Origin of the sequence: Gilliamella sp. Lep-s35 (assembly GCF_009795845.1) — a bacterium.
Classification (GTDB): domain Bacteria; phylum Pseudomonadota; class Gammaproteobacteria; order Enterobacterales; family Orbaceae; genus Gilliamella.
The window spans coordinates 1-57,671 of record NZ_WTEX01000003.1 but is presented as its reverse complement, the minus strand read 5'-3'; the positions used below and the strand labels follow the sequence as shown (position 1 = coordinate 57,671).

The 57,671-nt window shown below is 35.7% G+C and carries 61 protein-coding genes, 1 tRNA gene, 1 other RNA gene and 1 pseudogene (1 of these 64 running past the window's edge); 46 read left to right on the top strand and 18 right to left on the bottom strand.

What is annotated here, in order from left to right:
• The 12 genes from GQ590_RS01895 to GQ590_RS01840 form a co-directional block, all read left to right on the top strand.
• Nucleotides 1–474, top strand: partial view of an Ig-like domain-containing protein gene (locus tag GQ590_RS01895; protein ID WP_160406182.1) — the 3' portion only. The gene continues 63 nt to the left of window position 1, outside the view; 474 of the gene's 537 nt are visible here — the last part of the coding sequence; its start codon lies beyond the left edge, outside the window; the stop codon is at nucleotides 472–474.
• Between the two features lie 11 nt (nucleotides 475–485).
• On the top strand, nucleotides 486–797 hold the full coding sequence (locus GQ590_RS01890) for a head-tail connector protein (protein ID WP_160406183.1): 312 nt from the start codon (nucleotides 486–488) through the stop codon (nucleotides 795–797).
• A gap of 4 nt (nucleotides 798–801) precedes the next feature.
• The gene (locus GQ590_RS01885; RefSeq protein ID WP_160406184.1) at nucleotides 802–1,131 is read left to right on the top strand and encodes a phage head closure protein; all 330 of its coding nucleotides are present in this window, start codon (nucleotides 802–804) and stop codon (nucleotides 1,129–1,131) included.
• Complete coding sequence (locus tag GQ590_RS01880) at nucleotides 1,124–1,552, top strand: HK97-gp10 family putative phage morphogenesis protein (RefSeq protein ID WP_160406185.1); 429 nt, start codon at nucleotides 1,124–1,126, stop codon at nucleotides 1,550–1,552. Before GQ590_RS01885 ends, GQ590_RS01880 begins: the two co-directional genes overlap by 8 nt.
• Nucleotides 1,549–1,875 carry a DUF3168 domain-containing protein gene (locus GQ590_RS01875; protein WP_160406186.1) on the top strand — a complete coding sequence of 109 codons (327 nt, stop codon included), beginning with the start codon at nucleotides 1,549–1,551 and terminating at the stop codon, nucleotides 1,873–1,875. The genes GQ590_RS01880 and GQ590_RS01875 overlap by 4 nt, the downstream gene beginning before the upstream one ends.
• Nucleotides 1,876–1,941: 66 nt before the next feature.
• Entirely contained in the window at nucleotides 1,942–2,421 is a 480-nt protein-coding gene (locus GQ590_RS01870; RefSeq protein WP_160406187.1) for a phage tail tube protein, read from the top strand.
• The gene (locus tag GQ590_RS01865; RefSeq protein ID WP_160406188.1) at nucleotides 2,421–2,792 is read left to right on the top strand and encodes a phage tail assembly chaperone; all 372 of its coding nucleotides are present in this window, start codon (nucleotides 2,421–2,423) and stop codon (nucleotides 2,790–2,792) included. Before GQ590_RS01870 ends, GQ590_RS01865 begins: the two co-directional genes overlap by 1 nt.
• A gap of 14 nt (nucleotides 2,793–2,806) precedes the next feature.
• A complete protein-coding gene (locus GQ590_RS12815; RefSeq protein WP_160406242.1) occupies nucleotides 2,807–3,085 on the top strand; it encodes a DUF4035 domain-containing protein in 279 nt (92 codons plus the stop codon).
• Nucleotides 3,086–3,090: 5 nt separating this feature from the next.
• On the top strand, nucleotides 3,091–6,351 hold the full coding sequence (locus tag GQ590_RS01855; protein ID WP_160406189.1) for a tape measure protein: 3,261 nt from the start codon (nucleotides 3,091–3,093) through the stop codon (nucleotides 6,349–6,351).
• A 48-nt stretch (nucleotides 6,352–6,399) separates the two neighbouring features.
• Nucleotides 6,400–6,816 (top strand): hypothetical protein, encoded by a 417-nt coding sequence (locus tag GQ590_RS01850; protein WP_160406190.1) that lies wholly within the window; start codon nucleotides 6,400–6,402, stop codon nucleotides 6,814–6,816.
• Nucleotides 6,817–6,844: 28 nt separating this feature from the next.
• Nucleotides 6,845–7,270, top strand: coding sequence for a hypothetical protein (locus GQ590_RS01845; RefSeq protein ID WP_160406191.1), 426 nt, complete (start codon nucleotides 6,845–6,847; stop codon nucleotides 7,268–7,270).
• A 21-nt stretch (nucleotides 7,271–7,291) separates the two neighbouring features.
• Nucleotides 7,292–7,837, top strand: a complete 546-nt coding sequence (locus GQ590_RS01840) for a hypothetical protein (protein WP_160406192.1) — start codon at nucleotides 7,292–7,294, stop codon at nucleotides 7,835–7,837.
• A 29-nt stretch (nucleotides 7,838–7,866) separates the two neighbouring features.
• Here the strand turns inward: GQ590_RS01840 and GQ590_RS01835 are convergent, their stop codons facing one another.
• A complete protein-coding gene (locus tag GQ590_RS01835; RefSeq protein ID WP_160406193.1) occupies nucleotides 7,867–8,061 on the bottom strand; it encodes a hypothetical protein in 195 nt (64 codons plus the stop codon).
• Nucleotides 8,045–8,464, bottom strand: coding sequence for a hypothetical protein (locus GQ590_RS01830; RefSeq protein WP_160406194.1), 420 nt, complete (start codon nucleotides 8,462–8,464; stop codon nucleotides 8,045–8,047). The genes GQ590_RS01835 and GQ590_RS01830 overlap by 17 nt, the downstream gene beginning before the upstream one ends.
• Nucleotides 8,465–8,585: 121 nt before the next feature.
• On the opposite strand from GQ590_RS01830, the gene GQ590_RS01825 reads away from it, so the two are divergent.
• The 12 genes from GQ590_RS01825 to GQ590_RS01770 all read left to right on the top strand — a co-directional run bounded on the left by GQ590_RS01825 (nucleotide 8,586) and on the right by GQ590_RS01770 (nucleotide 18,725).
• Entirely contained in the window at nucleotides 8,586–8,768 is a 183-nt protein-coding gene (locus tag GQ590_RS01825; protein WP_160406195.1) for a hypothetical protein, read from the top strand.
• Nucleotides 8,755–9,612: a KilA-N domain-containing protein gene (locus tag GQ590_RS01820; RefSeq protein WP_202112835.1), complete on the top strand. Its 858-nt coding sequence runs from the start codon at nucleotides 8,755–8,757 to the stop codon at nucleotides 9,610–9,612. The genes GQ590_RS01825 and GQ590_RS01820 overlap by 14 nt, the downstream gene beginning before the upstream one ends.
• Nucleotides 9,613–9,665: 53 nt before the next feature.
• On the top strand, nucleotides 9,666–10,229 hold the full coding sequence (locus GQ590_RS01815) for a BRO family protein (protein ID WP_160406196.1): 564 nt from the start codon (nucleotides 9,666–9,668) through the stop codon (nucleotides 10,227–10,229).
• 326 nt (nucleotides 10,230–10,555) lie between these two features.
• Nucleotides 10,556–10,735, top strand: coding sequence for a hypothetical protein (locus tag GQ590_RS01810; RefSeq protein ID WP_160406197.1), 180 nt, complete (start codon nucleotides 10,556–10,558; stop codon nucleotides 10,733–10,735).
• An 18-nt stretch (nucleotides 10,736–10,753) separates the two neighbouring features.
• Nucleotides 10,754–11,227, top strand: coding sequence for a type II toxin-antitoxin system death-on-curing family toxin (locus GQ590_RS01805; protein ID WP_368669147.1), 474 nt, complete (start codon nucleotides 10,754–10,756; stop codon nucleotides 11,225–11,227).
• A 62-nt stretch (nucleotides 11,228–11,289) separates the two neighbouring features.
• Nucleotides 11,290–11,619: a phage tail protein gene (locus GQ590_RS01800; RefSeq protein WP_160406199.1), complete on the top strand. Its 330-nt coding sequence runs from the start codon at nucleotides 11,290–11,292 to the stop codon at nucleotides 11,617–11,619.
• Nucleotides 11,616–11,981, top strand: a complete 366-nt coding sequence (locus GQ590_RS01795; RefSeq protein WP_160406200.1) for a hypothetical protein — start codon at nucleotides 11,616–11,618, stop codon at nucleotides 11,979–11,981. The genes GQ590_RS01800 and GQ590_RS01795 overlap by 4 nt, the downstream gene beginning before the upstream one ends.
• A gap of 4 nt (nucleotides 11,982–11,985) precedes the next feature.
• On the top strand, nucleotides 11,986–12,690 hold the full coding sequence (locus GQ590_RS01790; RefSeq protein WP_160406201.1) for a phage minor tail protein L: 705 nt from the start codon (nucleotides 11,986–11,988) through the stop codon (nucleotides 12,688–12,690).
• 3 nt (nucleotides 12,691–12,693) lie between these two features.
• Entirely contained in the window at nucleotides 12,694–13,410 is a 717-nt protein-coding gene (locus GQ590_RS01785) for a C40 family peptidase (protein WP_160406244.1), read from the top strand.
• Nucleotides 13,353–13,994 (top strand): tail assembly protein, encoded by a 642-nt coding sequence (locus GQ590_RS01780; RefSeq protein WP_160406202.1) that lies wholly within the window; start codon nucleotides 13,353–13,355, stop codon nucleotides 13,992–13,994. Before GQ590_RS01785 ends, GQ590_RS01780 begins: the two co-directional genes overlap by 58 nt.
• A complete protein-coding gene (locus GQ590_RS01775) occupies nucleotides 13,987–17,244 on the top strand; it encodes a phage tail protein (RefSeq protein ID WP_160406203.1) in 3,258 nt (1,085 codons plus the stop codon). The genes GQ590_RS01780 and GQ590_RS01775 overlap by 8 nt, the downstream gene beginning before the upstream one ends.
• A gap of 26 nt (nucleotides 17,245–17,270) precedes the next feature.
• Nucleotides 17,271–18,725, top strand: a complete 1,455-nt coding sequence (locus tag GQ590_RS01770; protein ID WP_160406204.1) for a prophage tail fiber N-terminal domain-containing protein — start codon at nucleotides 17,271–17,273, stop codon at nucleotides 18,723–18,725.
• Here the strand turns inward: GQ590_RS01770 and GQ590_RS01765 are convergent.
• Nucleotides 18,722–18,970 carry a hypothetical protein gene (locus GQ590_RS01765; protein ID WP_160406205.1) on the bottom strand — a complete coding sequence of 83 codons (249 nt, stop codon included), beginning with the start codon at nucleotides 18,968–18,970 and terminating at the stop codon, nucleotides 18,722–18,724. The genes GQ590_RS01770 and GQ590_RS01765 overlap by 4 nt on opposite strands.
• A 56-nt stretch (nucleotides 18,971–19,026) precedes the next feature.
• Here GQ590_RS01765 and GQ590_RS01760 point away from each other — a divergent pair, with 56 nt between their 5' ends.
• On the top strand, nucleotides 19,027–19,557 hold the full coding sequence (locus GQ590_RS01760) for a tail fiber assembly protein (RefSeq protein ID WP_160406206.1): 531 nt from the start codon (nucleotides 19,027–19,029) through the stop codon (nucleotides 19,555–19,557).
• A 288-nt stretch (nucleotides 19,558–19,845) separates the two neighbouring features.
• Here GQ590_RS01760 and ssrA read toward each other — a convergent pair.
• The 3 genes from ssrA to oxyR all read right to left on the bottom strand — a co-directional run bounded on the left by ssrA (nucleotide 19,846) and on the right by oxyR (nucleotide 22,303).
• Nucleotides 19,846–20,210: a transfer-messenger RNA gene (gene ssrA / locus GQ590_RS01755) on the bottom strand.
• Nucleotides 20,211–20,692: 482 nt separating this feature from the next.
• Nucleotides 20,693–21,337 (bottom strand): HTH-type transcriptional repressor FabR, encoded by a 645-nt coding sequence (gene fabR, locus GQ590_RS01750; protein WP_160406207.1) that lies wholly within the window; start codon nucleotides 21,335–21,337, stop codon nucleotides 20,693–20,695.
• 39 nt (nucleotides 21,338–21,376) lie between these two features.
• Nucleotides 21,377–22,303: a DNA-binding transcriptional regulator OxyR gene (gene oxyR / locus GQ590_RS01745; protein ID WP_160406208.1), complete on the bottom strand. Its 927-nt coding sequence runs from the start codon at nucleotides 22,301–22,303 to the stop codon at nucleotides 21,377–21,379.
• Nucleotides 22,304–22,803: 500 nt separating this feature from the next.
• Between oxyR and pcnB the strand changes: the two genes are divergently transcribed.
• From pcnB to sppA, 6 genes are all read left to right on the top strand, one after another.
• Nucleotides 22,804–24,069, top strand: a complete 1,266-nt coding sequence (pcnB, locus tag GQ590_RS01740) for a polynucleotide adenylyltransferase PcnB (protein WP_368669146.1) — start codon at nucleotides 22,804–22,806, stop codon at nucleotides 24,067–24,069.
• Between the two features lie 75 nt (nucleotides 24,070–24,144).
• Nucleotides 24,145–26,511 carry an LPS assembly protein LptD gene (lptD, locus tag GQ590_RS01735; RefSeq protein WP_160406210.1) on the top strand — a complete coding sequence of 789 codons (2,367 nt, stop codon included), beginning with the start codon at nucleotides 24,145–24,147 and terminating at the stop codon, nucleotides 26,509–26,511.
• Nucleotides 26,512–26,590: 79 nt separating this feature from the next.
• Nucleotides 26,591–27,904 carry a peptidylprolyl isomerase SurA gene (gene surA, locus GQ590_RS01730; protein WP_160406211.1) on the top strand — a complete coding sequence of 438 codons (1,314 nt, stop codon included), beginning with the start codon at nucleotides 26,591–26,593 and terminating at the stop codon, nucleotides 27,902–27,904.
• Complete coding sequence (gene rsmA / locus GQ590_RS01725) at nucleotides 27,897–28,694, top strand: 16S rRNA (adenine(1518)-N(6)/adenine(1519)-N(6))-dimethyltransferase RsmA (protein ID WP_160406212.1); 798 nt, start codon at nucleotides 27,897–27,899, stop codon at nucleotides 28,692–28,694. The genes surA and rsmA overlap by 8 nt, the downstream gene beginning before the upstream one ends.
• A gap of 4 nt (nucleotides 28,695–28,698) precedes the next feature.
• A complete protein-coding gene (gene apaH, locus GQ590_RS01720) occupies nucleotides 28,699–29,520 on the top strand; it encodes a bis(5'-nucleosyl)-tetraphosphatase (symmetrical) ApaH (RefSeq protein WP_160406213.1) in 822 nt (273 codons plus the stop codon).
• A gap of 24 nt (nucleotides 29,521–29,544) precedes the next feature.
• The gene (gene sppA, locus GQ590_RS01715; protein WP_160406214.1) at nucleotides 29,545–31,380 is read left to right on the top strand and encodes a signal peptide peptidase SppA; all 1,836 of its coding nucleotides are present in this window, start codon (nucleotides 29,545–29,547) and stop codon (nucleotides 31,378–31,380) included.
• Nucleotides 31,381–31,446: 66 nt separating this feature from the next.
• On the opposite strand, the gene GQ590_RS01710 is transcribed toward sppA, so the two are convergent.
• The 5 genes from GQ590_RS01710 to moaC form a co-directional block, all read right to left on the bottom strand.
• A complete protein-coding gene (locus tag GQ590_RS01710; protein ID WP_160406215.1) occupies nucleotides 31,447–31,647 on the bottom strand; it encodes a hypothetical protein in 201 nt (66 codons plus the stop codon).
• A 200-nt stretch (nucleotides 31,648–31,847) separates the two neighbouring features.
• Nucleotides 31,848–32,579 (bottom strand): Bax inhibitor-1/YccA family protein, encoded by a 732-nt coding sequence (locus GQ590_RS01705; protein WP_160406216.1) that lies wholly within the window; start codon nucleotides 32,577–32,579, stop codon nucleotides 31,848–31,850.
• Nucleotides 32,580–32,638: 59 nt separating this feature from the next.
• Nucleotides 32,639–33,082, bottom strand: coding sequence for a molybdopterin synthase catalytic subunit MoaE (gene moaE / locus GQ590_RS01700; RefSeq protein ID WP_160406217.1), 444 nt, complete (start codon nucleotides 33,080–33,082; stop codon nucleotides 32,639–32,641).
• Between the two features lie 4 nt (nucleotides 33,083–33,086).
• The gene (gene moaD / locus GQ590_RS01695) at nucleotides 33,087–33,332 is read right to left on the bottom strand and encodes a molybdopterin synthase sulfur carrier subunit (protein WP_160406218.1); all 246 of its coding nucleotides are present in this window, start codon (nucleotides 33,330–33,332) and stop codon (nucleotides 33,087–33,089) included.
• A 10-nt stretch (nucleotides 33,333–33,342) separates the two neighbouring features.
• Nucleotides 33,343–33,828, bottom strand: a complete 486-nt coding sequence (gene moaC, locus GQ590_RS01690; RefSeq protein ID WP_160406219.1) for a cyclic pyranopterin monophosphate synthase MoaC — start codon at nucleotides 33,826–33,828, stop codon at nucleotides 33,343–33,345.
• 223 nt (nucleotides 33,829–34,051) lie between these two features.
• Between moaC and priA the strand changes: the two genes are divergently transcribed.
• Complete coding sequence (gene priA / locus GQ590_RS01685; RefSeq protein ID WP_160406220.1) at nucleotides 34,052–36,220, top strand: primosomal protein N'; 2,169 nt, start codon at nucleotides 34,052–34,054, stop codon at nucleotides 36,218–36,220.
• A 152-nt stretch (nucleotides 36,221–36,372) separates the two neighbouring features.
• On the opposite strand, the gene GQ590_RS01680 is transcribed toward priA, so the two are convergent.
• The gene (locus GQ590_RS01680) at nucleotides 36,373–37,413 is read right to left on the bottom strand and encodes a tagatose 1,6-diphosphate aldolase (protein ID WP_160406221.1); all 1,041 of its coding nucleotides are present in this window, start codon (nucleotides 37,411–37,413) and stop codon (nucleotides 36,373–36,375) included.
• Between the two features lie 224 nt (nucleotides 37,414–37,637).
• Between GQ590_RS01680 and GQ590_RS01675 the strand changes: the two genes are divergently transcribed.
• Entirely contained in the window at nucleotides 37,638–38,957 is a 1,320-nt protein-coding gene (locus GQ590_RS01675) for an MFS transporter (protein WP_160406222.1), read from the top strand.
• A 121-nt stretch (nucleotides 38,958–39,078) separates the two neighbouring features.
• Here GQ590_RS01675 and GQ590_RS01670 read toward each other — a convergent pair whose 3' ends face one another.
• Nucleotides 39,079–39,501 carry a DUF4225 domain-containing protein gene (locus GQ590_RS01670; protein ID WP_160406223.1) on the bottom strand — a complete coding sequence of 141 codons (423 nt, stop codon included), beginning with the start codon at nucleotides 39,499–39,501 and terminating at the stop codon, nucleotides 39,079–39,081.
• Between the two features lie 423 nt (nucleotides 39,502–39,924).
• On the opposite strand from GQ590_RS01670, the gene GQ590_RS01665 reads away from it, so the two are divergent.
• The 3 genes from GQ590_RS01665 to GQ590_RS01655 are packed head-to-tail and all read left to right on the top strand — an operon-like array spanning nucleotide 39,925 to nucleotide 42,047.
• The gene (locus tag GQ590_RS01665) at nucleotides 39,925–40,368 is read left to right on the top strand and encodes a PTS sugar transporter subunit IIA (protein WP_160406224.1); all 444 of its coding nucleotides are present in this window, start codon (nucleotides 39,925–39,927) and stop codon (nucleotides 40,366–40,368) included.
• 27 nt (nucleotides 40,369–40,395) lie between these two features.
• The gene (locus tag GQ590_RS01660; protein WP_160406225.1) at nucleotides 40,396–40,668 is read left to right on the top strand and encodes a PTS sugar transporter subunit IIB; all 273 of its coding nucleotides are present in this window, start codon (nucleotides 40,396–40,398) and stop codon (nucleotides 40,666–40,668) included.
• A gap of 20 nt (nucleotides 40,669–40,688) precedes the next feature.
• On the top strand, nucleotides 40,689–42,047 hold the full coding sequence (locus GQ590_RS01655) for a PTS ascorbate transporter subunit IIC (RefSeq protein ID WP_160406226.1): 1,359 nt from the start codon (nucleotides 40,689–40,691) through the stop codon (nucleotides 42,045–42,047).
• Nucleotides 42,048–42,132: 85 nt separating this feature from the next.
• On the opposite strand, the gene GQ590_RS01650 is transcribed toward GQ590_RS01655, so the two are convergent.
• Entirely contained in the window at nucleotides 42,133–43,581 is a 1,449-nt protein-coding gene (locus GQ590_RS01650; protein WP_160406227.1) for an APC family permease, read from the bottom strand.
• A 595-nt stretch (nucleotides 43,582–44,176) separates the two neighbouring features.
• Here GQ590_RS01650 and GQ590_RS01645 point away from each other — a divergent pair.
• Together GQ590_RS01645 and dusC are read left to right on the top strand one after the other, a co-directional pair.
• Entirely contained in the window at nucleotides 44,177–44,950 is a 774-nt protein-coding gene (locus tag GQ590_RS01645) for a molybdopterin-synthase adenylyltransferase MoeB (RefSeq protein WP_160406228.1), read from the top strand.
• Nucleotides 44,947–45,891: a tRNA dihydrouridine(16) synthase DusC gene (dusC, locus tag GQ590_RS01640; RefSeq protein WP_160406229.1), complete on the top strand. Its 945-nt coding sequence runs from the start codon at nucleotides 44,947–44,949 to the stop codon at nucleotides 45,889–45,891. The genes GQ590_RS01645 and dusC overlap by 4 nt, the downstream gene beginning before the upstream one ends.
• 224 nt (nucleotides 45,892–46,115) lie before the next feature.
• Here dusC and GQ590_RS01635 read toward each other — a convergent pair whose 3' ends face one another.
• A complete protein-coding gene (locus GQ590_RS01635) occupies nucleotides 46,116–46,700 on the bottom strand; it encodes a DUF1629 domain-containing protein (RefSeq protein WP_160406230.1) in 585 nt (194 codons plus the stop codon).
• Nucleotides 46,701–47,000: 300 nt separating this feature from the next.
• Entirely contained in the window at nucleotides 47,001–48,923 is a 1,923-nt protein-coding gene (locus GQ590_RS01630) for an ABC transporter ATP-binding protein (RefSeq protein WP_160406231.1), read from the bottom strand.
• Between the two features lie 199 nt (nucleotides 48,924–49,122).
• Between GQ590_RS01630 and GQ590_RS01625 the strand changes: the two genes are divergently transcribed.
• A complete protein-coding gene (locus GQ590_RS01625; protein WP_160406232.1) occupies nucleotides 49,123–51,309 on the top strand; it encodes a MerC domain-containing protein in 2,187 nt (728 codons plus the stop codon).
• Nucleotides 51,310–51,359: 50 nt separating this feature from the next.
• Here GQ590_RS01625 and glyA read toward each other — a convergent pair whose 3' ends face one another.
• Entirely contained in the window at nucleotides 51,360–52,616 is a 1,257-nt protein-coding gene (gene glyA, locus GQ590_RS01620) for a serine hydroxymethyltransferase (protein ID WP_160406233.1), read from the bottom strand.
• 221 nt (nucleotides 52,617–52,837) lie between these two features.
• On the opposite strand from glyA, the pseudogene GQ590_RS01615 reads away from it, so the two are divergent.
• Nucleotides 52,838–53,260, top strand: a pseudogene (locus GQ590_RS01615) (helix-turn-helix domain-containing protein); the annotation flags it as partial.
• Nucleotides 53,261–53,741: 481 nt separating this feature from the next.
• Here the strand turns inward: GQ590_RS01615 and GQ590_RS01610 are convergent.
• A tRNA-Ser gene (locus tag GQ590_RS01610) sits at nucleotides 53,742–53,829 on the bottom strand.
• Nucleotides 53,830–54,022: 193 nt separating this feature from the next.
• Here GQ590_RS01610 and GQ590_RS01605 point away from each other — a divergent pair.
• Genes GQ590_RS01605 through GQ590_RS01580 form a run of 6 tightly spaced genes read left to right on the top strand, consistent with a single transcriptional unit; the run spans nucleotide 54,023 to nucleotide 57,536 of the window.
• Nucleotides 54,023–54,340 (top strand): TusE/DsrC/DsvC family sulfur relay protein, encoded by a 318-nt coding sequence (locus tag GQ590_RS01605; RefSeq protein WP_160406234.1) that lies wholly within the window; start codon nucleotides 54,023–54,025, stop codon nucleotides 54,338–54,340.
• A gap of 21 nt (nucleotides 54,341–54,361) precedes the next feature.
• The gene (gene ftsB / locus GQ590_RS01600; protein WP_160406235.1) at nucleotides 54,362–54,658 is read left to right on the top strand and encodes a cell division protein FtsB; all 297 of its coding nucleotides are present in this window, start codon (nucleotides 54,362–54,364) and stop codon (nucleotides 54,656–54,658) included.
• A complete protein-coding gene (ispD, locus tag GQ590_RS01595; protein ID WP_160406236.1) occupies nucleotides 54,658–55,371 on the top strand; it encodes a 2-C-methyl-D-erythritol 4-phosphate cytidylyltransferase in 714 nt (237 codons plus the stop codon). The genes ftsB and ispD overlap by 1 nt, the downstream gene beginning before the upstream one ends.
• Before the next feature lie 4 nt (nucleotides 55,372–55,375).
• Nucleotides 55,376–55,861 carry a 2-C-methyl-D-erythritol 2,4-cyclodiphosphate synthase gene (ispF, locus tag GQ590_RS01590; RefSeq protein WP_160406237.1) on the top strand — a complete coding sequence of 162 codons (486 nt, stop codon included), beginning with the start codon at nucleotides 55,376–55,378 and terminating at the stop codon, nucleotides 55,859–55,861.
• 21 nt (nucleotides 55,862–55,882) lie between these two features.
• Nucleotides 55,883–56,905, top strand: coding sequence for a tRNA pseudouridine(13) synthase TruD (gene truD, locus GQ590_RS01585; RefSeq protein WP_337189565.1), 1,023 nt, complete (start codon nucleotides 55,883–55,885; stop codon nucleotides 56,903–56,905).
• 4 nt (nucleotides 56,906–56,909) lie between these two features.
• The gene (locus tag GQ590_RS01580) at nucleotides 56,910–57,536 is read left to right on the top strand and encodes a protein-L-isoaspartate(D-aspartate) O-methyltransferase (protein WP_160406238.1); all 627 of its coding nucleotides are present in this window, start codon (nucleotides 56,910–56,912) and stop codon (nucleotides 57,534–57,536) included.
• Nucleotides 57,537–57,671 lie beyond the last annotated feature (135 nt).

Genomic DNA, 57,671 nt, shown 5'->3' with positions numbered 1-57,671 from the left:
CAAATCGTAGCAAATGGGACAGATCAAGCTGTTATTACAATCCAATTAAAGGACTCTGACGGTAATGATATTAAAAATCTGTCTAGTGAATATAAAGTAGCGTTAATTTCTGAAAGTAAAAGCATTTTGTCTGCACTAACAAGCAATGATAACGGTACATATACATGCACAGTTTCAACAACTAATGTTGGTGCAGAAACATTTAGCTTTAGCGTGAATGATGTGGTTAATCAAAATTCAATTGAATTGAAATATATTGAAGAAAAAAGTCCTGGTTTGCCGCCGTTACCGCCTGATGATAAAAAAACACAGCAACAGCAAAAAGGTACTAAAAACGATACTAAAGTTAAAGTTATTGTTGAATTTATTTGTCCTTTTAGTCGTTATTCACGTGGTGATATTGCGGGTTTTGAAGCTAGTTATGCAAAAGAATTAGTTGAAACACGGAATGTGGCCAAGCTTTATAAAAAATAATTGGTGCTTCAATGATTGTTGACTTAATTGATGTGAAACGCTTTCTTCAAATTGAAGATGATATAACTGAGCACGATCCTGTTATATCTGCATTGATTGAAAGTGTTCATAAAAGAATCGAAAGAGAGTGTAACTGTATTTTTTTACCAAAAGATACAGAGTTTCCTTGTTGTGATGGTAAGCGTTATTTTATTGCCGAAGCTGATGTTTTACTAGCAATAAAGATTCTTGTTTGCAATCTGTTTGAAGGGCGAGGAGGTGGTAGTATTCCCGCTCATGTTGAAGTTATGCTACATCCGTTCAAAGAACATGCAATTGGATAGGTTTATGCAAACTGGTCGCTTAATAAATCGTATTGTTTTTCAACAAAAAACAAAAGAAAAAGACGAACTTGGACAAATAACAGAAAAATGGAATGATGTTATTACGCTGTGGGGGGCAATAACAGATCAGACTGGAAGAGAATTTAATTCAAGCCAGACCGAGCAGTCTGTCTCAAATTGCACAATTACCGTTAGAAAATATAAAAATGTCTTAATAACTCCTGATATGCGGGCATGTCATAACGGGATTATTTATGATATTAAAGCCGTTTTAACAAATGAAAAGCAGACTCATCTGCAGTTACCCTGCCAAAAAGGCGTACGTTATGATTAAACCCACGTTATCAATAGCTGGATTTAAAGAGCTTGAAGCGGACTTTAAATTACTGTCAAAAGCAGAGCAACGAAAAGTTTCAAAAAAGGCTGTGCGTGCAGGTGCTGTTGTTTTTCGTGACGCTATCCGTGCAAGTGCGCCAGTTCGAACTGGACGCTTGAGGCGGTCTATTTCTGTAGATACAGCAAGAGGCTCGCTAACAGCAGGTGTTAAGTTCAAAAAAATTCGAGTCACAAAGAAATCAAAAAAAGGGAAAAGTAAACAAACTTTGCCATTCTACTGGTGGATGATCGAAAACGGGACATCAAAAATGTCAGCACGTCCATTTGTGCGTCCCGCATTTGATGCAAATGTAAAAAAGGCAGAAGATGCAGCATTTGAACAGTTTTTAAAAGATATCGATGAGATTTTCTTAAAATGATAGAAGCTAAAATTAATAACACACTAAAAACATTGTGCAACGGTCGAGTTAGCCCATTAGTTGCGCCACAAGGAACTAGTCCGCCATACTTGTGCTACACAAAAGTTTCAGAAGTTTATGACGATGTTATGAGCGGACAATCATCTGTTGAGTATTGTTTTCAGATTGACATCTATGCAAAAACATTGCTCGAAGCTGAAACTATTAAACAACAAGCGTACGAAAAACTGAAACCGTTAAAACCATTCAATATCACTAGTCGCCAAGACTATGAAACCGAAACCGAGCTTTATCGCTCAACGTTAGAATTTTTCATTCAATAAATACACATTTAACCATTTTATGCCGCTTAACTGCGGTTTTTTTATTTTATTTTTGGAGATATTAATATGCCAGAAGTTCAAGAAGTACAAAGTGAATACACAAAAACAAGGGATGTCGGTGTTTTTGTTAGTAAAGATCCGTCCCTTAAATTTATCGCCTCAGCAACAGCAAAACTCAGCTTAGAATGCACTGTGACCGATTACTCAATGACAGCGCCTGAGGGTGAAGAAATCGACGTATCGACCCTTTCATCAATCACAAAAGAAACCATTAGCGGCTTACCTGCTGAAGCAACGGTTTCGATGAATGCTAACTTTGTTATCGGTAATGTGGCACAGCAAGTATTACGAAAATCGTACGACACGGGAGATAACTACGCATTTCAGATCAAATATGAAGACGGTAGCTCAATCGACTGGATAGCACGCGTAACAAGTTACGAGTTTAAAGGTGCAAAAAACGGCGTGGTAACTGGCTCTTTCTCATTCAAAGTTAAAGGCAAGTTCGTTTTTAATGCTCCAGCTGCTAATCAAGGACAAAAATAATGAATTTAAAACAAATTATTACAGCAAAAAATTCAGGCTTTCGCACAAAAACGGTCCATGTCGCCGAGTGGGGTGTGGAGGTTACTATTCGTGAGCCTTTGCACACTGATTTTAATCGGTATATTAAGACAATCAAAGATATCACAGATAATGAAAAACTGACTGATCGAGAAAAAGATTTACTAAACATTAAAGCGGAAGCAACGCTATTTGCAACGGTTTTGCTTGATGATAACGGTGATTTTGTTTTCAGCAATGATATTGATGATTTAGTAAAAAGCTACGGTCCAGTCCACACTCGACTAGTAAATGAGGCTTTTAATCTACTTGGCTTGAAAAGCGAGCCGATAAAAGAGGCTGAAAAAAAGTAGAAAGCGATCCTGAGCTGTTTTTTAAGTTAAAGCTTGCATTAAGGCTCGGTAAAACTCTTGCCGAGCTTGACCAAACATTAACGGCTAGAGAGTTTTATTACTGGGTCGCATTCGACAAATTAAACCCGATTGGTGACGAAAGACATGATTGGCACGCCGCACAAATATCTTCAAGCATTTATCGCTCACAAGGTGCAAAAGTCGAGTTTGACGACTGTTTACTTAAATTCAAAGAAGAAAAGAAAGAGCCTGTGAGTATCTTTGATGCTTTATCTAATTTACTTGGGAAATAACTAAAATGGCAACATTGCGAGAATTGGCAATCCGAGTTACTGCCGACTCATCATCATATCAACGAGAAATGAGCAGGGCATCACGACTTGGCACAGATTATTATAAAACAATGGAGGAACGCTCAAGGCGTTTTGATGCATACATTGCTAGCAATAATCGTTCAGTTCAAGCACTGAACATGCAATTAACACAGCTAAAATCATCAGCGTTAAGTGTAGCTACAGCATTTGCAGGTGGATTTGCCTTTACTAGCATTGTCAATATGGCTGATGACTGGGGACAATTAGCTGTTCGTGTAAAAATGGCGGTTGAATCAGTTAATGGTTCTGCTAGTGATTATGAAAATGTACAAGATAGACTTCTTACGATAAGTAATCGTAACGCTAAAGCTATCGAGGATTCACAAGAGCTGTATATTGCTACCGCTTCTTCAATGAAAGATCTTGGTTATAGCATTGACCAAACTGTTGACTTCATCGAGGCTATGTCAAATAGCTATACAATGAATGCGACTTCAGCTGACAAAGTAAAAGTTAGTATTGATACAATCAATAAAGCCATGATTACTGGGAAAATAACCGGTAAACAATGGACTCAATTGATGTCTTCAACATCAAACATTGCATCAGCGTTAGCAGACTCAATGGGGATAGCTGAAAAGGACGTTAAACGCCTTGGCGTGAATGGGCAAATATCAATGCAACAACTTGCTGATGCAATGATAAAGGTTAAAGATGAAACTGGTGCAATGGCCGATGCAATGGGTTTCACAGGTAAAGATGGTGTAACGATCCTGACTAACAGTTTTAAACACTTGATTGGTGAGTTTAATAAAAGCCATGGCATTACCAAAAGCCTTGCAAACGGGTTAATTCTAGTTGCAAATAATATTGAACTGATCGGTATCGCTGGGGTAGCCTTTACAGGTATCGGGTTATCCAGATATTTCGGTAATCTTTCTAACTCAGTCGTCAATGCTACAAAGACAACATTAGCAAATAGAGCTGCACAAATATCTCAAGCTCAGGCGCAACTAGCAGCAGTTAAAAGCTTGCAATTAAAAGCAGTTGCAGAAGTAAACGCAGCTCGATTTGAAGCACAGCGCGCAGTCGGTTTAAAAGCCAGTCTTGTTGCGCAAAATAATTTAACAGCAGCTATTAATCGTCAAACGCAAGCAAATAATGCGCTAACTGCTGCACAAACAAAAGTAAACGCATTAACTAGTAAATTTAATTTATTAACTCGTGCTGGTAGCGGTTTATTAGGTCTACTCGGTGGGCCAGTTGGATTGCTGACTACAGCGGTATCAGTCGGTGCGGCATTTTTTGCAATGGGCGACGGCGCAGATAAAGCCAAGAAGCCGCTTGAAGAATTACAATTGCCTGTTGACGAACTTCTCGCTAGATTTAAAGAGTTAAATAAAGGTAAACAACAGTCAGTTACATCAGAATTGACATTGAAAGTTAATGCAGACTCTAAAAGAGTTGATGATGAAATAGATAACCTGCAAAAACAACTTGAAAAAAAATTTAAAACGGCTTGGAAAGCGAACGGCAATTATTCAGTTCAACGGATCGTTACAAAGGAAGACCAATCCGCCATACATGACTATATTGATCAATTTAAAGCGCTAAAAAAATCATATGACGAAGGAGCTATAAGTAAGCATGATTTTGGTAACAAGGTCGGTGAGCTTAATGAAAAATTTGCAGATGCGGTTGGAAAAGGGCAGGAATTTAAAACAACATTAGGAAGTATGACATCGGCTGTGCATTCATCAATAGATGCTTTGGCAGAGAGCAAAGAAAAATTAGATGCGGTGGGCAAAGCCTCAGCTGAAACAGCTAAAGAAGTAAAAACGCTTGATGTGGCTGATTTTCCGAATTTAGAAAATCAACTTGGCGTACTTAGTCAGCAACTTGATGTCAGTAAAGTTAAGTCCGAAAGCGGGGCGGAAGCAGCGTATGTATTAGCTGGCTTACAACGGGCTGCCGGAGATGCTGCTATTGAACACGCTGCTGATTTAATTGCTTTAGCAAAAGGTCAGGAGCTAACTGGCAAAATGTCAGAAGAACTTACTGAAAAGCTTAGATTATATACAAAAAATCTACGTGAAAGCTTCAAACTACAAGAGGGCTTCAAACACTCAAAAACGATCAAGAGCGCAGCAGAGCTGTATAAGTCGCAGTTAGACAAACTAAATAGTCAAATCAACGCTTACACTGATATCACTGAGCTACAAAAAATCCGCAGGCAATTAGCGGAAGGGGAATTAAGTAAGCTAACTGATATTCAAAAGAAAGCATTAGAATCAAAAGCTATCGAGTTAGATAAGCTAAATGCGCAAAAAGAATATAAATCAATTATGGATTCTTTGCGCACTCCAGCGGAGCAACAGCTAGACACTTACAAGCAACATTTATCGATTATCGAAAAAGCAAATCTTTCATTAAAAGAGCGTGAAGAAATGCTTAATAGAATGGCTAAAAAAGCCGCTGAATCAGCACCGACATTTAGTTATCACAACTCTTACAACGGCTTAGGTAGCGATTTACTGAATGTAGCGGAGGATGACAAAAAACTTCAAGATTGGCATGAGCAACAGTTAAAATTGTTTGATGATTTATTGAAAAAAAAGGAAATCAAACAGCAAGAATACGCTGATGCTATTGTTAAGATTGAAGAAACTATGCAACAAAAGCAAAAGGATATTCAGTCTGCATACACACTCGCAACGATCGGAACATTCTCATCATTAACTGGCTCTATTGCTGATATGTTTAAAGAAACTGCAGGCGAATCATCTGCTGCATACAAAGCGATGTTTGTAGCTAGTAAAGCCGCTGCTATAGCACAAGCGATAATTAGTACAGAAGTTGCGGCAGATAAAGCATTAGAGTTTGATCCGACTGGCGTCATGTCTGGAATTACACGAGGTCTGGGTTATGCGTCAGTAGGTATGATCGCAGCTCAAACAATTTCAGGAATGGCACATAGCGGTATTGACAACATCCCAAAAGAGGGTACTTGGCTACTTGATAAAGGTGAGCGTGTAGTTGATGCTAGAACAAACGCTGATTTAAAGGATTTCCTGCAAACCTCGAATAAATCAGGCGGTAATATAACCGTAAATGTGCCCGTAAATGTTGGTAACAGCGGTTTATCAGAGGAGGACGGAAAAGCTGTCGGAAATATGATAAAACAATCAGTACTAGCAATTCTTGAAGATCAAATACGCCCAGGGGGACAGCTAAATAGGCGTTGATTTAATGGCTTAAATTTCATACCATTAGCCAAAAGTTAAGGAGATGGTATGAAAAAAATTGTATTTTTGGGGTTAATGAGTTTTACGTTGATAGGGTGCTCGTCGTCACCAGTGTCAAATGATGTAGCAGTAAACGTTCCGGAGAAGCGGATATATAACCAAGATATTTTTGCAAAAAAAGAAAATTCAGGGATGGTTATTATAAAAAGAGACAAAGGATTTGTAAGTAGCGCTTGCTCTGATTCTCTTTTTGTTGACGGAGTTAAGATTGCCGATTTAAATCCTGCGGAAAAAGTTGTTATTTATCCGATCTTAGGGAAAAGAATTTTTAGCATGGTGGCAAATGGAGTTTGTGGTGGAGGAGTGGTTGAAGTTGAAGGAGATGTTGAAAGAAGTCAAGTTTTAACATATAGGATTGCTCACTCCCTAAATGGCGGATATGGTATTTATAGAACGGCGTTCTAAATGGACTAATCATTTATAGGAGGATAGTATGAAAAAATCATTAATTTTAGTCATTATTGTTTCTTTTCTTTCTGGTTGCTCAACAACTCCTCTTTCATTAAATGAAATAAAGGATGTGCCGGGGGAGAGAATATTTGGCTATCAAAACAAAGTTGATAATTATGCTAACTTAGTATTAATAAGAGACAAAGGCTTAGTTGGAAGCGGTTGCTATATAAATGTATTTATTAATGGTCAAGAAGTCGCAGAATTAGAAACAAGAGAGCGTGTTTCACTGTATGCGCCAAGTGGTAATATAATAATAGGCTCATCTCTTCAGGGAAGTGGATTATGTAGCTTTAATCCTCCACGCCGTGAACGTGAATTTTCTTTCAAAGATGGAGAAAGAAAAGTGTTCAGATTATCTATAGATCAAAATGGAAATACAGATATAACACCAACAACTTTATATTAAAGCCATTTATAAGGAAACAGTATGAAAAAATTATTATTATTAACGTGTTTAGGTTTTATTTTCTCTGGTTGCAGTGTTCACCATCAATTTAGTGATAGGTTGTCTTATCAATCACTAAAGCAAATAAAATCAGAGATACATATAACTCAAAAACAAAACTTAGATATTACATGGATTCCTAATGATTTTACGTCACGAATTGATATACAAGGGGCATCAGGATTGCTAGGTAGTGGAACTCGTACTAGAATTCCAATCGGCATTGGTCTTTCATCAAGAATAGAAGAAGCAATTAGCACGTACGCAGATTTAAATTCTGGTGGTAGAAAGTTAACATTAATAGTTAATAATGCTAAAACAAAATTCACTTATGGAGCAACGAATATTGATAGTGCGAGTGTATATTTAAATGTAACATTTGAATTATCAGGCAATAGGTGGACTAAAGAATTTTCTACTAAGCAGAATGATAGCGGTGTAAAAGATGCAAAAGTTACTTCGGTTATTGAGTATGCGTGGGATCAGATAGCTTTAGATGTGGCTAGAGAAATAGCTACACACTTATAATCAAACCCTCTAAGAGGGTTTTTTATTGGTTATTTTGAAAAGTGCTTACCAAAAAACCATGCAAAAGCGAAAAATAAAATAAATCCAATGGGGTTACTTAAAAAGATACTCGTTAATGTGCTTTCAGGAACATTTCTCGCTTCAATCAGTAAATCTTGCGCAAATACAAAATTGCTAAAAAACAGCGATAACATGCATAGTATTAATTTATTCATTGTTTTCATTTTTGGTCTCCTTTTCTGGAAGATTTATTTTTAAAAGAATATTTTTTAGATCATCAAGACCCTCAGATATAAAGTTTAATGCTTTTTCTGTTTTCATTTTAATGACTTTTTCATTATTCATATTTGCTAATCCTAAGGCTGAATTCACTGTTGATTCATGTTGCCTCAATTTATTATTAGCCTCATGGTAGAGTTTTTTATATTTTTCAGAAAGAATAAGTTCATTGATTTTCATATCCATTTCATCAATTGAACACGCAAGTCGATTTTCTAACGCTATTGTTAGTTTAAGCCTATATGCGATTTCAGAGTTAAGGCTTCTGAGGTTGCTTTTCGAGCTATTTTCTAAATATGAACGTACGTCATCATCTAATCTCGTTGGGAAAGGCTTTATTGTGTTCATAGTGTGATTCCTTTTGACTCATTGCAATAATATAGTTTTTATAAGAAGTATTGACAACTGAATCATTATGATCCAAAATAAGCGTGTAAAATAAATGTAAACACAAAAAAGGGGGATCATTTTGATTCATGGAGTAAGTAAAATTAAACCGTTTCCAACAAGAATGCCTGATGATTTAAGGGAATGGTACGAGAAAGAGGCTGAATGTAGCCGACGATCGCTAAACTTTGTGATAGTTGAAGCTTTAGCAGAACATAAAGAAAAGAAAATCAAACAAAGAGAGGTAAAAAATGCAAACATCTAGAAAAGCAAAAACCCCAAGTGCGCCAACACCTGAGGTCTTAAGAATTAATCCCACTAGAAAAGGAACTAACAACATGAGAAACACTAACACAATTAATTCAAATTGTCCAGTAATAGCTGGAATCTCTATCACAACCGATAAAGAGGGTCGATATAATCTTAATGCTTTGCACAAGGCGAGCGGAGGAGAAAAGAAAAACAATCCTAGCTACTGGCTATCATTGCAAGGAACTCAAGAGCTTATATTAGAACTTGAGCAACAATTGAGCGATACCGAGATCTCGGTATCGGTTGTTCAATCAATAAAAGGGGGATTGAATCAAGGTACATTCGCCCATGAGTTACTAGCAGTATCTTACGCAGGTTGGATTAGTCCAAAATTTCAGTTAATGGTAAATCAAGTATTTTTAGATTATAAAAAAGGTGAACTGAAAAACATCCAAAAACCTTTTAAATCTTATTTACCTGAATATCGACAAGCCAAAGCAATAGAATTATCAGTCAGAGCATTAGATAAGATGTTTAGCAATCTGCCACATTTGAGCGAACAGTCTAAGCAAGCTATCTATGCCGATACAATTAATCCGATTGCTGGTAAAAATGTTATTCCGCTCCCTAAACTTGAAAACAAAACATTTTCAGCTAGTGAGGTGGGTGATTTACTAGGCGTATCCTCAAACAAAATTGGTCGTATAGCTAATAAGCTCAACTTAAAAACAGAAGACTACGGAATTTTCGTACTCGATAAGTCACGTTCTTCTGATAAACAAGTTGAAACTTTTAGATATAACGAAAAAGCAATAGATGTAATCAAAAATCATCTTATTAATAAAGAAATCGCTTAATCAATTAACAAATTATAAGCCCTCTAAAAAGGGGGCAATTACGAGGATATAGCATGTCAAATCAATTAATGTTTCACAGCACAGTCGTGCAACCAGTTAAACGTAATAATCAAATTTGGATCACGTCCACCGAGCTATCTAAGCTTTTACAATATGCAGATTCTAAATCAGTAACAAAGATTTATAGTCGGAATAAGGATGAGTTCACCGATAAAATGACAATGGTGGTCAAATTGACTACCAATGGAATAAACAACAGTCTGCGCAAGAAATCAGTCCGAATTTTCTCGCTTCGTGGAGCGCATCTAATCGCAATGTTTGCTAGTACGAATGTAGCAAAAGAAGTGCGTAAATGGTTGTTAGATTTAGCTGATAAAGAGGCAGGTCATTCACAAACAAGAAAAGATATGATTGAGGTAAACAGAACTAATTTGATTTGTTTAGTTCATCACATGATTTGGTTGAACGATTTCTACATAGATAATCGTTTATACGACGTTTTTAAAATGCTCGGCTCTAATTTTGGCGTCAGACTTCACGATCATTTTGGCGACGGGGCTTTTGTTGCTTCAATGTTTAAACAACAGCTAGAAAAGAAACAATTACGGCAAGTATAAGTTAACGACTGTAAGAAAGAAGGCAGAATCCTGCCTTTGGTTAAAAAACAATCACAATCAAATATACGAACAAACCACCTTAGGGTGGTTATTATTATCAGTTATCATTCATAATGAAGACGACTTAAAGCTAATGTGTTGATTTGTAAGGCAACCCAGATTTGGGTTACGAGTAGCGTGTAACAGTCAAAAATATAGCACCTATTAATTTTTGTGATTAGTATAAATTTTCTTTACTCTTTACCTTATGGTATTTATAATCAACTTAAGGTTGAGAGCTTATTAGTTCTCAGCCATTCTTATATAAAAACTAATGAGGTGAATTTATGGGTCACGCACAAGTAAAGGAACATCGTCTTTATATTCCTCCACGTGACAAACATGTAGAGGTTAAAGCAAAACCTGCGTTAAGTAATGACTGCAATCATAATGAGCAAGTTTTAAATGCCTTTGCCTTTGGGTTCGCTCGCTACAAAAAAGCCATGAGAGACTTATCAAAGGTTTAACGAATGCTAGTGTCACAAATTGGGGAAATAGTTGATGGAATCAATTTTCTTTCAGTTGATGATATAAAGCTTATCAATTCATTGCTAATTAAACTACAGACACCTAAAGAGTCTATATATGTTCGTGATGAGAATACCTTAGGCTCATCCCAAGCTAGACCCAGTCTTTACAGATATCACGAACAAACAGAGGATATTTTTAGGTTAGCGGCTGTTCTTATTGAGAGTTTAATTAGAAATCACCCTTTTGCAAATGCTAATAAAAGAACCGCTATGTTTTCTGGTTATCTATTTTTACTATTAAATGGGCAAGAGTTAAAAGCTCCTGACGCAGAAGTTGTTGAAATGGGCGTTGGAGTCGCTACAGGAAAGTATAGTGTGGAGGAGTTAGAAAACTGGCTTTTCGGTTGGTCACAAGAATTTGACTCACGAACTCTTTGCGTTAGTAATGCGCATTCCATTGAAAAACTGATGGGTTCTATTAAAAATTAGTAATAAATAAAATCAAACCTAAAGCTCGCAAATGCGGGCTTTTTTTATGTCTGGAGAAAACTATGGAAACATTTCACTGGCAAGTTTCGCCGAATATGAGTGAAAAAGCCGAGCCAAAAATAAAAACCATTAAATTCGGCGATGGCTATGAGCAACGAATTCGGGACGGCATTAACAACGATCTGCGCTCATACAGTGTCACGCTAAAAGTAGCACGAGAAGATGCGCAACACATCAACGACTTTTTAACACGGCAGGGTGGGCTTCATGCATTTAAATGGATAGAGCCGAACTCGCACAGATTAATAACAGTTAAATGCCCAAGTTGGACATCTAACGTTATGAACACAGCAACAACAATAACCGCAACATTTGAGGAGGTAGTCGCATGAGTGATTTAGATATCAATGTACACAATAAACCAATAATTGATAACAAATTTATTGCAGACGCTGAAATAAAATCATCAGCTATTAGCGATGTGATAATTGAAACAATTCATTACAAAGGATTACGAATAAGGTTGCACGAATTAAGTAACGGTGGTTATACAAAGGAAAAAAAAGATTACCCCTACAGCGACTTCGTGCCAACATTAAATGTATCAATCGAAATTAAAGGAATAGACAAAGCTAATCCGACGACAAAGCTGTTATCTAAATATGCTGAGGATTTGACTAAACATACTGTTATTGGTGAGTTTTATGATAATGCTCTTGCATATGCTAAATCAATTATTGATCAATTGAGGTAGTCGCATGATCCCCAAAAAAATGTTACTTGATATCACAAAAATAGCGCAAGATGCGATTATTGACCTATATGAAGTCGATTTAACGAAGATCGTGGGTAATAAAACGATATTTCGATTTCATAACGGATTAAATGAGCTGAGACGTCCAATAACGTGGCAGGGTAATATTTATGAGCCATATCCCATTAAAGTAGAGGGTTTTGAAAAGAGTGGGCAGGGTGTAAGTAACCGTCCGACAATGAGCGTCAGTAATGCCATGGGCTTTATTACTGGTCTGATTGCTGATTTTGACGGCTTACTTGGCGCAGTTGTTACACGTCACGAAGTGCCCGTTAAATACTTAGATGCGGTGAATTTCGAGAACGGCAATCAATATGCCGATCCGTTTTGTGAAATCATTTCGAACTATGTTATCGAACAAGTCAAACAACAAAATTCAATGGTGGTTACGTTTGAATTAGCGTTACCGTGTGAGTCTGATGGCGCCTTAATTCCTGCTCGTGTTATTGTCGCTAATACCTGTAGCTGGATATATCGCTCGTCAGAATGTGGTTATACCGGTGGAGCAGTAGCTGATGAATTTGATAAACCAACTAACGACATCACAAAAGACAAATGTAGCGGTTGCCTTACTGGCTGTAAACTGCGTTATGGCCAACACGGTATTCTTCCATTCGGTGGTTTTCCAACTGCCGCAAAACTCTCTTAATTAATTATGAAAACACAAATACTTAATCACGCCAAACAATGCGGTGAGGCTGAGTGCTGCGGATTTGTTATTGATAATAAAATTTATCTGCCATGCAACAACATCTCATCCACACCAACCGAAACATTCAAGATAGCAACCGAGGATTGGATAGACGCAGAACAAAAAGGGGAGATAACTGCGGTAGTTCACTCTCATCCAAATGGTTTACCAACACTCAGCCAAGCCGACCAGTTTTATCAACAACAAACGGGGGTGGGCTGGTGGCTAGTTTGTGATAACAAAATTCACAAATTTAGGTATATCAAACCGTTACTGGGTCGTGAATTTAATCACGGTGAGACCGATTGTTTAACACTAGTACGAGATGCGTACATGTTAGCAGGTATCGATTTACCTGATTATGAACGGCAAGATGACTGGTGGCATAAAGGGCAAAATCTCTATTTAGATTTGTTACCTAAAAACGAGTTTGAACAAGTGGATGATGTCCAAGAGGGCGATGTTATCTTAGTTTGTCTTGGCTCAACAACGCCCAATCACGCAGCTATTTATATCGGCAATCAATTTATCTTACATCACTGCCCAAATCGTCTCTCTAAACGGGATTTATACGACGGGTTTTGGCTTAAGTACACACATTCAATTTGGAGGCACAAACAATGGCAATTGTCAGGTTTTACGGCAATCTTAAACAATATGGCGATAAGTTCAATATGAGCGTTGAAACAGCAGCGGAGGCGATGAATGGCTTATATTGTCAAATTAAAGGCTTGAAAAAGCAAATCATGGACGGCTATTTTCGGGTGCGAATTAACGGCGTAGATATGAACGAGGACAATTTACAGTTTGGTCTACACAGCCGAATCCCACAAAATGCCGTTATTCATATTGTACCAAAAACCGAGGGTGCAAAAGGTGGGGCATTTAGCTTTATCGCTGGCGCGGTGATGTTTGTTGTTGGGGCTTTCTTGTATTGGACACCTGCAGGTTATCCATTAATGGCAGCAGGCTTGGGCTTAATGATTGGCGGTGTAGCCATGATGCTAACCAAATTGCCAAAAACGGACAAATCAGCAGACGGTGGCACGAATAAAAACACCTATTTTTCTAATCTGGACAACACGATAGCGCAAGGTGCGCCTGTACCGCTTTGTTACGGATTAACCAAAATCGGCTCTAAAGTACTGTCACAAGGGCTTGAAACATTAGACGACACGATAGATTCAGATAAACCGCCATTTTTCCCACCAAAACAAGATGGTAACAATATTGCTATTAAGGAGCCAAAATTACATGGGTAAAGGTTCAAAAAAGGCGAAAACGCCTAGCGAAGCTCGTGACAATCTCAAGTCACATCAACAGCTTAGTATTATTGATTTACTGTGTGAAGGGCAAATTGAGGGGCCTGTAAACGGACTACAAAGCGTATTTTTAAACGACACACCAATTCAGGCGTTCGACGGTTCGTATAATTTTAACGGCGTTAATGTTGAATGGACGTCAGGTATTCAGTCACAAGCGCCGCTTGAGGGCTTTCCTGCTACTGAAAACGAAGTGCCTGTTAATTTGGAAGTGAAAGCAACAACGCCGATTGTGAGAACCATTACCGACCCAAACATTGACAGGGTACGTGTCACGGTTGGTGTGCAGTCGTTAAGCTCAACTGATAACAAAGGTAATATCAACAGAACCTCAGTATCAATGGAAATTCAAATCGGTGTGGGTAGTATCTGGAAAACGGTAAAAACGGTAGATTTAATCGATAAAAAAACACGCTCACAGTATTTAACTTCGGTTGTTCTAGATGATTTACCACCCAAACCGTTTAATATTCGGGTATTGCGAAGAACACCAGATAGCACATCATCACTGTTAGTCAATAATACATTATGGAGTTCGTACACTGAAATCTACGATACTAAATTTTCATACCCGAATACCGCAGTGGTTGGACTAAAATTCGATTCATCGCAGTTTAGTGGTGTGCCTCGTCGTAACTATCTCATTAAAGGGATGATAGTTAAAGTGCCTGATAACTACACCCCCGAAACGAGAGAGTATAAGGGCTTTTGGTCAGGGAATTTCAAGCTTGCTTGGACCAATAATCCGGCGTGGATATTTTACGATATTTTGACCAATACACGCTACGGCATGGGGAATCGAATTGGTCAATTTGGTGTTGATAAATTTGCGTTATACACGATTGCTCAATACTGTGACCAACTAGTCGATGATGGTTTTGGTGGTAAAGAGCCAAGATTTACTTGTAATTGCTACATTACTGAGCAACGGCAGGCGTACGATGTTATTCACGACCTGTGCTCAATCTTCCGAGCCATGCCAATTTGGGACGGTACGCAGTACACTGCGGTGATGGACAGACCAAGTGACCCAGTCGCTATTTATGCAAATGCCAATGTCGTGGAGGGGCAGTTCAACTACACATCAGCAGCGCAAAAATCACGTCATACAGCAGTGCATATTCGCTATGTTGACCCGAATAATAACTGGGAGACAACGACTGAGTATGTTGCTGACGATGAACTAATTAAGCGATTTGGTTTAAATGTTGCACAAATCGATGCGTTTGGTTGTACGTCGAGAGGGCAGGCTCATCGAGTTGGTAAATGGTTAATTCAAACTGAAAAACTTGAAACACAAACGGTTACGTTTAGCGTTGGCCGTGAAGGTATTCGCCATTTACCTGGCGATATTATCGGTATTGCCGATAACGATTTTTCAGGCACTACAATCGGCGGACGAATTTTAGAAGCAAATGGTAGCACGATTACGTTAGACCGCGATATTGACATTAAAAGCATGAAAAGTGCGTATTTAAGTGTGACTGATACAAATATGCAGCTACAAAAAGTCAAAATCCAAGCACAAATTAAACCCAATCAAATTGTTTTGGTGAATAGCGTTAGTGTTGATGAATATTCTGTTTGGGGGCTATATGACAATAAAATCAAGCCACGATTATTTAAAGCTATAACGATAGCAGAAAATAGCGACGGCACTTACTCAATCACCGCGCTACAACATGAACCACAAAAAGAGGCGATTGTTGATAACGGGGCTAAATTCGAAGCTGAGAGTAATACAATTTTCGGCTGGTCAATTCCGCCTGTTGAGCAACTACAAGCTGAAATAATCCCAGAATCTGATTTATATCAAGCGCGATTATCATGGTCCACACCTCGCACGATTCAAAACTTGAAGTTTGAAGTGAAAGTGTATCGTGATGATAAATTGATTAGCAGAGAAACGGTTAATGATACTGAGTATTATCTATCGGACCTACAACAAGGTAAATTCAATGCGACCGTGCGAGGAGTAGCAGAAGACGGACGATTGGGCGATGAAACCACGATTGCTTTTTCGATTCTGCCGCCAGCTAAACCATCGGGCTTGGTACTCACGCCAAGTAGTTTTAATGTGGCTATACGCCCTGTTATGACTTCCGTATCGAGTTTGGGTACACAATTCGAATTCTACAAAGGCACAACAAAGGCAGAAGTTGAAGCAAAAGCTCATTATCTTGGCCGAGCAATGACGTTAACTGATGTTGATTGTCAGCCTGACACCGAGTACTGGTACGGCGTGAATGCAGTTAACGTAGTTGGTCGTTCAGAAATGTTCATCGCTAACACCAAAACGTTAATTGCAGAAAATGGTGCAGGTGGGTTATTTAGAATTCAAACACAGGACGGTAAATTCCCGACTAATAATGATGAAGCTACATTGATGTTTTATCGTGAATTTGGGTTTTATCCGGCGAGAGACACTACGCTAATCGTTTATTCATTAGACGGTGCAGGCAAAGTAGCACACTCTGAAGCAAGAATGTACAACGGCGCACAATGGGTTGAGCCTGCTATGTTTTTAGACGGTGATTTAATCGCAACAGGCACAATGCGAGGTGATAGATTAATTGCTGGCACTGAAATCAGAGCGCCATTAATAACTGGCGGTAAAATGGTTGCGGGAAGTGTTATCAGTTCTGGAAATCCGCCTGCTTTTGAACTCTGGGAGGACGGCACGCTAAACGCAAGACGAGCTAATATCTCAGGCAATATTTACGCTAACTCAGGGCAATTAAACAATGTTGTGATTAATGAGAATTGTCAGATTAAAGGAAAATTGACAGCAATGCAAATTGTTGGCGACATTGTAAAAATGTACACGTGCGCAAAAAACGGATCTGTGACTATTTGGCCAGAACCGTTTTGGAGAGATTTGGTTATTCTGCCTGTAACACTGGTCGCTGTCGGACACAAGGGTGAAAGTTGGGGTGATGAGCATTCAACCCCCAATTTTTGGGACTATGGTAGACTTGATATTATCATCAGAAATAATGTAAATTCAAATATCATCGTAAGAAAAATAGAAACTTCACAAGTAAATCTAACCGCTAGCGAAACCGTTTCAGTAACAATACCACCGAATGCTAAAGTGTCTGTTAGCACGCAAACAGACAAATATAAACAAGCTGGCATACCAGGGTTCATCACAATATTGACCTTTAAAACAAACCGACCGCTCTCGTAGCGGTTTTTTATTATCTGGAGAAAATTATGGCCAAAATATCAGGCGTTTTAACTGATGGCGCAGGCAATGTTATCAACAACTGTACTATCGAGTTGTACGCAAAAAAAACAACAAGCAAAGTACTAACACAAACACAAGCGTTTCAAGTGACAAATAACGGCAGTTACACGATGAACGTATTGCCGTGTGATTATGAAGTAAAACTAATTATAAACGGGTTTCCACCAAAGAGACTTGGCGCTATTCAAGTGTTTTCTGACTCAGCTGACGGATCATTAAATGATTTTTTACTTAATCCGTCCGAAAGTGAAATTACACCAGCAATACTACAACAAGTTATTGATGCTCGTAATCATGCCAATAAATCTGCTGAAAAAGCAGCAGATTCAGAGCGGAATAGCAAAACATCTGAAACGAATGCAAAAGTTAGCGCAAATAACGCAAAGACAAGCGAAACTAATGCAAAAAATATAGCAAATTCAGTTGAAAACTTGGTCGCTAATGCACGTAGCTCAGCACAATCAGCAAGTGAATCAGCAACAATAGCAAATAATGCGAGCACATCAGCTAAATCATATTCAGATTCAGCAAAAAACAGCGCCGATAGTGCGTGTTCATCAGCTACAGAGTCAAGTAACTCAGCTCAACAATCTAGTAATAGCGCAAATGCTGCTAAAGCGTCTGAAAACAACGCTAAAACATCTGAACAAAATGCTAAAAAATCAGCAGATGACGCTAAAAATTGGGCTTCTAGCATTGATACTACAAACCTCATCAAGAAAACAGATGAAGAAAGCCAGTCAATAGACGGGGCGTTAGATGTAAAAATTCTAACTGAACAAGACCAACGTGTTTACTCGCCGAATAATAAACCAACTGCTGATGATGTCGGCTCTGTTCCTGCGGTAAAATCTGTCGTTAATGGTTCACCCATCTACAATATTGGCAATCATATAGTTGTAAAAGACATGGTCGGCGACCAACGATTAATGCCATTCAGACGCGATGAGCTTCCCTTCGGGTGGTATTTTAGAAATGGCGACAACTACTTACTCGATTCTCCACAAGGACGAGCTTTAAATAGTTTATCTGCTAACTACAAAAGAGACCACAACATCACAATAAAAACAATTAACGGTAAACAATATATTAACGTGCCAACGGCGTTTGCACACGATGGACGCGGTTATTTTGAGCGTGCAGTCGATGGAACTACTCGACAGGCAGGTAGTGTTGAAGGTGATGCAATTCGCGATATTTGGGGTCATTTTGATACCGGTGTTGTAGATAATCATTCAAATTATGCAAGAGGTGCTTTTTTTGGAACGCGCGCTATTTATCCAGAAAACGGTGCATTTCAACCTAAAAAAGATTGGCATGCTTGGGGTTATGATTTTAGAGCATCTAATGTTGTGCCAACTGCAAACGAGAACAGATCAATCAACATCGGCATGACGCCGACGATATATCTAGGCGTTTAAACCCCCAAATAAATAGTAGGCGTGAGCCCAATATTGATAGGTCGGTTTTCATTTGCCGTAGGAACAACTCGTGACGCATCAAAATCAAAAAATGCCCAGCGAACCCTGCGATTACCGATTTGTAAATAGTCATCACCCATGCCCGATACTGATATCGCCCCGTCTCGCTCACCAACGTTAATATTTTCGTGCCCAAGAAAAGCACGACTGGGGCCGTTTGGCAATGCGCCTCTAATGTTACGCATTGCGTCATTCTCCACAGAACCTACCTGTCAGTAGGTGAACAAAAATAGGAAAATTTATGATTAATTATTATTTTGATAACACAAATGAACTAAGACCATTCACTCATGAGTTAGAAGCAAATGATGATACATTACCGCCCGATAATGCGTTGCGTATCGCTCCGAAATTTAAAGATGATTATTGGCCATGCGAGCAAAATGGCGCATGGATTTTAATCGAAGATAACAGAAACAAAACGGTATATAACATTAATACGAAAGAATCAAGTACGGTTGATTATTTTGGTAAGATTAAAGAAGAGTTTACACTACTTGTACCCTTCGAATTTTGCATGTGGAACGGCAAAAAATGGGTATTAGATGAAGATGCAAAAAATGAACATCTCATCAAAAACAATCAAAATTTAAAAAACTCATTAATCAATGAAGCTAACGAAAAAATAGCTGTACTTCAAGATATTATTGATCTTGATATGCAAGAAGCAGACGAAGAAGCGCAGCTAAAACAGTGGAAAAAATACCGCATTTTAGTTACTCGTGTTGATGTGTCAGACATTAATGCTGTGTTTCCTAAAAAACCACAATAGTATCATCGCATAATACTCTCAATCTTCAACTTACAATACTCAACAGCGTCTTCTAGCATCACAAAATCAGCGATATCGTATAGCGTTTTTGCTGTTTGATAGAACACGTAATTGTGATCTTCGTCGCTGTTGAGATGAAGTAACAAAATGCTCTGGAAAAATTTCACGTGCATTTCACGTGCATTTTTATGTCCTGATATAGTCTATTTTGAGTCAGTTTTATGTATAAATAAACAGTAGCTTTATTTTATAACCCTTTGATTTTATTGGTTGTTTTATTTTGATGGGTGGTGGAGCTGGCGGGAGTTGAACCCGCGTCCGAAATCTCTACATCCTCGGTACTACATGCGTAGTTTGTTTTTGAATTTCATCTACCCGCTGCGAACAAACACGCTACTGATAGACTAGCTTGATTAAGTTTAATGCTTCCGCCCCAAGCAAAGCTTCCACACGATCTCGTTTGGATTTGACTCCTCTTGATCCCCGTCCTACGAGCGGAGGCTAGGGAGAGAAGGCTCTATACAGGTTATTAAGCTGCTAGTGCGTAGTTTTCGTCGTTTGCGACTATTTTTTTGCGGTTTATTTACGAGGCCTACCGCACCTCGGCATGCACCTTGGGTTTCGCAAATCCCGTCGAATCCAGAATCAGCCCCAATTATTATTGGTAATTAAATACAATATCGCAGCATTATAGGTGAATTCAAAATTAAATACAAGTTAGCCTATTTTAGGATTAATTTAATTTTTATAGCACTATATCACTATTATTTTTAGTTTTGTTAAAAACTTTCAGGAGAGCTATGCGTTTAAGTATAAAATAAAGTTTTCTGCAATTAAATCAAATCCATTAATTAATAACCTTTTATTTTGATTAAAATTGATAGTCATATTTATAAATTATATAGCTTATTTGCAAATATCTCAAAAAATCAACAACAATTATTTACAATATAATCAATAAATTAGCAACAGCAAGATAAAATGTATGAAAAATATATAAATTAAAATTGAACTTTTATACATTTAGTTTGTCTACATTAACGGATTATGTTTTTCATTTTTTGCCTTCCACTCGAATTTTCGGGTGGTTTTTTTGTCTTCTATATTTTCAATTTAAGTACTTTTTATCATTTCTTTATTGCTCTTGCTTAATTTGCTCTTTATAGTATAAATAATAAGCCCCACGAGAAACCATTCGAAGTTGAAATATAAGATTTTCAATTAATTCTTGACGATGTTCTATGTCAAAATCAATCGCTTCAGCGCCTGCATTAAACGCTATAGTGACCATTGCCTCCGCTTGAGCTTCATTATAACGATGAGGCATGTTGTTAGCATTATCGAGATAATCAACAAGTTCGACAATAAAATGTTGGATTTCACGAGCAATAGCCGAACGAAATGCCGATGACGTTCCGGCTTTTTCACGAAGTAGCAATAAAAATACTTTTGGGTTTTTATCAATAAATTCAATAAATGTGGTTACTGATGTTTGTAATACACTTCCCCCTTTTTCGATACGTTTACGTGCTTGACGCAACAATTGCCGGAGTGTTAAACCACTTTCATCAACCATGGCTAAACCTAATTCATCCATATCACGAAAATGCCGATAAAACGAAGTAGCGGCAATACCTGCTTCACGCGCTACTTCTCGCAGACTTAAACTCGCAAAACCTTGTTCAGCATTAAGTTGATTAAATGCAGCTTCAATTAAAGTTCGGCGAGTTCTTTCTTTTTGTTGAGCTCGAATACCTCCGCCAGTCTTGATATTTTTCATTTAATAGCTTAACCCTAATCGTTTAAATGTAACCTACTATTAATTTTTTACTTTTAATAATCGCTCTTTTTCAGCAAGCACTTTTGGCATATGTTCACGGATAGTTTTAGCTATTGTTTCATAACGAGAACGTAATGGAGAACCAGGGCGATAAATCAACATAATACTGCGTGATGGTACTGGATCTGTACATGGAATATAGCAAATATTATCGCGAATTCTCTCATTAGGAGTTGCAAGTTCTGGAAATAAAGTAATACCTCGACCTGCAGAAATCATGCTCCTAAGCGTTTCAAGACTTGTTGCTTTGAACTGTTTATCTTCATCAATACCAACTTGAAAACAATATCCCATTGCATGTTCACGCAAACAGTGACCATCTTCTAACATTAAAAATTTTTGTCCCTTTAAAGCGGGTAATTTAACCGTTTTTTTGCTAGCAAGTTCGTTATCAGCACGAACAGCTAAAAACATAGGTTCATCAAATAATGGCAGTTCAATAAATTGCGCTGTTTCTTTAACTTGTGCAACAATGGCACAATCAAGTTTTCCACTTTCAAGCTGAGCAACAATACTTGCAGTTTGTGCTTCATGCAGATAAAGTTCTAATTGAGGAAAAGATTCATGTAAAACAGTAATAACATGTGGTAAAAGATAAGGCGCTATAGTAGGAATCAATCCTATATGCATTGGTCCTGACATTTCTTCACCTTGACGGCTTGCCATCTCTTTTAGAATTTGAATATTACGCAAAATCTCTTTGGCCTGTTCAACTAGCATCATACCCGTTTGTGTAAATAGCACTTTGCGACTAGTACGTTCTAATAACATTACGCCTAATTCATCTTCTAACTTTCTAATTTGACCACTAAGAGTTGGTTGACTTACATTGCACGCATCTGCAGCTTTACGAAAATGGCGAAATTCAGCCAACGAAACAAAATATTCCAAATCACGAATATTCATAATGTCCCCAATAAGTTATTAGTTAATGATATATACTCGAACAACTTCTATCTATAAGGTTATAGCAAATAACATTAAAAAGCTCTTCATAATTTCTTAACTATAATGTGTTATAAATTATAGTTAATAAACAAAAAAAATAAGTAAAAAAATTCTGAGTATAATTTTATTTATTTTAATTAATTAGTTAAACACAACAATCTGAGCAAACCAAATTTGTATTTGTTCATTAAATATTGTTAATATTGTTATATTAATGACTATTGTTGATAATTAAGTTTAAAAAATCAAATAGAATATTTAAGGTCTCTTGGAAAAATATAATTTTATTGAGTTAAAAACACATTTTAAGAAAAATGGAAACTTACTAGTAATTACGATATAATTGTACACTATATGTTATTAAGTCAATACACTTTTTGGGGTGCGCTATTTTTAAACAAGTTTCACGTTTTTATCAAAAGTTTTTTCGTCATGAAGTACCAAAAAAAGTTGGCTACGTGACTATTCCACGCAATGAACATAATATATCTCGTAAAGATATTAGTGCAAACGCATTAAAAATCCTGCATCGATTAAATAAGCAAGGTTACGAAGCTTTTTTAGTTGGTGGCTGCATTAGAGATCTCATCTTAGGTAAAATACCAAAGGATTTTGATATCACAACAAATGCAACACCTGAACAAATTCAAAAAATTTTCCGTAATTGTCGTATAGTAGGAAGACGATTTCGTCTTGCTCATATTATGTTTGGTAAAGAAATTATTGAAGTAGCCACTTTTAGAGGTGATCATAGCAGTCAGGATGAACAAAATAATATAGCTAAACGTTCTCAATCAGGAATGTTACTCCGTGATAATGTTTACGGAACCATTGAACAAGATGCTGCTCGTCGGGATTTTACAATCAATGCACTCTATTACAGCATAAAAGACTTTGCATTACGTGATTATTGTGGAGGATTAAAAGATTTACAAAAAGGCATCATTCGATTAATTGGCGATCCACAAACACGTTATCGAGAAGATCCAGTTAGGATGCTAAGAACAGTGCGTTTTGCGGTAAAATTAAATATGAAAATTGAACCTGCAACCGCTGGGCCAATTAAAGATCTTGCATCATTATTGAAAAATATCCCCTCAGCTCGACTTTTTGATGAATCGTTAAAACTATTACAAACAGGAAATGGTTATAAAACTTACAAGTTACTAAGAGAATATTGTCTTTTCGAACAGTTATTTCCTATTATTGATCGTTTGTTTGCCAAAAATCAGAACGGTTATTTAGAAAAAATTATTGAGCAAGTTTTAAAAAACACTGATTATCGTATCGCTAACAACAAGCGCATTAATCCTGCATTTTTATTTGCAGCCTTTTTTTGGTATCCGATAATTGAACAAACACAAGCAACATGTATCGAAAGTGGCTTGCCATTCCATGATTCGTTCTCTATGGCAATTAACGAAGTGCTAAGTGAACAATGTAAAAGTATTGCCATACCTAGACGCTTAACCACCATAATGGGAGATATTTGGCGTTTACAACTACGTATGAAAAAACGACATGGTAAACGTGCGTTTGCTATTTTAGAGCACCCTAAATTTAGAGCTGCTTATGACCTTTTAGAAATGCGCGCCTCAATCGAAAAAGGAGAGCTTTTGGAATTAGTGAAATGGTGGGATGAATTTCAATTCACTTCAATCGAAAAAAGAATAATAATGGTAAAACAGTTAAATAAAATGAATAAACGCAAGGGAAAACATTAATTTTTAATTCGCACTTTTATAAATAACCGTTATAATATTGTAATTAAAATAATCATAATAACTTTTAAATCATTGATGAAAAAATTAGCGCTTTCTCTTATTGCAATAATCATTACTCTCTCTTTGCATAACAGTCCTAGTTATGCTATTGGTTTACCAAAAGATTCTATTAGCAATAACTCTCAATGTCTGATAAATGTTCCAAGGTTTGATCGCCCTTTAGTCAATGGAGATACAAACACTTTACCAGTAAATGCTGAAGCTAATCAATTAGAAGCATTATATCCCAATATTGCCATATACAAAGGTGAAGTATTAATAGAACAAGGTAACCGCACTGTTCAAGCGGATAAAGTAACGATCGATACCCAAGACAACAATAACAGAATAGTAAAATTAGAAGGAAATATTACTTATCAAGATAATTTAATACAAATGAAAGGCGATAATGCATCAATGAACCTAAATAATAATGATGCAAATATGAGCCCTAGCCAATATCAACTTGTTAATAGACTTGGTCGGGGTAATGCCGATCAAATGAAACTTGAAAAGAATCGATATATTATTTTAAAAAATGGTAACTATACATCTTGTCCTGTTAATGACAATACTTGGAACATTAAGGGAACAACGGTCATTCATGACAATGAAGAACAATTGCTAGAAGTATGGAATGCCATATTTAGTATTGGCAAAATACCTGTTCTATACTCGCCTTATTTACAATTGCCAACCGGCGATAAACGTCGTTCAGGGCTATTAATGCCTAATTTAGGCTATGATAGTATTGACGGCATTGATTTTTCACTACCTATTTATTGGAATATTGCTCCAAACTACGATGCAACTTTCACGCCAAGAGTTTTAGAAAAACGTGGTGTTCAATTACAAACAGAATTTCGCTATTTAAATGAATTAGGTTTAGGTACACTTGCATTTGACTGGTTACAACATGATAGTAAATATAGTGAAGATAGAAAAAATCATATCAATGGTTATAATTATGATGACAATCGGCATCGTTGGTTATTCCATTGGAAAAATGAAGAATTAATTAACTATAATTGGCGTTTTTATGCTGATACAACTCGAGTTAGTGACAATCAGTATCTCACAAACCTAGACTCTAAATACACCTCTCAAACTGCAGGATATTTAACGCAGTTTTATAAAATTGCTTATAATGATGAAAATTGGGATATTACTTTAGGCTATAGGCATTTTCAACCATTTCATTCAGAACTGAAAAACTCACTTTACCAAACCGAGCCACAGCTGGATGTGAGTTACTATAATAACGATTTAGGACCATTTAAATTTAGAACATTTTCTCAAATATCTCGCTTTTTGACATCTGGGGAAAATAAACCTAAAGCATGGCGAGCTCATATCGAACCAACGCTAAATTATACCTTAACCAATTCTTGGTCATCATTAACCACTGAAACGGGATTTATGGCAACTCGTTATAATCAAGATAATATTCGAAAAGACATTGAACAATATAAATACTTAGATAAAAGTGTAAATCGTTTTTTACCTAAATTTAGTATCGATGGTAAAGTGATCTTTGAGCGTGATATGCCTTTTATCGATGGTTATACACAAACCTTAGAGCCACGAGTAAAATACATTTATATTCCATACCGAAACCAATCTAATATTAGCAACTATGATTCTACTATATTACAATCAGATTATATTGGTCTATTTAGAGATCAACCATACAGCGGTTTAGATAGGATTGCTTCAACAAATAAAATATCAACTGGGGTAACAACTCGGTTCTATGATAAGAATAAGGTTGAAAAATTTAACTTGTCAATCGGACAAATTACTTATTTTTCCAAATCAAAAACCAGTGAACATAATAATGATTTAGACAAAAACTCTGATACTGGTAGCATTACTTGGGCATCTGATAATTTTTGGCGTATAAGTGATAATATAATATTTCGAAGTGGCATCCAATATGATACTCGAATCGATACAATTTCATTAGCTAATACAATATTTGAGTACCGACCATCGAGTGACAAGTTAATGCAATTATCTTATCGCTACGCCAATCGTAACTATATTGACACTGTTGATAAAAACCCTTTTTATAGAGGTTATAAGCAAGATATTACTCAAGCAGGAATTATGACTGCTTGGCCATTATCACAAACAATCAGTGCTGTTGGCTCATATTATTATGATATTAAATTAGAACAGACTACCGATGGTTTCGTTGGTTTACATTATAGTGACTGTTGTTGGGGAATGACGGCGCAATATGGTAGAAAACTAACCGATTGGGATAACACTTCTCGGAGAAGTAAGTATGAAAATAAACTATCTATTAACTTCGAGTTACAAGGATTAGGTAATAATCGAGACACCAAAGCTAAAATGCTAAATTTTGGTAAGTTACCATATACAACAGTATTTGAGTAAAATATCTTTATAAATGTGGACTACTGATAAATTTATTACAGGCCGTCAATATTGTAACAACAAAATGAGTTAAATAAATATGAAATTATTAAAACTTTTTATCGCGTTAAGCTTAATCATTAATTTAGGAATTATGACGCCATTATCTGCCAATGCTGTACCAAAAGTTGTAGAACAAGTTGCGGCAATTGTTAATAACAATGTCATTTTAGAAAGTGATGTTACTGATATGTTAAAAACAATTAAAGCCAGTGCTGATCCTAAAAATTTACCTAATGATAAAGTACTTAGACAACAAATAATTGAACGTTTAATTATTGAAAATTTAATTTTACAAAAAGCCGCTAAAGCTAAAATCAAAGTTAGTGATAATGAGGTAACAAATACCATTAGTAGAATTGCTGCTGAAAATGGTATGACTATCGATCAACTTCGAAGCAGACTATCAACAATGGGAATTAGCTATAGCTCTTACCGAGAAAGAATCCACAATGACATGTTAATTGAAGAAACCCGAATACATGAAATAAGACCAAGAATCAAAGTTTCAGAAAAAGAAATTGAAAATTTAGCAAAGAATATTGCTCGTCAACCAACCAATAATATTGATGTAAAAATCAGTCATATTTTAATTTCTGTTCCAGAAAAAGCATCTAAACAACAAATTAATAATGCGACAAATAAAGCTCAAGATATTATCAATCGAGCTAAAAAAGGAGAAAGTTTTGCTAAATTAGCCACATCTTATTCAAATGATGATTTTGCTTTAAAAGGTGGCAATATGGGATGGCGTAAACTTAATGAACTACCTACTATCTTTGAAGAACGTTTAGTACGTGCAGAAAAGGGAAGTATCATTGGCCCTATCCGTTCTGGTGTAGGTTTGCATATTTTGAAAGTTGATGATACTCGTTCAGAAGCGCCAAAAACAGTTAAAATTAAAGAAGTCGATGCACGGCATATTTTGATCAAAACTAATGTATTGGTAACAGATAAAACTGCAAAACAAAAATTAACCGATATTCGAAAATCAATTATCAATGGTACAACAACCTTTGAGGCTGCGGCTAAAAGTAATTCTGAGGATCCTGGTTCAGCAAGCAAAGGAGGCAACTTAGGTTGGAGTCGACCTGAAGTTTATGATAATGGCTTTAGAAATGCTTTAACTAAGCTGAAAAAAGGAGAAATAAGTCAACCGATAAAATCGTCTTATGGTTGGCATTTAATTCAATTAATTGATACAAGACAAGTAGATGGGACAAATGCTATGAATAAAGATCAAGCCTATCGACTTATTTTTAATCGCAAATTTTCTGAAGAGTCTCAAGTATGGCTTCAAGAAATAAAAGGTGACGCTTATATTAAAATTACAGGTGAAGATAAACATGAATAGTCGTGTACATCAGGGACATTTTGCCCGTAAAAGATTTGGGCAAAATTTTTTGCATGATGATTATATTATTGAAAGTATTGTTGCGGCTATACACCCCCAAAAAGATCAAGCACTGGTTGAAATTGGTCCAGGACTGGCTGCATTAACAATACCTGTAAGTAAACATATTGATCATTTAACTGTTATAGAAATTGACAGAGATCTAGCTAGCCGATTAATTAAAAATCCACTTTTAAGTAATAAATTAACGGTTATTGAGCAAGATGCACTAACTTTTAACTTTCATCAGTTGTCAGATCAATTAGGTAAGCCATTAAGAATATTTGGTAACTTACCCTATAATATCTCTACACCTTTGATGTTCCATTTATTTGAACATGCAAATATTATTACTGATATGCATTTTATGCTACAAAAAGAAGTTGTTACTCGGCTTGTAGCTGCCCCTAATAGTAAAAACTATGGCAGACTCAGTGTTATGGCACAATATTATTGTCAGATTATTCCTGTATTGGAAGTCCCACCAACATCATTTAAACCAGCTCCAAAAGTAGATTCTGCAGTAGTTAAATTAATTCCATATAAAGAAAAACCTTATCAAGTTCATGATATAAAAATTCTTTCTCGATTAACTACAGAAGCATTTAATCAAAGGCGCAAAACTATCCGTAATAGTCTAAGTAATATGTTTACGGTAGAGCAATTAATCAAATTAGAGATTGACCCAAATTTACGTGCCGAAAACTTAACAGTACAGCAATACTGTCAACTTGCAAATTCATGGAATTAATAACATGGCAAACTTAATTATTGGCGATATTCATGGCTGCTATGATGAATTTATGCGAGTACTTGAAAAAGCAAAATTCTCAGCATCAGATACTTTATGGCTGACCGGTGATCTTGTTGCTAGAGGACCCAAATCGCTAGAAGTGCTAAGATTTGTCAAACATAACACCAACCAAATTAGGTTGGTATTAGGCAATCATGACCTACATTTATTATCTATTTATGCCAATGTAACGCCTGCCCAAAAAAAGGATAATCTTGAAGAAATCATTCGTGCACCAGATTTTGATGAATTGATGAATTGGTTACGTAAACAGCCATTAGCCCAAATTGATGAATCATTAAAACTCATTATGACTCATGCGGGCATTTCACCACAATGGAATCTTGAAACACTTAAAAAATGTTCTCATGATTTAAATGTTATGTTATCTAGTGACTCTTATGTCCTATTTCTTGATAAAATGTACGGTAATTTTCCAGATGAATGGCAGACAGGATTACAAGGTTTAGATAGACTACGTTATATTGCTAATGCATTAACTCGTATGCGTTTTTGCTATGAAGATGGTCGATTAGATTTCTATTATAAAAAATCACCTGAACACGCACCTTCAAAACTAAAACCTTGGTTTCTATTACCGAGCAAAATTCCTAGCGAATATAGTATCGCTTTTGGACATTGGGCTTCATTAAATGGAAAAGGTACTCCCGAAAATATTTATGCACTTGATACAGGGTGTTGCTGGGGTGGAAAGCTAACATGCCTACGATTTGAAGATAAAAAATACTTTAGAAAGAAAAATATCGAAGCAAAAATTAGATAAACTACTACGAAAGGATCAATTATTATGTCTGTTTTATCTTTCATGAAATCAATATGGAAAGTGATTAACTTTATTAGGGAAATATTTCTTAACTTAATATTCCTAATTATTATTATCTTAATCTTTAGCTGCATTGCATTAATTAAAGAAGCACAAAAACAAGAAATTACTCCACAATATGGTGCATTGATTTTAGATATTGAGGGTACTATTGTAGATAACACACTTTACAGTGATGAAATCTATGCCTTACAAAATAAAATTTATGGCAAAAAAGTAAATACTTCGCGCGAAAACAGTTTATTTGAATTAACGCAAAAAATAGCCCAAGCAACAGCGGATCCAAATATTACAAAAATTGTCCTTAAATTAGATAATTTTGCTGGTGCAGATATGAGTTCGCTACAATATCTTGGCAAATATCTAAAAAAATTTAGCGAAGCAAATAAACCAATTTATGCTTTTGGTTCTAATTTTAACCAAAGCCAATATTATTTAGCTAGTTATGCCAATAAAATATATTTAACACCACTTGGGTCTGTTAATGTATATGGGCTAGCTGCAAATAACCTATACTATAAATCCTTACTTGAGAATTTAAAAATTAATACACATGTTTTTAGAGTAGGAACTTATAAATCAGCTATCGAACCCTTTATTCGCAACGACATGTCTGAGGCAGCTAAAAGTAATACGACACGTTGGTTAACACTTATGTGGAATGATTATCTTAATGATATTTCAACACAACGAAAAAAAGCTGCGACACAACTAGTTCCGACACCAGATGTTATGTTAGAAAATTTAAAAGCAAGCAATGGCAATCTGGCTCAATATGCTATATCGAATGGATTAGTCGATGCGCTTGCATCCAATTACCAATACGAAAAAGAATTCAGTAATAAACAAGAAGTCAGCATCTATGATTATCAGCTTAAATCAAAAAAAGATAAAAAATCAAGTGGTGAGAACAACGAACAAAAACCTCTTATCGCTGTTGTTTTCGTCAATGGTACTATTACCAATGGTGAAAATAATAGTAACATTGCTGGTAGCCAAGACATTGTTGAACAATTAAGAAATATTCGTAAAAATTTAAACAAACATAACATTCAAGCGGTGGTATTACGAGTAAATAGCCCAGGAGGAAGCGTTGAGGCATCCGAAGCAATTCGTAGTGAGCTAGAAGCATTACGCAGTTATGAAATTCCTGTTGTTGTTTCTATGGGAGGAATGGCTGCATCAGGTGGATACTGGATATCAACCGCATCCGACTATATCGTTGCTAGTCCAAATACAATTACTGGTTCTATTGGTATCTTCGGTATTATTCCAACCTTTGAAAACTCGTTATCTCATATTGGCGTTTATAGTGATGGCGTAACAACCTCACCATTAGCAGGCAATACCGCAACAAAAAACCTACCTGACGAAATGAGCCAATTAATTCAAATGAATATTGATAACGGTTACCAAACGTTTATTTCGTTAGTAGCACAAGCTAGAAATATGACAAAAGAACAAGTCGATAAAATTGGACAAGGTCAAGTTTGGTTAGGTTCAGAAGCAAGTAAAATTGGGCTTGTAGATAAACTAGGTGATTTTGATGACGCCATTGAAACTGCGGCAACATTAGCTAATTTAACTGATTATGAAATTGACTGGCAAAAACCACAAGGAAGTTGGTTTAATGCATTTTATTCAGATCTGTTTGCCATGTTACCTAAATCAACAGCAGAAATATTTTTTGAACAACTTCCAGAAGCAAAACAACTTCAGCAACATGTTTCTTTATGGAATCAGTTTCACGATCCACAAAATCGCTATATTTACTGCCTAAATTGTGCAGATGTGCATTAATAAACAATCATTATCTATCACGAGAACGTGGTAAATAATGATTTATTCCTAACTTTAAATTTATAATTAATTGTTTTTATCTGTTAAACTATTTTTTCCTGATTGGAAAAAATAACGCATATGATCCATCGCTTCTTGAATATATTGATAATTAGGGAGGGCATTAACCTCCCGATTATGTAAATCCATATAATGGCTAATTCCCAATCGATTCACAAGATAAATATTATCAGTTGTTCTCACTGCATAAGAGCTATAATTAGACATTAAAAGCCAGTTACGATTAATTATAGGTTCAAATAAATCATACCCTGTTGAATAATCACTTATATCATTTTTACTTTATTTTATACTGAAACGAGGGGCATTCCTGAAACTTTTTAACAAACCAGTGCTTAAAAATACTCTAATAAAATGTTAACAAAAAAGGGCTCAATTTAGAGCCCTTTTATTAGAATTAAACACAATTATCGACGATCTGCAAAAATTCTTAACAACATAATGAATAAATTAATAAAATCAAGATAAAGGGTTAATGCACCTAAAATAACAAATCTCCTAAACATATTAGGATCATCCTGCGATAATTGATCTCCAAAATCTTTTAGTTTCTGTGTATCATAGGCTGTTAACCCTGCAAAAATGAACACACCAATATAAGTCACTCCCCACATTAACGGTTCACTTTTCATAAAGATATTAACTAAAGAAGCTATCACTATACCAATTAAGCCCATAAACAAGAAACGTCCTAAACCAGATAAATCACGTTTTGTGGTATATCCATAAAAAGCCATTGCAGCAAACATACCAGCACAAATGAAAAAGACACTAACAATAGATGAACCAGTGTACACTTTAAAAATGGGTGTTAAAGTTAACCCACTAATAACAGAGTAAAGCATAAACAATGTCGTTGCTGTACTACCTGATAATTTATTAATCATGCCAGATAAAACAAATACTAACCCTAGTTCAGCCGCTATCAAAACCCACGAAAATACACTAAGTGTGTGCAGTCCTCTAGGGGTAACAGAAAACAATAAGCCTTCCATCGCAGGATTAGATGATGCAAACCACGCAACAATTCCTGTTAAGAATAAACCAACAGTCATCCACCCATAAACATGACTCATGTATGTTTGAATACGACTACCTGATTGTTCAATGACTGAACCATTAGGTGAATAATTTTTCATTAATTACCTCTCATTAAAATGAATGATATAAATCCATATCATTATATCCTAAATAAATACTAATACCATTTTTTCAATGCTTCTTTATCTGTTTTTTTTGCTTCAACCCACCTTTCTCCTTGTAGAGTTCGTTCTTTTTTCCAAAAAGGCGCTTCATTTTTTAATACATCCATAATGAACTCTGCTGCTGCAAACGCATCTGAACGATGTGCGCTGCTTACTCCTACAAAGACAATCTGTTCATTTGCATTAATTTCACCTATTCGATGAATTATCGCAATTCGGCTTAATTGCCATCTTTCTCTAGCTTGATCGGCAATATTGGCTAAAACTTTTTCAGTCATGCCTGCATAATGTTCTAAAAACAGGTTTATTGTTTGTTTTTCAATACTACGAACTTTACCCATAAAAGTAACAATGGCACCATCTTGTGGTAATTGTGAAAGCCAATCATTTAGCTTATTAACATCAATGGGCTGCTCACTAACTTTAATAAGATCCATGATGTTATCCACCAGTTACAGGAGGAAAGAATGCAATCTCATCACCTTCTTGCACAATATAATTAAAATCAACCAATGTTTGATTTACAGCACATAGAACTGAACTTTCTTTGAACGCTAATAACCATTGATCACCACGTTTACTTAACTGCTCAATAAGGCAAGAAACTGAAAGTTGGCTAGCTTCTAACATAATACATTCAGTCCCAATTAATTCTCTAATTTGAGCAAAAAAAATAACTTTATTCATCTTATCTCTATTAAACTTTTTCGGCAATAAAGTCACCTGACTTACCGCCACTTTTTGTTAACAATCTTACTTGGGAGATAACTATATCTCTTTGAACAGCCTTACACATATCATAAATAGTTAAGGCAGCAACAGATGCTGCAACCATTGCCTCCATTTCAACGCCTGTTTGCCCATTCAATCTACAAAACGATTGAATTTGAACACAATTATTTATTTTATCTACTTCAATGTTAATTTCAATTTTACTCAAAAAAAGGGGATGACAAAGCGGAATAAGTTCCCAAGTTTTTTTAGCAGCTTGAATCCCTGCAATTCTTGCTGTTGCAAAAACATCACCTTTATGATGTTTACCTTCAATAATCATTTTCAGTGTTTTTGCATTCATTAAAACTAATGATTCAGCTCTTGCCTCTCGTGTTGTTATTAATTTTTCTGAAACATCAACCATATAGGCCTCACCTCGCTGATTAATGTGTGAAAATGATTCACTCATCCTTTAACCCCTAATATTTTATTAATCATCAATTTTTGTCAAGATAGCAAATTTTACTAATAGTTACCACCATTTGATTTTATCTTATAAAACAATTCATTCCGATGAGTAATCAATATATTCTATGTATATGTAATAACAAATTACTTCCATACCTTTTGCGGCTTAAATAAAAACTGCGTACAATATAGCTTTATATTAATTATAATATTTGTGATTTTTAATGCTTATCGCTCATATAGCCTTACCAGTACCAGTTTACCATCTGTTTGATTATCAGTTAACTAGCCCTGCCAAAGTTGGAATGCGAGTAAAAGTGCCTTTTGGCTGGCGTGATGCAATAGGAATCATTGTTAATATTGATGAAAAAACTGATTTTGATATTAAAAACTTAAAAACCATTACAACAGTTATTGATACAGTCCCTATTTTTACCCCATCTATTTGGCAATTATTAAATTGGGCAGCTAGTTATTACCATTATCCTATTGGTGAGGTTTTATTTCATGCTATCCCTGTTTTACTAAGGCAAGGGCGTGAAGCTGCGCAAGGCGAAGTTAAAAGATGGCAATTAACCCAATTAGGTAAAAATATTGATTTGAAATCACTATCACGATCTTCAAAACAAAAACTATTATTATCATCATTTAGAAATAATACAATTTCAGACAATGATTTTAGCAATACTATATATCGTCAATTACAGAAAAAACAGCTTATTGAGCAAGTAACAAGTCAACCAGATAATATTAAATGGCAAACAAACTTTTCAACTAACACTAGTTCAATTCAATTAAATAGCGAACAACTCTATGCTATAGAAAAAATTAATAAACAAAATGATCAATTTGGAGTATTTTTACTGGAGGGCGTGACTGGTTCAGGAAAAACAGAAGTTTATTTAAATATACTTACTAATATTTTAGCTACTGGTAAGCAAGCATTAGTATTAGTTCCTGAAATTGGTTTAACACCGCAAACTATTAAACGTTTTAAACAGCGGTTTAATGCACCAATTGATATTTTACATTCAGGACTAACCAATAAAGAACGACTTAACGTTTGGTTAAGAAGTAAAAACGGAGAAAACGCTATAGTTGTCGGCACTCGCTCATCACTTTTTACTCCATTTAAAGACTTAGGTATGATTATTATTGATGAAGAGCATGATAGTTCCTACAAACAACAAGAAGGTTGGCGCTATCACGCTCGAGATTTAGCTATTATCCAAGCTAAATTTAATAATATTCCAATTATTTTAGGCTCTGCAACACCGTCGCTTGAAACACTCAATAATGCACAAAATCACAAATACCATTTATTACAATTAACTGAAAGAGCCGGTAATGCAAAGCTTGCCAAACAGTCGATTTTAGATCTGCGTGGGTTAGTACTTACTGCTGGTTTATCTCAACCATTAATTGAGCAAATAAAAAAACATTTATCTAATAACAACCAAGTCATGTTATTTTTGAATCGTCGAGGATTTTCACCATTACTAATATGCCACGATTGTGGGTGGATTGCCGAATGCCCTCGTTGTGATAGACCCTATACACTACATCAAAAACAACACAAACTTATATGTCATTATTGTGATACACCAAGGATAGTGCCCAAGCAATGCCCAAAATGTGGCTCAACGCATTTAATGCCTATTGGGTTTGGGACAGAACAACTTGAACTGCAACTTGAAATTCTTTTTCCTAATATCAAGATTAGTCGCATTGATCGAGATACAGTGAGTAAAAAAGGCGCATTAGATAACTATTTACAAAGTATTCAACAAGGTGGCGCACACATTTTAGTTGGCACGCAAATTTTAGCTAAAGGCCACCACTTTCCTGATGTCACTTTAGTTGGAATTATCGATGTTGATGGTGCTTTATTTTCAAGTGATTTTCGGGCAACTGAACGATTTGCTCAAATTTATACACAAGTATCAGGAAGAGCTGGTCGTGAAATTAAGACAGGGCAAGTTATTTTACAAACATACCATCCTGAGCATCCTTTACTTAATGTTTTACTAACTGAAGGTTATCAAAAATTTGCCAAATTAACATTGCAAGAACGACAACATACCCAACTACCACCATTTAGTTACCAAGCATTAGTTCGTGCAGCAGATCGCAATAATCATTATGCTCCAAGTTTTCTACAACATATTTATGATTGGTTAAAACTACATTATGACCATACGCTATGGCAACTTGGACCAATGCCGGCAAATCAACCTAAAAAAGCGGGATATTATCGTTGGCAGTTACTACTTCAACATACAAATAGGCAACAGTTACAGAAAATATTAAATCAACTATTAATGGAAATAAATAAATGGACTGAAACATCAAGAGTAAAATGGAGTATTGATGTAGATCCTATTGATAATTAGATTGCTATTATTTCCACCATATTAATTGGTGGAAATAACAAATTAACTCTATAAATAAATTACTGTATTTACAAAATTGTACCTATTTTATATAAAACTTGGGTTAGCTAAGTTTGCGACACAAAGTAATATAGATTATTTAAGATAATTAGCTAATTACTTAATTTAATATCAATAACTTCAATATTATTTTTACCACCATAAATATCATACCAAGGTGTTGCATATTGTTTTAATATTTTGTTAAGGTGCTCAACATTTTCTCGTCCCGTTTGATCTAACCAACGTTTTAAGCCCTCTTTACCACCACTTGCATAAGCAGCAACACCTTCAAACCATGTTGCTCGACCACCTAAAATACCACTGTATTTTGCACCATTTTCACCTGCAAAAATCAGCTCATCATGGAAAGTTTTTGTCGGTACGCCAGCACTTAAATAAATGAATGGACGAGTTGCGGCATCACTTGCTTGTTTAAAATAATCAGCAGCTTGTTTTTGAGTATAAACAACAATATTATTGTCATTAAACCCTTCTACATTTTTAAACAATACAGGAACTTCGACTTTTAAAATATCAATATAATATTGATCTTTTGTAAATTCTTTAATGGTATCAATGACTTTTTTGGGTTTGATTTTGGCAAATTCAGGGCTTTTATCATCGGTTATCACGTTATCATATACAATCGGTTCAACAAAAACAGGAATATCAGCGGCTCTTGCTTCATTACCTAAACGTTCTAAAAATGCGTGCTTTTTGTCTAAAATATCTTGAGGATCATCGGGATTATAATAAACCAAGACTTTTGCGGCATCCGCCCCTTTTTTTATTAGGCGCTGTAATGAATCTTCCGGTAAAATATCCGGTAATCGGCCTGGGGTATTAGCATCATATCCTGTTTTCTCATATGACATGATTAATCCAGCATTACTATTTTTGGCTGACATTCCTTTAAAGCCATACTCTTCATCTAACAAAATTGCACTAACATATTTAGTTAATTCTTGAGAGACAAGTTCTTTAAACTCATAAACCATATCAATATGATAACGCTCTTTACCAACAGCTGACTCCATCATTTTAACCATTGAGCCACGTTGATCTATCGCTAATGCAGCAATAACGCCATCTTGGTTTGATAATTGTTGCATACGTGTAAATTTACCACGAGAAATATATTTTTTAGCCATCTTATGCTCCTTATTTAATAAGTACTTTTATTGTAGTTTTTTTGTTCGCCTATTTATTCATCATTTGTGCTAGTTTTAAAGATATGCTTCAATCATTATGCAATGACATCGAGATTAAATTGAATTTATTGTTTGAGTGAATATATTCTTTAAAAAAACCTTAGTTAAGGTATAGTAGTTCAGAATATCAAACGATTTGTAAATAAAAATTTACAGGAATAACCATGTCAAATGTATTAACTCACATACCGACAAGAACCTTAAATACTCAGGACTATAAAACATTGACGCTTTCTGCATTAGGTGGAGCATTAGAATTTTATGACTTTATTATTTTTATCTTTTTTTCAATGACTATTAGCCATCTTTTTTTCCCAAATGATACGCCTGCTTGGTTAAGCCAAGTGCAAACATTTGGTATTTTTGCAGCAGGATATTTAATACGCCCATTGGGTGGAATTGTTATGGCACACTTTGGTGATCGTTTAGGCCGCAAAAGAATGTTTACACTAAGCATATTGTTTATGGCATTACCCACACTATTTATAGGTTGTTTACCCACTTACACAAATATTGGTATTTTGGCTCCTTTATTACTTTTACTTATGCGCTTATGTCAAGGTCTAGCTGTAGGCGGTGAAGTACCTGGAGCTTGGACTTTTGTTGCTGAACATGTACCAAAAAATAAAATTGGCTTAGCTTGTGGTATTTTAACAAGTGGTTTAAGTCTAGGCATTTTACTCGGTTCATTAGTTTCAACAGCTATGAATAAATTTTTATCTTCTGAACAGATGATTGATTGGGGCTGGCGTATTCCATTTATTATTGGTGGTATCTTTGGATTGATTGCAATGTATTTACGTCGTTGGTTAAAAGAAACACCAATTTTTCTTGAAATTCAAAAACGTAAACAACAAGAATTATCTAAAAAAATACCTGTTATAACAGTATTAACGCAATACTTACCTCAAACCATTTTATCAATGCTACTCACGTGGGTACTTTCTGCGGGTATCATGGTGATCATGCTCATGACGCCAATTTTGTTACAAAAACAGTTTGCTTATTCACCGATTGATGCGTTGCAGAGTAATATATTAGCAATTATTGGCTTAATTATAAGCTGTACTTTCTATGGCATGATGATGGATAAATTTTCTATAGGCAATGTTTTGTTTATTGGATGTTTTATTGCTGCGATTATGATCATTATCTTTTATTTTTCGTTAGACAATCCTCATATTTTATTTATTACTTACTCGCTGACAGGATTTAGTATAGGTATAGTTGGTTCTTTTTCTTATTTTATGGTTAAAGTGTTTCCTGCACAAATTCGTTATAGTGGAGTCTCTTTTTCATTCAATATGGCTTATGCTATTGCTGGAGGCATAACGCCTTTACTGATTTCATTTCTTAGTGATTTCGTCAGTAAAATGGCACCCGCTATTTATGTGGTTGGATTATTTTGTTTAGGCGCATTCATTGGATTATTTCTATTAATTAATAATAATTGCCAAAAATATCTAGCTAAAGATATGGAATAAACGTAATTATTATCAATAATACCGTTAAACCGCATAAAGCATAAAGCGATTTCAGGGGAAACGCCTTATGAGTTTTTAGAGGATCATTTTAACCATGAAGTGTAAACAACTCGGTGTTTTCCTACACATAATGAAATAATTTGAATTTAGCTGGATTAGCACGATTGTATTGATTAATTGCAAAACTTTTATCAATTTTAGGAACTAATTTAAGTTTACCATGTACGGATATACCGATATCAACTAAATCATAAGCCAAAGAACCTGCCTCTTTAGACATTCCCAATTCTTCAGCCGCATTTTGATACACTGATTTTAAAAAGCCATCTTCATCGGTTATCCCTTCTTGAATACTATTAACTCCATGCGCTACTACATATGAGCCAAGTATACAACCCCCACCAGTTGAGCACATTGCAACCCCCATCCTCATCAAGCCAAAACCACCTAAAACACTTAGTCCCCGACCTACCCAGTGCAGGCTTTGAGCCAATAAACTCTTTTCTTCAGATTTTATCGCTTCTGAGCCTTGTTCATAACTCATCGCTCTGCTTTCCACTTGATTTACAATGCGCGTGGCGAAACCATCAACATTGTTAATGAAATCTTGTTTTATATCATCATGGTAAAGGTGTTTTTCACAAACTTCATGCGCACAATCAAGTGAATTTTGTGTGTCATTTACTGGTTATTTATTCAAAAACTGTGAAATGAATTTAAGTATGGCTATCAATCAAGAGGGAGATTGTTTAAGCTGTTTTTTAATCATTATTATCGATATAATATTAGCACTCTAAAAAATATTTTTTATCCATTCATTAAAAATGTTATCTGTATCACAAAACAGATAAATTTTATATTAACTTTGATAGCGCTATCACATTTCTATTGTTTTTTAATATCTATTATTACTCAGTATGTTAACTTATTAATCATTATTAATAATAACAGTTTTAATGGAGGTAAAATGTTAGAAACATGGTTAACCAGTAAAACAGTCAAAATTGTTGATTCGATCAGCAATTGGAAAGAGGCAATACAACTTTGTGCTGCTCCATTATTAGAAAATAACACTATTACACCAAATTATATTAATTCTATTATTGAGTTACATGAATCAATTGGACCTTATTATGTATTGGCACCAGGTATTGCTATGCCTCATGCCAGACCAGAACAAGGTGTAAACCAATTAGGTTTATCCATGTTATTGGTCAAACAAGGCGTTAAATTTAACTCTCAAGAAAACGATCCCGTTTATTTAATTACTTTATTAGCAGCGAATGATAATACTAGCCACATTGAAATATTAACTCAATTGGCTGCACTGTTTGGTGAGGCAAGTGATATGCAAAAAATTTTTAAGGCACAAACCTCAGCTCAAATATTGTCTGTTATCAATAACTATTAAATTAAACTCAACAAAAGGATAAACAAAATGAAAATTATGGCTGTTTGTGGTTCAGGTCTTGGTAGTAGTTTTATGGTTGAAATGAATATTAAAAAAGTCATAAAAAAACTAAATATTGATGCTGAAGTAACACATGCTGATTTGGCATCAGCAACACCCGATCAGGCTGATCTATTTGTGATGACTAAAGATTTAGCCGCTAGTTCAGGCATTGCTGATGATAAATTAGTAGTATTAAACAATATTATTGATATCAACGACTTAGAGGCAAAACTCGTTGAATATTTTGCAAAACACTAATCAAATTATGAGGTGTTGCTATGATTCAAGAAATAATAAAATTTATTGTTGATATTCTAAAAACGCCAGCTATATTAGTTGGTTTTATTGCTATGGCAGGGCTTATCGTTCAACGTAAATCATTTGCCGATACAGTAAAAGGTACAGTTAAAACTATTTTAGGTTTTTTGGTATTAAGTGGCGGTGCAACTGTACTTATCAGCGCAATTACTCCATTAGGTATGATGTTTGAACAAGCTTTTAAATTACAAGGAATTATTCCTAATAATGAAGCGATTGTTTCTTTGGCATTAACTAAGTATGGCACAGCAACAGCTTTAATTATGGCATTTGGTATGGTGGCAAATATTATTGTTGCGCGGTTTACCCGTTTAAAATTTATATTTTTAACTGGGCACCATACTTTTTACATGGCTTGTATGATTAGTATTATCCTAACTGTAGCTGGTTTTGAAAACTGGCAACTAATATTAACAGGCTCATTAGTTCTTGGCCTTATTATGGCTTTCTTCCCTGCTTTAGCTCAACCACAAATGCGTAAAATTACAGGAAATGATGATGTCGCATTTGGCCACTTTGGAACTTTAGGATATGTACTAGCAGGTTATCTTGGTAAATTATTCGGTAAAAATTCTCGTTCAACGGAAGATATGAATTTACCTAAAAATTTAAGCTTTTTAAGAGATAGCTCAATTTCTATCTCATTAACTATGATGATTATTTATCTAATTCTTGCCATATTTGCCGGTTCTGATTATGTCCAAGAAACATTAAGTAAAGGCGATAATTATCTTGTTTATGCAATCATACAAGCAATTACCTTTGCTGCTGGGGTTTTCATTATTCTACAAGGTGTTAGGCTTATCCTTGCTGAAATAGTACCTGCTTTTACGGGTTTTTCAGAAAAATTAGTGCCAAATGCTAAACCCGCTTTAGATTGTCCTGTTGTTTTCCCATATGCGCCAAATGCAGTTTTAATCGGTTTTCTATTTAGCTTTATCGGTGGCCTAATCGGTTTATTTGTGTTAGGTAAATTAAACACAGTACTTATACTACCGAGTGTTGTTCCTCATTTTTTCTGTGGTGCAACCGCTGGAGTGTTTGGTAATGCGATGGGTGGGCGCCGCGGTGCAATGATTGGTGCATTTGCTAATGGTCTATTAGTGACATTCTTACCAGTTCTTTTATTGCCAGTATTAGGTTCATTAGGCTTTTCAAACACGACATTTTCTGATGTGGATTTTTGTGGTATCGGTATTATTTTGGGTAATATGGCCAAATGGTTCAATAAAGAGATCATTATGGGCATTGTTATTGCCATCTTTGCACTATTAGTAATATTTAATTACGCTTTTAAACCTAAAAAAATTGCCGATTAAAATATATTTGTAGTTACTAGAAATCTTATGCCAGATAATTTGTCTGGCATTTTTTCATAAAGCTTCTTTAATTTTTATGCTTATCTTAGCTGCTAATAAAAACGCCATAAGCAATAAGAAGACTTACAATAATAATGCTTGAAACAGCAATAATCTTCATTTTTTTTACTTTATAGCTTTTCATTTCGCCCAAAGAAAGCTCAGTATTTTTATTTTTATGATAGTAATAATAATACAAAGGTAAACCAATTAAAGTTAGTACGATAGAGGCAATGCCATTTATAGTTTGGTAAACTAACATACCATAAATAACGTAAATGGAACCCAACATTGCAATAATAGGAATTATTGGGTAACTAATAACTTTATAAGGCCTTGGTACATCTGGATATTTTTTGCGAGCGATCATCACTCCGATAAATGTTAATAAATAAAATACCCAGATAGAAAACATTGAGATTTCTGATAAGCGATCTGCATCAAGAAGCGTTGAATACAAAAAAGAAAAAATAACTAAAACAATAATTGCATTAACAGGTGAACGGCTATCATCATCAATAGTACTTAAATAACGCGCTCCAATGATAGTTCCCCGCTCAGCCATACTAAATATAGTACGAGATAGCGTCATAATATAGCCATTAATGCCGCCCAGAATCGAAATCATAATACCAACAGCAACTAAATTCCCTCCAAAATGGCCAAACATACGTTGTGAAGCAACGGATGATGCATCATGACCAAGAGAAACCATCTCTTGCACAGGGAAAATTTTAAATAATGCAATATTAATACAAGCATAAACCACTACAAGAAAAATAATGCCAAAAATAATTGCTTTAGGTAATACTTTTGATGGATTATTTATCTCACCAGCTACTGATGCAACTTGTGCCCAACCATCATAAGCAAAGAGAGTTGCCAAAATAGCCACAGCAAAAGGCGCATACGTTTCAATACCTTGCCCACTAGCAGTGAATAATGCGACTTGACCATTACCTTCACATAATCCAAATATAGCTAACAACAATATAGGAATAAGTTTACAAACTGTAGCAATCGTCTGTAAATAACCAGCCTCTCTTATACCAATAGCATTAATAGAGGCGATAAAACCTAAAACTCCAGCACTTACTGCCATTCGATAAACATCATTAATATTAAACAATAAACAAAATACTGAACTAAAATAACCTACTAATGCACCAACTAAAGAAGGGGCAAAAATAACTGTAATCATCCATCCATAAAGATGAGCTAATTTAGCGCCATAGATTTTTTCTAAATAAACTAGCATCCCTCCTGTTTTTGGAAACATGACACCAAGTTCACACAGTGTCAAGCCACCACAAATCGATATAGCACCACCTATTATCCATGCTAATAATGCATAATTATAATCACCAGTAACTTCTAATACTGATGGTGGTTTCATAAATGCTCCTGCCCCCAAAACCATTCCAACAACCAATGATAATGCTGAAATTAGACCAAGATCTTTCCTTAGGCTATTTTCTAAATTATGATCTGCCATAAAAGCCCTCTTAAAACATATAAAATCAATAAGCGAAACTAGATTATGATAGGCATTTATTAGTAAAACACAAGAAAGATTAAAACTTTTTATATAAAAAGTATAAAAAAATAAATAAAAAATTTTATTTATAAACTAGCTTTTAGAATTGATAGTAAAATTAACTTATTTGTAGAAATTACTCGCTTTGTTTACATCTGTTTTAGAAACTACTGTAATGAATATACATAAAAAACTAACACCCTATTACAGACAAGAAATGTAGTACCGATATCGGAAAGAAAAATAACTGTCACTGATTTAGCTAAACGTTATAAAAAATCTATGCGAGCAAAATGTCATATTTCAAGGCTGAGCGTCTATCTAGAACTTTCTATTTATAACGCCAAAAAGTGCATATGGTATTAAATAATATCACTCCCATGAATATAAAACACCAAATAGGCGATGTAGTTTTTTACGTAAGTTTTGTACTAAAAATGGGGGATTTACATATTGATTATGAGCATAAACAAATAATATTATTATCTTGGCATCTTCTTGTTACAAGTTTCTGCTATAATGAATATTAAATATTAATCATCATTCCTTTAATATGCTAAAGCTTACTGATCAAGAATTGTTTCGTTATGATAGACAAATCACATTACGTGATTTCGATATTGATAAACAACAAATATTAAAAAACAGTTCAGCACTGATCATTGGTTTAGGTGGACTTGGTTGCGGTGCATCGCTCTATTTAGCGGCTTCAGGTTTAGGCAAATTAACATTAGTAGATTTTGACACGGTATCAAAATCTAACTTAAATCGGCAGATTTTATATACAGAAAATGCCATCAATCAATACAAAGTCGACATTGCAAAACAAGCCTTAGTCAATATTAATACCAGCATATTGATTGACACAATAAATAAACAACTTGACGACAACGCCCTGATATCGCTTATCAAACAACATGACATTATCATCGACTGTACTGATAACTTAGCAACACGAGAACAAATTAACCATTGCTGTTTTCAAGTAAAAAAACCGCTAGTTTCTGGAGCGGCTATTCGAATGGAAGGGTTACTAAGCGTATTTACTTACCAACCCAATGAACCTTGTTATCATTGTCTAAGCCACTTATTTGGTAAAAAGCAGCTTACTTGTGTTGAAACAGGAGTCATGGCGCCACTAGTTGGCATGTTTGGCTCAATGCAAGCCTTAGAAGCCATAAAAGTGCTCACTCAATATGGAAAGCCATTAACTGGACGTCTATTAATGATTGACACAATGACAATGGAATTTAACCAAATTAAAGTCACCAAACACCCTAATTGCCGTGTTTGTAGCAATGGCAATACCAATCAGGTTTCTCAATGAAAATTAATCGAATTATTTTAGCACCTATGGAAGGCGTACTTGATTATCAAGTAAGACAACTACTAACCGAAATTAACCAATTTGATTATTGTGTGACTGAATTTGTTAGAGTGACGCATCACAAATTATCTAATCGAACTTTTTACCGCCTTTGCCCTGAACTTTACCATAATGGAAAAACCCAATCAGGCACACCTATTCGTGTCCAAATTTTAGGACAATCCCCCGAATGGATGGCAGAAAACGCCATAAAAGCCATTGAATTAGGATCTTACGGTATCGACATCAATTTTGGTTGCCCAGCCAAAACAGTGGTGGGCAATCACGGTGGCGCTTATTTATTACAGTATCCAGAACAGATATTTAATATAGTCAGCCAAGTAAGGCAAGCAATAGGAAAATCACACCAATTATCGGTCAAAATTCGCTTAGGTTGGAATAACAAATCGCATTGTCACGACATCGCAAGCGCAATTGAACATGCGGGCGCCAATGAAATCATTATTCACGGTAGAACCAAAGAAGACGGCTACAAAGCTGAAAAAATAGACTGGCAAACAATTGGCCAAATCAAACAACAATTAAACATTCCCGTTATTGCCAATGGCGAAATTTTTACTATTGAAGATGCAGAAAATTGCATAAATCAAAGCCAAACGAACGACATTATGCTAGGGCGAGGCATTTTAACCATTCCCAATTTGGCCAACATGATTCTAACTAAACAACCTGCATTAAATTGGCAACAAGTAATGGCAATATTAATCCGCTATGCAACCGCATCGATTGATGACGTTAAACCTTTGTATCACTCTGCACGCATCAAACAGTGGCTTGCCTACTTAAAACAGCATTACACCGAAGCATCAGAAATCCTACAGAATATAAGAACACTCAAATCGCAACAAGAAATTGGTTGTTTTTTAACTAAGCATATCTAAAATAACAGCCTTAGGTAACAACAAAATAGCGGATTGAATTTTATAAATAATTTGGATAATTAAGTTAAGCAGCCGACTGCTTAACTTAATAACAATTATGGCTTTACTTTTTCCTTATAATAATTTTCTATATTTTATTTTAATTTAAAGGGTTGTAAATTTTACTTTCGTTAAAATAGTTTCGGTGGTTGTTCGTTATATAGGAAAAAAAATTTAAATATCCCTTAAAAATACCAATCTTCTACTTTAGTAAATAAAACACCTTGGGGGTTTACCGCCATAATGGCGTCAACTACTGATTTATGATAAAGATGTATAGTTGTGAATTCTATAAGTTTAAATACTAAACGTTCTTCTAGTGGGATTTTTTCCAATACTTTGCGGTCTAATTCAAATCGATCAATCCAATCTAACAAATCCGGATCATAGGGGTCTGCGTCGCATTTAGATTTTTCCCGATCGACCGCTTTAAGGTAGTTATAGATATGAATATAAAAATAATCTTCTAAAATATCGCCCGTATGGGTCTCTATTTCGGCAGGGATAAGCTGTATGCCTTTAATATCTAACGGTGCTAATACCTCGGCTATTTTTTTGGATACAATGCTTTCCGGTTCGGAAAAATAATCGCTAATGACCGGTTTTCTTGGAATGGGTTCGCAATACTTAAAATTGGTCATTTCTGGATTTTCAATTCTTGTTCTTGTTCTTGGGTACATCATTGTATGGAAAGAATCATCTTGAGGGCCAATCAAAGGGTAGGCTTTATCGCCTGCTCGATCAATAATGTAATATTCAAATTCATTCATATCTTTTAAAAACTCCATCTTCTACTTTAGTAAATAAAACACCTTGTGGGGGGGGTAATTTTCTTTTCCCTTATCCTGGATTAAAACATGAATGCAATTTTAAACTCGGTGGAGCAAAGAAAATAGACAGGCAATTTATACTAGCTACTTCGCACCACCACAGTTTGGAGATTGCTAGCATTATAATCACCTTTCTCGGAAGGAATGGTACCAGATTTTCGAATTATTACAATCCTGAAAGAATAAGAAAATAGCCGAGCGACTCAATAGACATCCCTCGACAATAAATCGTGACGCTATTTAGCTTTTTAAAGACTCTAACTGCTCCCATCTTTCAAATACGGCTTCTAGCTCGGCTTCTTTGTCTGCTAACATTTGCAATATGCCGTTAGTTACCTCATGTGATTGATTAAAAAAGTCACTATTACTAACTTGCTGCTGTAAATCGGCAATGTCACTTTCTAACTGCTCTAGCTTATTTGGTAATTGCGCCAGCTCTCGTTGTTCGTTATAACTCAGCTTAACCTTTTTTTTAGCGGTTGGTTTATTATTTTGATGATTAGCTGTACTTAATTCTTTCTTAGGTTGTTCGACATTGTTGACTGCTGTTAACTTAACCGGCTGTGCTTGCTGCTGTTGTTGCAGTGCATCGGCATAACCACCAGCATAAATACCAATACGCCCTTCTTCTTCAAAAAACCAGCATTGGGTAACCACATTATCAACAAATTGCCGATCGTGACTAACTAATAGAACCGTTCCTTGATAATCATTGACTAACTCTTCTAATAATTCGAGTGTTTCAATATCAAGATCATTGGTAGGTTCATCAAGTACTAATAAATTACTTGGTTTTAAAAATAGCTTAGCTAGCAATAAACGATTACGCTCTCCACCAGATAGTGCCCGCACTGGTGTTCTGGCACGTTTAGGTGGAAACAAAAAGTCTTGCAAATACCCCAATACATGACGTGATCGGCCATTAACCATGACCTCTTGCTTGCCTTCGGCTAAATTATCCATCACCGTTTTTTCAGGATCAAGTTCGAGACGATATTGGTCAAAATAAGCAACCTCAAGCTTTGTACCACAATGCACACTACCTGATGTTGGCTCTAAATTACCTAACATCAATTTAAGTAACGTTGTTTTACCAATACCATTAGGGCCAATCAGTGCTATCTTATCGCCACGCAATACTTGCACATTAAAATTATTCACGAGTAACTTATCTTCAACTTGATAAGTTACATTATCAAGTTCAAAAACAATTTTCCCTGAACGTAGTGCTTCTTCAATTTGCATTTTGGCATTGCCCATAACTTGGCGACGCTCATTATATTCTTGGCGCATTGCTTTTAATGCCCGAACTCGCCCTTCGTTGCGTGTGCGGCGAGCTTTAATACCTTGCCGAATCCAGACCTCTTCTTGGGCAAGTTTTTTATCAAATTGTGCATTTTGCAACGCTTCAACTCGTAGTGCTTCTTCTTTGCCTAACAAATAATTATCGTAATTACCACTCCAAGACGAAATATGTCCTCGATCTAAATCAATAATACGCGTTGCCATTTGACGAATAAACGAACGATCATGAGAGATAAACACAATACTGCCATTAAAGCTTTTTAAAAACTCTTCTAGCCATTTAATGGTCTCAATATCCAAATGGTTGGTTGGTTCATCAAGCAATAATACCGTTGGCTGACAAACCAATGCCTTTGCTAAAGCCGCTTTACGCAACCAACCACCTGATAACGAAGATAACAGTGCATCACCATCAAGCGATAATGAAGAAATCACATTACGAATACGGCTATCTAATTGCCAACCGTTTTGATGATCTAATTGTTCTTGTAGTTTGGCTAATTTAGCTAAATTACTTTCATTAGGATCTTGCTCAATACGATGGGATAAATCGTAATAATCTCTTAACAATTGCGCTTGTTCGTGCAAACCTTCAGCAACAAAATCAAATACATTACCTTGCACATCACGAGGGGGATCTTGTTGTAAGCGTGACACAATCACATTATTTTCATAAATAATTTGCCCTTCATCTAATGGCACTTCTTTATTTAACACTTTAAGTAATGTTGACTTACCAGCACCATTACGGCCAACAAGACAAACACGCTCGCTTGATTCAATAGACATATCAATATGATCAAGCAGTGGTGCATCACTAAATGAAAGGTAAGCATTGGTAAGATTAATTAATGACATATTATTGGTTTTTATTTGGATATTAAATAATAAAACACTATTCTATCATAAAGTTGCCTAAGACAACTAAGTCAAATAGCAAAGTTAATCTAATAGGTATCACAAATATTAGAAATCACCATTGTGACCTATTAAAAAAAACAAAAACTGTTTATATTAGCTAGCAAAATATTATTTAGATTTTAATATGAGGATAATTATGAGTCACATATGGACATTTCAGCGTGTCGGTGGGCTTGATCAAGTTGTATTTAAAAACGCCAATGACATTATCAATTTACCTGATTTAGACCCTAAATTATGGGTAGCTTTAAGTTGCCCAACTACAGGGCTTGATTTTGATGAGCGGACTTTAGCCTTACTTGATACAGACAAAGACGGACGTATTCGTATTCCTGATATTCTCGATGCTATTAGTTGGACACAAGACAAAATAACCTCGTTTGATAGTATTTTACAGTCAAGTGAAACCCTGCCTTTATCCGAAATTAACACTTCGACCCCACAAGGGAAAAAACTATCAATCACTGCTCACAGCATTTTAGCTAGCTTAAATAAAAACGACGTAAATTACTTAACGCAAGATGATATTAAACAATCAATAAAAAGCAATGCAAACAAACTTTATAACGGCGATTTAATCTTCCCTGCATCAAGTGAATTATCAGCAGACATGCAAACCTTTATCCAAACCGCTATCAAAACCACTGGTGCGCAAAAAGATATGAGCGGGCAAGATGGCATTGATCTAAACATTGCCACCACCTTTGTCGATAACCTAAAAACATGGCTACAGTGGCAAACGCAAATCAGCAATACCCCAACCCCATTTAAGGAAAATAGTGCCGAAATTTGGAAATTAATTGGACAACTCAAACCTAAAATTGATGATTATTTTTTACGTGTTGAACTTGCACAATATGCACCACAAGCACAAACCTCGCTTAATGTTGATGAAAAATTCATTGTACCTACCCAAAATGGGCTACTATCTGACAAAGATTTAGCTGAATTACCTTTATCAAAAATTGGCAACACCAATACCCTTGATCTTGTCAATGGGCTTAACCCGCTTTGGAAAGCAAAAATTAGCCGCTTCAAAACATTAGTAGAATCATCGCTATCCAATCCCGAGCAACTAACCCAACAAGAGTGGCAAGATATTCAACAAAATTTAAAAACTTATGCCACACTAATCAGCGCCAAACCCGAAATAGCGCAATTAACTGTTGCAACAAAACCATCTGCTAGTATAGAAGACATTCCCAATAGTACCATCGCTTATTTGGCCAACAGTAACTTACTTGACCAATTTAAACAAATGGTTGAACAAGACAATAAAACACCGATATCTGCATCAGATATAATCGTATTAGAAAAGTTAGTTCTATTTCACAAACACCTTTACCGCTTACTGGTTAACTTTGTCTCTTTTGCGGACTTCTTTTCGTTAAAAACACGAGCCGCCTTTCAGCTAGGAAAGCTCTATATAGATGGGCGTTGTGCTACGCTTTGTGTTGCTGTTGATAATATTGCCAAACACGCAGCAATGGCAAACTATTCTGAGCTCTGCTTACTTTATTGTGAATGCACAAGAAACGGGCAAAAACAGATTATTGCTGCAGCAATAACAGCAGGGCAAGGTGACTTATTGATTGAAGGACGTAATGGTGTATTTATAGACAACAAAGGCAATGATTGGGATGCCAATGTGGTCAAAATTATTACTAAACCCATTAGTATACAACAAGCAATTTGTGCACCTTATCAACGAATGGGCCGCGTAATTACTGAACAAATAAACAAATGGGCAAGCAATAAAGATGCCAACATTGAAAAATCAAGTGAACAAGCACTACAAAACCCAAATAACAAATTTGATATTGGCAAAAGTATGGGTATTTTTGCCGCAATTGGATTAGCAATTGGTGCAATCGGTACAGCATTAGCCACAATTTTTCAAGCCATTTTTGCATTGGCTTGGTGGCAAGTACCTTTGGTTTTTATTGGGTTATTTCTGATAATTTCTGGTCCTTCTGTTATTTTGGCATGGTTAAAATTACGTCGAAGAACGCTTGGACCATTACTAGAAGCATCAGGTTGGGCAATTAATGGACAAGTTAAAATCAACTTACTGCTAGGAGGCTTACTCACTAGCAAAGCACAGCTCCCAACCAATGCAAAACGCAATTTGCATGACCCAATGAAACAGCGTCACCACAAACTCGCTATTATTTTTTGGTTAGCTATTTTGCTAGGTATTGGGGCTACAGGGGGCTGGTTATGGCATGAAGGTTACCTTGATCATTATATTGAGGCACATAAACAAGAACAGATACCGCATAAAACTGAAACAAACGCCAATATTGACAATAAAACCAACTAAGAAAAACATTTCGCCGACAATTACCGGCTGTCGGCGAAATTAAGCAACAATCAATGTTGATATACTGGCAAACGTCGGCAAATAGCTAATACCTTTTCTTTTACTGCTTGGATGTTTTGCTCGTCATCGATATTATCTAACACATCACAAATCCAATTAGCTAAATCTCGCGATTCGGTTTCTTTAAAGCCTCGGCGAGTAATAGCCGGCGTACCAATGCGCACACCTGATGTTACAAATGGACTTTGTGGATCTTTTGGTACACTATTTTTATTAACGGTAATATTAGCACTACCTAAAGCCGCATCAGCTTCTTTACCTGTGATATTTTTATCGACTAAATCAATTAAAAACAGATGGTTTTGTGTTTCGCCAGAAACTACTTTATAGCCACGTTGTAAAATCACCTCGACCATAGCTTTAGCGTTTTTCACCACTTGTTGTTGATAAATTTTATACTCAGGCTCCATCGCCTCTTTTAACGCAACGGCTTTGGCTGCTATCACATGCATTAAAGGCCCACCTTGTGCACCAGGAAAGACAGCAGAATTTAACTTTTTATATAACTCGTCACTGCCACCTTTAGCCAAAATCAAACCACCACGAGGCCCCCCAAGAGTTTTATGCGTTGTTGTTGTTACCACATGTGCATAAGGAACGGGATTAGGATAAACCCCTGCCGCAACTAATCCTGCCACATGCGCCATATCCACAAACAAATAAGCGCCCACACTATCGGCAATTTCACGCATACGTTGCCAATCCACTACCCCAGAATAAGCCGAAAACCCACCAATAATCATTTTTGGTTTAGATTCTTGGGCGGTTTTAGCCAACTTGTCATAATCAATACGCCCGAAATCATCAACCCCATAATCCACAATATGATAAAGTTTGCCCGAAAAGCTAACGGGCGAACCGTGCGTTAAATGCCCACCTTCAGACAAATTCATACCTAAAACCGTATCGCCTGTATTTAAAAGCGCCATATATACGGCAAAATTAGCTTGTGAACCTGAATGCGGTTGCACATTAGCATAATCAGCACCAAATAGAGCCTTAGCCCTTTCAATTGCTAATTTTTCAACAATATCAACATATTCACAACCACCATAATAACGCTTACCAGGATAACCTTCGGCATATTTATTGGTTAATTGTGAACCTTGTGCTTGCATTACGCGTGGACTGGTGTAATTTTCTGATGCGATCAATTCAAGATGATCTTCTTGACGCTGCTCTTCACCTTTTATCGCATCCCAAAGTTCCTTATCGTACTCGGCAATAGCCATATCTTTACTAAACATCTTGACTCCTTATTATTTATTGCATCAACCCTTAAGTTATTGTTACACAATGTTTGTGTACATAATGTGGTAAAAAAACATCACTGCCAATTATCCTTACCTAATCCGCGTGTGATTTCAATCTTTTTTTGAAGTTATAAAAAATTTATATAAAAAAAGCGCAATAGTCTTCACTCAATCTGACATTTGCGTTATTTTATAACACAAAAGGAGAGTCAGAAATGAATCAAACTGCCAAAATCATTAAACCTAAATTAGGACTTTTAGAATTAGCTAAGCAACTCGGTAACGTTCAACAAGCTTGCAAAGTCATGGGATACAGTCGAGATAGCTATTATCGCTTTAAAAAACTGTATGAGCAAGGGGGTGAGCTTGCGCTTCAAGAAATCAGTCGCAAAAAGCCTATCGAAAAAAATCGGGTAGAGCCACATATAGAACAAGCCGTTGTCAATATGGCCTATGAATATCCAGCTTATGGGCAACATCGAGTTGCCAATCAACTCCGCCAAGAAGGCATCATGGTGTCAGGGAGTGGTGTACGCTCTATTTGGCTACGTCACGATTTAGAAAGTTTTAAAAAACGCCTAATTGCGCTAGAAACCAAAGTGGCACAAGAAGGATGTGTGCTTACTGAAAATCAATTGGAGCATTATTTTTCTCATCAGACACACATTTTGTTAAAATAAATGCCGATAAGTAATACGTGTCTATCAGATTTAGTTTGGACCACCACGCTTTTTTCAAAGCTAAAGCGAAACAGCCAAGATTTAAACCGAGAATCCCTAACGCGAAGCCAAAGTTCGCCGCCATCACTATAATCACCTGCTGTGTTTATTTTTTCACAGATAATGTTGTCAGTTTTTCAATTAACCTTGCTATGAATAATCTCCCAACATTTTTTAATGTATTGAATTATGCAAAACGAGAGCATCGTATCTAATGAAAAATACAAAACTGCTCGAGTATTTTTTAGTTGACGTTTTAAGCGTGAATTGTCTTGGATTACTTTGGATGAGTATAGAATTAATAATAAAATTGAAAGCAAAAAAAATCCACTTACCCCCTGCTGTCAAAGCTCGAAATGGACTTTTTGGGAGTATTGTGGAATTTACCATAAGAATTAGATGGCGGAAGCGCAGAGATTCGAACTCTGGGAGGGTCGCCCCTCGCCGGTTTTCAAGACCGGTGCTTTCAACCGCTCAGCCACACTTCCGCAATGACTGTGAATATTAAAGGAGACTTGCTTATTTGTAAATAGTTATTTTAAGATTTTTTATCGTTTGCTTTAAATTTCATCAAATTTTATAAAGGCAAATAATTGATGGTGCATTAGTTATCAAAATTAGTGTTGGTTTTTGATTAATTGAGTATAATACAACGCAAATTAAATAAATGTACTTTAAAAAATGTTAGAACAGATAGAAACCGACGATAAAGGTTATTTAAAAAATTGGCAGGATTGGACGGTTGAGTTGGTTCCTGAATTGGCCTCCAAAGAAGGCATTGATTTAACCGATGCTCATTGGGAAGTTATCTTATTTGTTCGTGATTTTTACTTAGAATATAAAACCTCGCCAGCGATACGTGCGTTAGTCAAAGCGATGGAAAAGAAATTTGGTATAGAAAAGGGCAATAGTCGTTATTTGTATAAGTTGTTTCCAGACGGTCCTGCTAAACAAGCAACTAAACTTGCTGGTTTGCCAAAACCCGTTAAATGTATATAGATAAAGGATAATATTAAACTAATGACAAGATGGAAGCTTCCTCTATTATTACTGCTTGTGCTTGGTTATCTACAATATTGTTTATGGTATGGCAAAAATAACGTGTACGATTATCGAGATAATGTCGAAATGTTAGTCAATTTGCGTGCTGATAATGAAAAATTAAAGGCTCGTAATGAGCAAATGTTTGCTGAAATTAACGATTTACAACGCGGTTATGAAGCAATAGAAGAGCGTGCACGCAGTCATCTAGGGATGGTTAAAGCTAATGAATCTTTCTATCGAATTATTATTGATTCGGATACAAAAAAACAATAATGCATAACGTAAATAACCTTAATAATATTATTGCTATTGTGCCGGCAGCAGGAATTGGTAGCCGTATGAATAGTCAAATTCCCAAACAATACCTAAAAATCGGTTCAAAGACGATTTTAGAACATACGTTACATAAATTATTAACACATCCTCAAATTACTCAGGTTATTGTTGTAATCAGTCCTGAAGATCATCTATTTAACACCCTTTCGATCGCTTTGCATGATAAAATTAAAATTACATTAGGTGGTGAAACTCGAGCTGATTCTGTCTTAGCAGGATTACAGTTATTAAATAATAAACAGTGGGCGTTAGTTCATGATGCAGCAAGGCCTTGTGTTGATCATGATGATATTACGCGCCTGATTGAAACGGTAACAAATAAAAAGCAAGGTGGCATATTAGCTACTCGTATTAGTGATACGGTTAAGCGTGCTTATCAAGATAATGATACAGTTATTGATTATTCTCAAGACCGAACTTATTTATGGGGAGCGGCAACGCCACAACTATTTAATGCAGGCGAACTAAAAACATGTTTGCAACACGCTTTAAATGACCGTATTGCCATTACTGATGAAGCTTCAGCCGTTGAGTATTGTGGTGGCCATCCTTTATTGGTTGAGTGTCGTCGAGATAATATAAAAATAACTCGCCCTGAAGATTTAGCCTTAGCAACTTTTTATTTAACTAAGCAAACTCCAAATAGGTAAAAGTATGAGAATAGGACAAGGTTTTGATGTGCATAAATTTGGTGGCGAGGGCCCAATAACCCTTGCTGGCGTAAAAATTCCTTATCAATATGGTCTCGTTGCTCATTCTGATGGTGATGTTGTATTACATGCCATTACCGATGCGTTGATTGGCGCGTTAGCATTAGGTGATATTGGTAAGCTATTTCCTGATACAGATCCAAAATATAAAGGCATCGATAGTCGAATATTATTGAAAGAAGTGTATGCCCTTGTTCAAAAAAAAGGCTATGAGTTAGTAAATTTAGATACCACAATTATTGCACAAGAACCAAAAATGCGGCCACATGTTGATCAGATGAGAGTAAATATTGCTGAAGATCTAAAGGTTCATTTTGATCAAATTAGTGTTAAAGCAACAACAACTGAACAATTAGGTTTTACAGGCCGTAAAGAAGGTATTGCTTGTCAAGCCGTCGTGCTATTAACCAAAAAGCCCCAAATAGATTAAATTTGAAAATAGGTAATACAGGTGTTAGCTCAACTTAATTATTTATACGGAAAACCAACCACCACAGGACAATATAAACAGCAATACGAAGATTTTATCGTTACTGAAGATCTTGGTTTTGAACTAACTGGCGACGGTGAGCATGTTTTAGTTTTTTTGCAAAAACGTGATTGTAATACCTTATTTGTGGCCGAACAGTTGGCCAAATGTGTCGGTATTTCGCCAAAGTTAGTAAGTTATGCAGGATTGAAAGATCGTCACGCTGTAACTCAGCAGTGGTTTAGCTTACATATGCCTGGCCAGCAAACACCTGAGTTTTCGGCATTTGATTTAGCAGGTTGTGAAATAGTAAATGTTACTCGGCATAATAAAAAATTAAAAATTGGTGCTTTAAAGGGAAATTATTTTAAAATTATTTTAAGAGATTTAAGTAACCAACCTAAAATCGAATCTAAATTAGCATTAATCAAACAACACGGCGTACCTAATTATTTTAGCGAACAGCGTTTTGGTCGTGATGGAAATAATATTACTCAAGCCATAAGTTGGGCTAAAGGTGAAATTTCGGTAAAAGATCGCAAAAAACGCAGTTTTTATCTTTCAGCAGCACGAAGTGCAATTTTTAATGATATTGTTAGCCAACGAATTGCACAAAATTTACAGCAAACCGTGCTTGATGGCGATATATTACAATTAGCACAGCGCAATAGTTGGTTTGTTGCACAGGATGATGAATTAACACTGTTACAACAGCGCTTAGATAGCGGTGAACTTAATATTACAGCACCTATGATAGGCGATTCCCCACTCGGTACTTTGTGTAAAGCACTAGAGTTTGAGCAAAAATGTTTAGAAGCTTGGTCTGAATTTAATGATTTATTTAAAAAAGAGCGAGTAGAAACAGCAAGGCGATCCATATTGTTACGAGCACATCAGCTTAATTGGCAATGGTTAGATTGCTGCACTCTTGAGCTTGATTTTTATTTGTCATCAGGTTGCTATGCAACAAGTGTGATTCGTGAATTAATAATAGAAAATGAGTAGCCCAATGCAAAGTTTAAAAATGCAATCCCTAATTAAATTCTTGCATCAACAAGGTATAAAAGATGAGCGTGTTTTAAATGCTATTGCCTGTGTTCCTCGGGAATATTTTGTTGATGAAGCGCTTTCGCACCAAGCTTACGATAATCGTCCACTACCAATTGGCAGTGGTCAGACCATTTCTCAACCTTATATTGTGGCAAAAATGACAGAGCTATTAAGATTAGAGCCTCACTCCAAAGTACTTGAAATCGGCACAGGGTCAGGGTATCAAACTGCTGTTTTAGCTAAATTAGTTGAAAATGTCTGTTCAGTAGAACGAATAAAAAGCCTACAATGGAATACCAAGCGCCGTTTAAAGCAACTTGATATTCATAACATTGCAACGCGTCATGGTGATGGTTGGTTAGGTTGGCCTGAGCGTGGACCATTTGATGGCATTATTGTTACCGCCGCCGCATCAGAAGTACCACAAAGCCTATTAGAACAGCTAGCCGATAAAGGTCGATTAGTGATTCCAGTCGGCGAAAATAAACAAGTTTTGCAACTAATTGAACGTGTTGGCGATAGCTTTGTAGCTAAAAATATGGGCGAGGTAATATTCGTGCCTTTGGTTAAAGGCGATATAGAATAACCAGTTTTCATTTCAAATAAAAAATAGAAAATAAGTGCTTTATTTTCTATTCAGATTGATGACAAAGAACTCGCTTTTTGGCGAGTTCTTTGATCTAATAGAGAAGAGTCCATTATTAAAAGGAATTCTTCTATG

Coding starts and splice junctions, on each gene's coding strand:
- GQ590_RS01840 (WP_160406192.1), top strand. CDS start 7,292: ATGAAAAAATTATTATTATTAACGTGTTTAGGTTTTATTTTCTCTGGT.
- lptD (WP_160406210.1), top strand. CDS start 24,145: ATGAAAAAATTAGCGCTTTCTCTTATTGCAATAATCATTACTCTCTCT.
- GQ590_RS01790 (WP_160406201.1), top strand. CDS start 11,986: ATGATCCCCAAAAAAATGTTACTTGATATCACAAAAATAGCGCAAGAT.
- GQ590_RS01850 (WP_160406190.1), top strand. CDS start 6,400: ATGAAAAAAATTGTATTTTTGGGGTTAATGAGTTTTACGTTGATAGGG.
- priA (WP_160406220.1), top strand. CDS start 34,052: ATGCTTATCGCTCATATAGCCTTACCAGTACCAGTTTACCATCTGTTT.
- GQ590_RS01670 (WP_160406223.1), bottom strand. CDS start 39,501: ATGAGTTATGAACAAGGCTCAGAAGCGATAAAATCTGAAGAAAAGAGT.
- GQ590_RS01855 (WP_160406189.1), top strand. CDS start 3,091: ATGGCAACATTGCGAGAATTGGCAATCCGAGTTACTGCCGACTCATCA.
- glyA (WP_160406233.1), bottom strand. CDS start 52,616: ATGTTTAGTAAAGATATGGCTATTGCCGAGTACGATAAGGAACTTTGG.
- GQ590_RS01705 (WP_160406216.1), bottom strand. CDS start 32,579: ATGAAAAATTATTCACCTAATGGTTCAGTCATTGAACAATCAGGTAGT.
- GQ590_RS01845 (WP_160406191.1), top strand. CDS start 6,845: ATGAAAAAATCATTAATTTTAGTCATTATTGTTTCTTTTCTTTCTGGT.
- GQ590_RS01580 (WP_160406238.1), top strand. CDS start 56,910: ATGCAAAGTTTAAAAATGCAATCCCTAATTAAATTCTTGCATCAACAA.
- GQ590_RS01880 (WP_160406185.1), top strand. CDS start 1,124: ATGATTAAACCCACGTTATCAATAGCTGGATTTAAAGAGCTTGAAGCG.
- ftsB (WP_160406235.1), top strand. CDS start 54,362: ATGACAAGATGGAAGCTTCCTCTATTATTACTGCTTGTGCTTGGTTAT.
- moaD (WP_160406218.1), bottom strand. CDS start 33,332: ATGAATAAAGTTATTTTTTTTGCTCAAATTAGAGAATTAATTGGGACT.
- GQ590_RS01645 (WP_160406228.1), top strand. CDS start 44,177: ATGCTAAAGCTTACTGATCAAGAATTGTTTCGTTATGATAGACAAATC.
- ispF (WP_160406237.1), top strand. CDS start 55,376: ATGAGAATAGGACAAGGTTTTGATGTGCATAAATTTGGTGGCGAGGGC.
- GQ590_RS01875 (WP_160406186.1), top strand. CDS start 1,549: ATGATAGAAGCTAAAATTAATAACACACTAAAAACATTGTGCAACGGT.
- GQ590_RS01815 (WP_160406196.1), top strand. CDS start 9,666: ATGTCAAATCAATTAATGTTTCACAGCACAGTCGTGCAACCAGTTAAA.
- GQ590_RS01770 (WP_160406204.1), top strand. CDS start 17,271: ATGGCCAAAATATCAGGCGTTTTAACTGATGGCGCAGGCAATGTTATC.
- GQ590_RS01675 (WP_160406222.1), top strand. CDS start 37,638: ATGTCAAATGTATTAACTCACATACCGACAAGAACCTTAAATACTCAG.
- moaE (WP_160406217.1), bottom strand. CDS start 33,082: ATGGATCTTATTAAAGTTAGTGAGCAGCCCATTGATGTTAATAAGCTA.
- GQ590_RS01625 (WP_160406232.1), top strand. CDS start 49,123: ATGAGTCACATATGGACATTTCAGCGTGTCGGTGGGCTTGATCAAGTT.
- apaH (WP_160406213.1), top strand. CDS start 28,699: ATGGCAAACTTAATTATTGGCGATATTCATGGCTGCTATGATGAATTT.
- GQ590_RS01660 (WP_160406225.1), top strand. CDS start 40,396: ATGAAAATTATGGCTGTTTGTGGTTCAGGTCTTGGTAGTAGTTTTATG.
- GQ590_RS01605 (WP_160406234.1), top strand. CDS start 54,023: ATGTTAGAACAGATAGAAACCGACGATAAAGGTTATTTAAAAAATTGG.
- GQ590_RS01795 (WP_160406200.1), top strand. CDS start 11,616: ATGAGTGATTTAGATATCAATGTACACAATAAACCAATAATTGATAAC.
- GQ590_RS01870 (WP_160406187.1), top strand. CDS start 1,942: ATGCCAGAAGTTCAAGAAGTACAAAGTGAATACACAAAAACAAGGGAT.
- GQ590_RS01820 (WP_202112835.1), top strand. CDS start 8,755: ATGCAAACATCTAGAAAAGCAAAAACCCCAAGTGCGCCAACACCTGAG.
- GQ590_RS01885 (WP_160406184.1), top strand. CDS start 802: ATGCAAACTGGTCGCTTAATAAATCGTATTGTTTTTCAACAAAAAACA.
- GQ590_RS01835 (WP_160406193.1), bottom strand. CDS start 8,061: ATGAAAACAATGAATAAATTAATACTATGCATGTTATCGCTGTTTTTT.
- GQ590_RS01775 (WP_160406203.1), top strand. CDS start 13,987: ATGGGTAAAGGTTCAAAAAAGGCGAAAACGCCTAGCGAAGCTCGTGAC.
- GQ590_RS01655 (WP_160406226.1), top strand. CDS start 40,689: ATGATTCAAGAAATAATAAAATTTATTGTTGATATTCTAAAAACGCCA.
- oxyR (WP_160406208.1), bottom strand. CDS start 22,303: ATGAATATTCGTGATTTGGAATATTTTGTTTCGTTGGCTGAATTTCGC.
- GQ590_RS01650 (WP_160406227.1), bottom strand. CDS start 43,581: ATGGCAGATCATAATTTAGAAAATAGCCTAAGGAAAGATCTTGGTCTA.
- fabR (WP_160406207.1), bottom strand. CDS start 21,337: ATGAAAAATATCAAGACTGGCGGAGGTATTCGAGCTCAACAAAAAGAA.
- dusC (WP_160406229.1), top strand. CDS start 44,947: ATGAAAATTAATCGAATTATTTTAGCACCTATGGAAGGCGTACTTGAT.
- GQ590_RS01665 (WP_160406224.1), top strand. CDS start 39,925: ATGTTAGAAACATGGTTAACCAGTAAAACAGTCAAAATTGTTGATTCG.
- GQ590_RS01830 (WP_160406194.1), bottom strand. CDS start 8,464: ATGAACACAATAAAGCCTTTCCCAACGAGATTAGATGATGACGTACGT.
- sppA (WP_160406214.1), top strand. CDS start 29,545: ATGTCTGTTTTATCTTTCATGAAATCAATATGGAAAGTGATTAACTTT.
- GQ590_RS01680 (WP_160406221.1), bottom strand. CDS start 37,413: ATGGCTAAAAAATATATTTCTCGTGGTAAATTTACACGTATGCAACAA.
- GQ590_RS01865 (WP_160406188.1), top strand. CDS start 2,421: ATGAATTTAAAACAAATTATTACAGCAAAAAATTCAGGCTTTCGCACA.
- rsmA (WP_160406212.1), top strand. CDS start 27,897: ATGAATAGTCGTGTACATCAGGGACATTTTGCCCGTAAAAGATTTGGG.
- GQ590_RS01780 (WP_160406202.1), top strand. CDS start 13,353: ATGGCAATTGTCAGGTTTTACGGCAATCTTAAACAATATGGCGATAAG.
- moaC (WP_160406219.1), bottom strand. CDS start 33,828: ATGAGTGAATCATTTTCACACATTAATCAGCGAGGTGAGGCCTATATG.
- GQ590_RS01765 (WP_160406205.1), bottom strand. CDS start 18,970: ATGCGTAACATTAGAGGCGCATTGCCAAACGGCCCCAGTCGTGCTTTT.
- surA (WP_160406211.1), top strand. CDS start 26,591: ATGAAATTATTAAAACTTTTTATCGCGTTAAGCTTAATCATTAATTTA.
- GQ590_RS01890 (WP_160406183.1), top strand. CDS start 486: ATGATTGTTGACTTAATTGATGTGAAACGCTTTCTTCAAATTGAAGAT.
- ispD (WP_160406236.1), top strand. CDS start 54,658: ATGCATAACGTAAATAACCTTAATAATATTATTGCTATTGTGCCGGCA.
- GQ590_RS01630 (WP_160406231.1), bottom strand. CDS start 48,923: ATGTCATTAATTAATCTTACCAATGCTTACCTTTCATTTAGTGATGCA.
- GQ590_RS01810 (WP_160406197.1), top strand. CDS start 10,556: ATGGGTCACGCACAAGTAAAGGAACATCGTCTTTATATTCCTCCACGT.
- GQ590_RS01800 (WP_160406199.1), top strand. CDS start 11,290: ATGGAAACATTTCACTGGCAAGTTTCGCCGAATATGAGTGAAAAAGCC.
- GQ590_RS01710 (WP_160406215.1), bottom strand. CDS start 31,647: ATGTCTAATTATAGCTCTTATGCAGTGAGAACAACTGATAATATTTAT.
- GQ590_RS01635 (WP_160406230.1), bottom strand. CDS start 46,700: ATGAATGAATTTGAATATTACATTATTGATCGAGCAGGCGATAAAGCC.
- GQ590_RS01760 (WP_160406206.1), top strand. CDS start 19,027: ATGATTAATTATTATTTTGATAACACAAATGAACTAAGACCATTCACT.